Source organism: Pseudarthrobacter sp. PvP004, assembly GCF_017876035.1.
GTDB classification, from domain to species: domain Bacteria; phylum Actinomycetota; class Actinomycetes; order Actinomycetales; family Micrococcaceae; genus Arthrobacter; species Arthrobacter aurescens_A.
Genome location: NZ_JAGINL010000001.1, coordinates 230,687 through 288,357, shown reverse-complemented (window position 1 = coordinate 288,357; position 57,671 = coordinate 230,687). Strand labels below are relative to the sequence as shown.

At 61.8% G+C, this 57,671-nt stretch carries 41 protein-coding genes and 1 pseudogene (2 of these 42 running past the window's edge); 16 read left to right on the top strand and 26 right to left on the bottom strand.

The window, feature by feature from the left end; translation table 11 throughout:
* Window positions 1–53 carry the beginning of a geranylgeranyl reductase family protein gene (locus J3A64_RS01205; RefSeq protein WP_210063477.1) on the bottom strand. Its footprint begins 1,291 nt before the window's first position, so 53 of the gene's 1,344 nt are visible here — the first part of the coding sequence; its start codon is at window positions 51–53; its stop codon lies off the left edge, out of view.
* 29 nt (window positions 54–82) lie between these two features.
* Complete coding sequence (locus J3A64_RS01200; RefSeq protein ID WP_011775737.1) at window positions 83–844, bottom strand: demethylmenaquinone methyltransferase; 762 nt, start codon at window positions 842–844, stop codon at window positions 83–85.
* A 91-nt stretch (window positions 845–935) separates the two neighbouring features.
* Between J3A64_RS01200 and J3A64_RS01195 the strand changes: the two genes are divergently transcribed.
* The 4 genes from J3A64_RS01195 to J3A64_RS01180 all read left to right on the top strand — a co-directional run bounded on the left by J3A64_RS01195 (window position 936) and on the right by J3A64_RS01180 (window position 4,949).
* Window positions 936–2,291, top strand: coding sequence for an isochorismate synthase MenF (locus J3A64_RS01195; protein ID WP_011775738.1), 1,356 nt, complete (start codon window positions 936–938; stop codon window positions 2,289–2,291).
* A 158-nt stretch (window positions 2,292–2,449) separates the two neighbouring features.
* Window positions 2,450–3,247, top strand: a complete 798-nt coding sequence (locus tag J3A64_RS01190; RefSeq protein ID WP_011775739.1) for an ABC transporter substrate-binding protein — start codon at window positions 2,450–2,452, stop codon at window positions 3,245–3,247.
* A gap of 104 nt (window positions 3,248–3,351) precedes the next feature.
* Window positions 3,352–4,143: an amino acid ABC transporter permease gene (locus tag J3A64_RS01185; protein ID WP_011775740.1), complete on the top strand. Its 792-nt coding sequence runs from the start codon at window positions 3,352–3,354 to the stop codon at window positions 4,141–4,143.
* 11 nt (window positions 4,144–4,154) lie between these two features.
* On the top strand, window positions 4,155–4,949 hold the full coding sequence (locus J3A64_RS01180; RefSeq protein ID WP_014922492.1) for an amino acid ABC transporter ATP-binding protein: 795 nt from the start codon (window positions 4,155–4,157) through the stop codon (window positions 4,947–4,949).
* Between the two features lie 894 nt (window positions 4,950–5,843).
* On the opposite strand, the gene menD is transcribed toward J3A64_RS01180, so the two are convergent.
* The 5 genes from menD to J3A64_RS01155 all read right to left on the bottom strand — a co-directional run bounded on the left by menD (window position 5,844) and on the right by J3A64_RS01155 (window position 12,297).
* The gene (gene menD, locus J3A64_RS01175; protein WP_014922493.1) at window positions 5,844–7,553 is read right to left on the bottom strand and encodes a 2-succinyl-5-enolpyruvyl-6-hydroxy-3-cyclohexene-1-carboxylic-acid synthase; all 1,710 of its coding nucleotides are present in this window, start codon (window positions 7,551–7,553) and stop codon (window positions 5,844–5,846) included.
* A gap of 119 nt (window positions 7,554–7,672) precedes the next feature.
* Window positions 7,673–8,245, bottom strand: a complete 573-nt coding sequence (locus J3A64_RS01170) for a heme-binding protein (RefSeq protein ID WP_210063476.1) — start codon at window positions 8,243–8,245, stop codon at window positions 7,673–7,675.
* A gap of 202 nt (window positions 8,246–8,447) precedes the next feature.
* On the bottom strand, window positions 8,448–10,535 hold the full coding sequence (locus J3A64_RS01165) for a PhoX family phosphatase (protein ID WP_210063475.1): 2,088 nt from the start codon (window positions 10,533–10,535) through the stop codon (window positions 8,448–8,450).
* Window positions 10,536–10,613: 78 nt separating this feature from the next.
* On the bottom strand, window positions 10,614–11,630 hold the full coding sequence (locus J3A64_RS01160) for an o-succinylbenzoate synthase (RefSeq protein WP_014922496.1): 1,017 nt from the start codon (window positions 11,628–11,630) through the stop codon (window positions 10,614–10,616).
* A 61-nt stretch (window positions 11,631–11,691) separates the two neighbouring features.
* Window positions 11,692–12,297, bottom strand: a complete 606-nt coding sequence (locus J3A64_RS01155) for a hypothetical protein (protein WP_286139775.1) — start codon at window positions 12,295–12,297, stop codon at window positions 11,692–11,694.
* A 103-nt stretch (window positions 12,298–12,400) separates the two neighbouring features.
* Between J3A64_RS01155 and J3A64_RS01150 the strand changes: the two genes are divergently transcribed.
* The 4 genes and pseudogenes from J3A64_RS01150 (at window position 12,401) to J3A64_RS01140 (ending at window position 14,788) form a co-directional block, all read left to right on the top strand.
* Window positions 12,401–13,078 (top strand): DUF2510 domain-containing protein, encoded by a 678-nt coding sequence (locus J3A64_RS01150; protein ID WP_210063474.1) that lies wholly within the window; start codon window positions 12,401–12,403, stop codon window positions 13,076–13,078.
* Window positions 13,075–13,170, top strand: a pseudogene (locus J3A64_RS23925) (DUF2510 domain-containing protein); the annotation flags it as partial. The gene J3A64_RS01150 and the pseudogene J3A64_RS23925, both read left to right, overlap by 4 nt.
* Window positions 13,171–13,221: 51 nt before the next feature.
* Window positions 13,222–13,662, top strand: a complete 441-nt coding sequence (locus J3A64_RS01145; protein ID WP_286176471.1) for a DUF2510 domain-containing protein — start codon at window positions 13,222–13,224, stop codon at window positions 13,660–13,662.
* 61 nt (window positions 13,663–13,723) lie between these two features.
* A complete protein-coding gene (locus J3A64_RS01140) occupies window positions 13,724–14,788 on the top strand; it encodes a LacI family DNA-binding transcriptional regulator (protein ID WP_014922500.1) in 1,065 nt (354 codons plus the stop codon).
* Window positions 14,789–14,953: 165 nt separating this feature from the next.
* On the opposite strand, the gene J3A64_RS01135 is transcribed toward J3A64_RS01140, so the two are convergent.
* Genes J3A64_RS01135 through J3A64_RS01120 form a run of 4 tightly spaced genes read right to left on the bottom strand, consistent with a single transcriptional unit; the run spans window position 14,954 to window position 19,637 of the window.
* On the bottom strand, window positions 14,954–16,351 hold the full coding sequence (locus J3A64_RS01135; RefSeq protein WP_210063472.1) for a glycoside hydrolase family 32 protein: 1,398 nt from the start codon (window positions 16,349–16,351) through the stop codon (window positions 14,954–14,956).
* Window positions 16,352–16,378: 27 nt separating this feature from the next.
* Complete coding sequence (locus J3A64_RS01130; protein WP_011775751.1) at window positions 16,379–17,251, bottom strand: carbohydrate ABC transporter permease; 873 nt, start codon at window positions 17,249–17,251, stop codon at window positions 16,379–16,381.
* Window positions 17,252–17,259: 8 nt separating this feature from the next.
* Window positions 17,260–18,222: a carbohydrate ABC transporter permease gene (locus J3A64_RS01125; RefSeq protein WP_011775752.1), complete on the bottom strand. Its 963-nt coding sequence runs from the start codon at window positions 18,220–18,222 to the stop codon at window positions 17,260–17,262.
* Window positions 18,219–19,637 carry an extracellular solute-binding protein gene (locus J3A64_RS01120; protein WP_011775753.1) on the bottom strand — a complete coding sequence of 473 codons (1,419 nt, stop codon included), beginning with the start codon at window positions 19,635–19,637 and terminating at the stop codon, window positions 18,219–18,221. The genes J3A64_RS01125 and J3A64_RS01120 overlap by 4 nt, the downstream gene beginning before the upstream one ends.
* Window positions 19,638–19,690: 53 nt before the next feature.
* Between J3A64_RS01120 and J3A64_RS01115 the strand changes: the two genes are divergently transcribed.
* Window positions 19,691–20,701, top strand: a complete 1,011-nt coding sequence (locus J3A64_RS01115) for a phosphatase PAP2 family protein (protein ID WP_011775754.1) — start codon at window positions 19,691–19,693, stop codon at window positions 20,699–20,701.
* A 199-nt stretch (window positions 20,702–20,900) separates the two neighbouring features.
* On the opposite strand, the gene J3A64_RS01110 is transcribed toward J3A64_RS01115, so the two are convergent.
* A complete protein-coding gene (locus J3A64_RS01110; protein WP_051025004.1) occupies window positions 20,901–21,173 on the bottom strand; it encodes a hypothetical protein in 273 nt (90 codons plus the stop codon).
* A 210-nt stretch (window positions 21,174–21,383) separates the two neighbouring features.
* Here J3A64_RS01110 and J3A64_RS01105 point away from each other — a divergent pair, with 210 nt between their 5' ends.
* Entirely contained in the window at window positions 21,384–22,739 is a 1,356-nt protein-coding gene (locus J3A64_RS01105) for an acyltransferase (protein WP_014922505.1), read from the top strand.
* A gap of 101 nt (window positions 22,740–22,840) precedes the next feature.
* On the opposite strand, the gene J3A64_RS01100 is transcribed toward J3A64_RS01105, so the two are convergent.
* The 8 genes from J3A64_RS01100 to J3A64_RS01065 all read right to left on the bottom strand — a co-directional run bounded on the left by J3A64_RS01100 (window position 22,841) and on the right by J3A64_RS01065 (window position 39,191).
* On the bottom strand, window positions 22,841–25,660 hold the full coding sequence (locus J3A64_RS01100; protein WP_014922506.1) for a S8 family peptidase: 2,820 nt from the start codon (window positions 25,658–25,660) through the stop codon (window positions 22,841–22,843).
* A gap of 147 nt (window positions 25,661–25,807) precedes the next feature.
* Window positions 25,808–27,025, bottom strand: coding sequence for an MFS transporter (locus tag J3A64_RS01095; protein WP_014922507.1), 1,218 nt, complete (start codon window positions 27,023–27,025; stop codon window positions 25,808–25,810).
* Window positions 27,026–27,986: 961 nt separating this feature from the next.
* Entirely contained in the window at window positions 27,987–30,155 is a 2,169-nt protein-coding gene (locus tag J3A64_RS01090) for a cell wall anchor protein (RefSeq protein WP_210063471.1), read from the bottom strand.
* A 98-nt stretch (window positions 30,156–30,253) separates the two neighbouring features.
* A complete protein-coding gene (locus J3A64_RS01085; protein WP_162486171.1) occupies window positions 30,254–31,258 on the bottom strand; it encodes a hypothetical protein in 1,005 nt (334 codons plus the stop codon).
* 194 nt (window positions 31,259–31,452) lie between these two features.
* A complete protein-coding gene (locus J3A64_RS01080; RefSeq protein WP_238324357.1) occupies window positions 31,453–32,325 on the bottom strand; it encodes an MBL fold metallo-hydrolase in 873 nt (290 codons plus the stop codon).
* A 92-nt stretch (window positions 32,326–32,417) separates the two neighbouring features.
* Complete coding sequence (locus tag J3A64_RS01075; RefSeq protein ID WP_286139776.1) at window positions 32,418–33,995, bottom strand: polysaccharide pyruvyl transferase family protein; 1,578 nt, start codon at window positions 33,993–33,995, stop codon at window positions 32,418–32,420.
* A 258-nt stretch (window positions 33,996–34,253) separates the two neighbouring features.
* A complete protein-coding gene (locus tag J3A64_RS01070; protein WP_210063470.1) occupies window positions 34,254–37,211 on the bottom strand; it encodes an Ig domain-containing protein in 2,958 nt (985 codons plus the stop codon).
* A gap of 171 nt (window positions 37,212–37,382) precedes the next feature.
* On the bottom strand, window positions 37,383–39,191 hold the full coding sequence (locus tag J3A64_RS01065; RefSeq protein WP_014922513.1) for a polymerase: 1,809 nt from the start codon (window positions 39,189–39,191) through the stop codon (window positions 37,383–37,385).
* A 297-nt stretch (window positions 39,192–39,488) separates the two neighbouring features.
* Here J3A64_RS01065 and J3A64_RS01060 point away from each other — a divergent pair, with 297 nt between their 5' ends.
* Window positions 39,489–41,876: an S-layer homology domain-containing protein gene (locus tag J3A64_RS01060; RefSeq protein ID WP_014922514.1), complete on the top strand. Its 2,388-nt coding sequence runs from the start codon at window positions 39,489–39,491 to the stop codon at window positions 41,874–41,876.
* A 64-nt stretch (window positions 41,877–41,940) separates the two neighbouring features.
* Here J3A64_RS01060 and J3A64_RS01055 read toward each other — a convergent pair whose 3' ends face one another.
* Both J3A64_RS01055 and J3A64_RS01050 read right to left on the bottom strand, forming a co-directional pair.
* Window positions 41,941–42,951 carry a cation transporter gene (locus tag J3A64_RS01055; RefSeq protein ID WP_014922515.1) on the bottom strand — a complete coding sequence of 337 codons (1,011 nt, stop codon included), beginning with the start codon at window positions 42,949–42,951 and terminating at the stop codon, window positions 41,941–41,943.
* On the bottom strand, window positions 42,948–43,427 hold the full coding sequence (locus J3A64_RS01050) for a transporter substrate-binding domain-containing protein (RefSeq protein WP_043470558.1): 480 nt from the start codon (window positions 43,425–43,427) through the stop codon (window positions 42,948–42,950). Before J3A64_RS01050 ends, J3A64_RS01055 begins: the two co-directional genes overlap by 4 nt.
* A 230-nt stretch (window positions 43,428–43,657) precedes the next feature.
* Between J3A64_RS01050 and J3A64_RS01045 the strand changes: the two genes are divergently transcribed.
* The 3 genes from J3A64_RS01045 (at window position 43,658) to J3A64_RS01035 (ending at window position 49,216) form a co-directional block, all read left to right on the top strand.
* On the top strand, window positions 43,658–45,019 hold the full coding sequence (locus J3A64_RS01045) for a hemolysin family protein (RefSeq protein ID WP_210063469.1): 1,362 nt from the start codon (window positions 43,658–43,660) through the stop codon (window positions 45,017–45,019).
* Window positions 45,012–46,052, top strand: coding sequence for a hemolysin family protein (locus J3A64_RS01040; RefSeq protein WP_011775771.1), 1,041 nt, complete (start codon window positions 45,012–45,014; stop codon window positions 46,050–46,052). Before J3A64_RS01045 ends, J3A64_RS01040 begins: the two co-directional genes overlap by 8 nt.
* A 407-nt stretch (window positions 46,053–46,459) precedes the next feature.
* Entirely contained in the window at window positions 46,460–49,216 is a 2,757-nt protein-coding gene (locus J3A64_RS01035) for an RCC1 domain-containing protein (RefSeq protein WP_374100556.1), read from the top strand.
* 129 nt (window positions 49,217–49,345) lie between these two features.
* On the opposite strand, the gene J3A64_RS01030 is transcribed toward J3A64_RS01035, so the two are convergent.
* The gene (locus J3A64_RS01030) at window positions 49,346–52,294 is read right to left on the bottom strand and encodes a S8 family serine peptidase (RefSeq protein WP_286176126.1); all 2,949 of its coding nucleotides are present in this window, start codon (window positions 52,292–52,294) and stop codon (window positions 49,346–49,348) included.
* 311 nt (window positions 52,295–52,605) lie between these two features.
* Between J3A64_RS01030 and J3A64_RS01025 the strand changes: the two genes are divergently transcribed.
* Window positions 52,606–55,584 (top strand): S-layer homology domain-containing protein, encoded by a 2,979-nt coding sequence (locus J3A64_RS01025; protein WP_210063466.1) that lies wholly within the window; start codon window positions 52,606–52,608, stop codon window positions 55,582–55,584.
* A gap of 168 nt (window positions 55,585–55,752) precedes the next feature.
* Here the strand turns inward: J3A64_RS01025 and J3A64_RS01020 are convergent, their stop codons facing one another.
* The 3 genes from J3A64_RS01020 to J3A64_RS01010 all read right to left on the bottom strand — a co-directional run bounded on the left by J3A64_RS01020 (window position 55,753) and on the right by J3A64_RS01010 (window position 56,922).
* Window positions 55,753–55,965: a DUF4177 domain-containing protein gene (locus J3A64_RS01020; protein WP_011775776.1), complete on the bottom strand. Its 213-nt coding sequence runs from the start codon at window positions 55,963–55,965 to the stop codon at window positions 55,753–55,755.
* Window positions 55,966–56,037: 72 nt separating this feature from the next.
* Window positions 56,038–56,403: a cupin domain-containing protein gene (locus J3A64_RS01015; protein WP_210063465.1), complete on the bottom strand. Its 366-nt coding sequence runs from the start codon at window positions 56,401–56,403 to the stop codon at window positions 56,038–56,040.
* 48 nt (window positions 56,404–56,451) lie between these two features.
* Window positions 56,452–56,922 (bottom strand): DUF2000 family protein, encoded by a 471-nt coding sequence (locus tag J3A64_RS01010; protein ID WP_210063464.1) that lies wholly within the window; start codon window positions 56,920–56,922, stop codon window positions 56,452–56,454.
* Between the two features lie 38 nt (window positions 56,923–56,960).
* Between J3A64_RS01010 and J3A64_RS01005 the strand changes: the two genes are divergently transcribed.
* Window positions 56,961–57,671, top strand: the 5' portion of a protein-coding gene (locus J3A64_RS01005; RefSeq protein WP_286176124.1) for an AraC family transcriptional regulator. The gene runs 66 nt beyond the window's last position; the window shows 711 of its 777 coding nt (coding positions 1–711); its start codon is at window positions 56,961–56,963; its stop codon lies off the right edge, out of view.

Below are 57,671 nucleotides of genomic sequence, written 5' to 3'. Positions count from 1 at the left end.
TAATACGCGGCGGTGGACCCTGCCGGGCCCGCGCCAACAATCAGTACTTTCACGTCGTCCTAAATAAGCAGGCAGTACGAGGTCAGCCGGCCTGGTGGCGCGGCTTGATCTGGCGGCGAAGCTTTGCCACTGGAACACTTTCGCGGTGCTCGTCGGGCTTCTGCGCACGGTGCACGGCAACGATGCCGCCACTGAGATTGCGGTAAGTGATGTCCGTCCAGCCGGCATCGCTGAGCCACTGGGCCAGGTGGTCCTGGTCCGGCCAGGCGCGGATGGACTCGGCAAGGTACACGTAGGCGTCCGGGTTGGAGGACACCTTGGTGGCGATGGCGGGGAGGGCGCGCATCAGGTACTCGGTGTAGAGGTTGCGCCACAGGGGAACCACGGGGTGCGAGAACTCGGCAATGACCAGGCGGCCGCCGGGCTTGGTGACGCGCAGCATTTCCTCAAGGGCCTTGCGGGGTTCCACCACGTTGCGGAGGCCGAAGGAAATGGTGGAAGCGTCGAAGCTGTTGTCAGCGAACGGCAGGTTGGTTGCGTCACCGGCAATGAAGTCGATGTCCGGGCGGCGGCGCTTGCCCACCTTGAGCATGCCCAGGGAGAAGTCGCAGGCCACTACGTCCACGCCCGCGTCGGCGTAGGGTTCGCTGGAAGTTCCCGTTCCGGCGGCGAGGTCCAGGACCTTCTGGCCTACCTTCACATCCATGGCATCAACCACGATCCGGCGCCAACGCCGCGTCTGCCCCATGGACAGGACATCATTGACGACATCGTATTTTGGGGCGACATCATCAAACATCGTCGCAACTTCGTCCGGACGCTTTTCCAAGGATGCTCGGTTCACCCTGTAATTGTCTCAGACATTCAGCCGACTTTGCTGCGCTGTAGAAGTCGGCTCAGATTCTGGCTGCGCGCGGGAGTACTGTTGTTCCATCATGACGAGCACGCTCCGTACCTTGACAGTCCCCCTCGATGTCGAATCATCCTCCGGGGGGCTGCCGTCGTTTCTGGTGCGGGACGACGTCCTCTGCTGGTCCCGCCGCGAGGCCGGCCTGGTGGGCTATGGCGAACTGACCCGCTTCAACACCACAGGCCCCGAACGATTCCTTGAAGCCGACATTTGGTGGCGGCACCTCATTCTTGAGGCGGAAATCACGGATCATGTGGATGTTCCAGGCACTGGTCCGGTGGCTTTCGGCTCGTTCGCCTTCTCCAAAACCTCCCCCCACGTTTCCCGCCTGATCCTCCCCGAGCTTGTGGTTGGCATCCGCGACGGCCGCGCCTGGGCCACCCAGCTAACGTTCGACGACGGCCCCCTCACCGAGGCAAGCGTTCTCGCCTCGGTGGACCGCTGGCTGACCGAGCCCGAGCCTAACGGCGACGGTTCAGCGAGCGGAGGGCCCGACGTCGGACTCTCACCCGACGCTATTGCGGCGGACGGTTCCGCCGGTCACCTCAGCCGTGGCTCCTTGAGTGAGGCCGCTTGGATGCAGGCCGTGTCCAACGGTGTGGAGGAAATCCGCGCCGGGAAGCTGGAGAAGCTCGTGTTGGCGCGGGACGTCGTGGCCAACCTTCCCGAGGGCGTCAACGCCGCGGAGGTGCTTCGTCAGCTCGCCGCAAGGTACCGCGAATGCTGGACCTACGGCGTCGACGGACTGGTGGGTGCTACGCCGGAAATGCTGATTCAGGTGGAGGGGCGCACCGCACAGGCGCGTGTGTTGGCAGGAACCTTGGATCGCCGTGATGCGGACGGTATGGACGGCTCCCCCATGGAATATGCGGAACGAGTCCTGGCCGGTTCGGAGAAGCAGCGGCACGAACATGAGATCGCCATTGATTCTCTGACGCGGCAACTGGCTCCTTTCTCCGAAGCGATGAATTCCCATAGCGAGCCCTTCATCCTTGAGCTGCCCAATGTGTGGCATCTGGCCTCCGATGTGAAGGCTGAGCTCGCAGACATCGAGGGTCACGTGCCCACGTGCCTGGCCTTGATCAATGCTTTGCATCCCACCGCGGCGGTCTGCGGAACGCCCACGTTGGTGGCCGGGGCTTTGATCCGCAAACTGGAACATCTGGATCGCGGACCCTACGCCGGGCCGGTCGGCTGGCTCGATGCTGCGGGGAACGGCGAATGGGGCATCGCACTGCGTGGCGCGGTCATCGAAGACGCCAACACGGTGCGCCTGTACGCAGGTTGCGGCATCGTTGAGGGCTCACAGCCCGAGGCGGAATTGGCAGAAACGTGGGCCAAATTCAGGCCGATGCTTGAAGCGCTGGGCATCAAGCGCTGAATCTGGGATTCCAGACAGGGCCGCTGCTTGCGGGGTTGATAAGTGGGTAAACTTGTTATCCAATAGTGAAACTTCGTTTCCTGTGATGCACATCTCACGTTCGGCGCTACACTAAAACCGACTCAGTTCAGCATCCACCGCAACAAAAGGTAAACAACATGCAGATCTCCCGTTCGGTTCTGTCCGGCACCAAGATTGCCGCCGTGCTCGCAGCAGGCGCACTGGCCCTGACCGCCTGTGGTGGTTCCTCCACCCCGGCCGCGTCCTCTGAGTCGGGCCTCAAGCTCATCAACGCCGGCAAGCTCACCGTATGCTCGGACGTTCCCTACGAGCCCTTCGAATTCCAGAAGGACGGCAAGATCGTTGGCTTCGACATGGACATCGCCGCCGAGCTCGCCAAGGACGTCAAGGCCGAACTCAACGTAGTGGACAGCTCCTTCGAAGCAATCGAGACCGGCACCGCACTGACCGGTTGCGACGTCTCCATCTCCTCGATCTCCATCACGGACGTCCGCAAGAACGTCATGGACTTCTCCACCCCGTACTTGGACGACGACCTGACCCTCGTGGCCACGTCCGCCTCCGGCATCGACAACCTCGATGGCGCAAAGGGCAAGAAGGTTGGCGTCCAGCAGGCCACCACCGGCGCCCAGTACGCCAAGGACAAGGGAATCGACGCCCAGCAGTTCGAAGACTCCGGCCTCCTGGTCCAGGCCCTCAAGGCTGGCACCATTGACGCCGCCGTCGGCAACCAGTCCGTACTTGGCTACGCCATCAAGGACGACTCCAACCTCAAGCGCGTGGAAGACTACGCAACGGGCGAGAAGCTGGGCATCTCCATCAAGAAGGGCAACACCGCCATGGCGGATGCCGTGAACGCCACGCTGAAGCGCATCACCGACGACGGAACGCTGAAGAAATTCGAGACCACCTGGTTCGGCGAAGCCACCAAGTAGTCCGAGCCCCGGCTCCTCCAAGATCCACGCAGGCGGGCCCCGAAACGATCTGTTGAAACGGTCCTTTCGGGGCCCCACCTGCGCAACATGAATGTGAGAACCCCATGGCAATGACTGCACGTCAACGAGCCAAAGTCAGTTTGTACGTCCAGGCCGGAATCTTTGTTGTGGCCGTGGCCGCCGTGATTATTGCCGTGGACTGGAAGACGGTTGGCACCAGCGTCTTCAACTTCGCCAAGATCGGCCCCATGTTCCCGGATATCTTCCTGGTGGGCCTCAAGAACACCCTTATCTACACTTTCCTGGGCTTTGTGGTGGGCCTCTCCGGCGGCCTCCTGCTCGCCCTGATGAAGCTTTCCTCCTTCCCGCTGTACCGCTGGCTTGCCACGGGCTACATCGAGTTCTTCCGCGGTGTTCCGGCTCTGCTGGTCTTCATCGCGTTTGGCTACGGTGTTCCCTTGGCCTTCGGAATCCAGTGGGACGTCAACATCATCGTGATGGTTTCACTGGGTATGGTTGCCGCCGCTTACATCGCTGAAACCCTGCGCGCCGGCCTCCAGGCCGTGCCCAAGGGCCAGATGGAAGCCGCGCGTTCGCTGGGCATGCCTCACTGGCGGGCAATGGTGTCAATCGTCATCCCCCAGGCGTTCAAGATCGTTCTTCCCCCACTGACCAACGAGATCATCCTGCTCACCAAGGACTCCTCGCTGATCTACGTCCTGGGCCTCACCGCCTCCCAGTACGAGCTCACCAAGTTTGGCCGCGACGGCATCTCCAGCCTCGGCGCAGGCCTCACGCCGCTGCTTGTGGCCGGTGCCTTCTACCTGGTCATCACCATCCCCTTGAGCCTCCTGGCACGGAAGTTCGAAAGCCGCTCCGCGCGGACCAAGCGATAGGCAGGACAGTCATGAATAACTCCAATGGGAGCACGGCCACCGTTCGCGCCGCCGGCGTCAATATCAAGGATCTGCGCAAGTCCTACGGCAGCAACGAAGTTCTCAAAGGCATCTCGCTGACGGTCGAACCGGGCCAGGTTGTTTGCTTGATCGGACCTTCGGGTTCGGGCAAGTCCACCCTCCTGCGCTGCGTCAATCTGCTGGAGCAGCCCAACGCAGGAACCATCAACGTGGGCAAGTTCGAGGCCACTGACCCCGATGTGGACCTCAACCGGATGCGCCAGAGCGTCGGCATGGTGTTCCAGCACTTCAACCTTTTCCCGCACCTCAGCGTCCTGGACAACTGCACCATCTCCCAGATGAAGGTGCTCAAGCGGTCCAAGTCAGAGGCCGGGGACGTCGCGCGCCGCAACCTGGAACGCGTCGGCCTGGGCCATTTGGCTGACCGTTACCCGGACCAGCTCTCCGGTGGCCAGCAGCAGCGCGTCGCCATTGCCCGGGCACTGTCCATGGACCCGCAGCTCATGCTCTTCGATGAGCCGACGTCTGCCCTCGACCCCGAAACCGTGGGCGATGTCCTGGCCGTCATGCGCAAGCTGGCCCAGGAAGGCATGACCATGTTGGTGGTCACGCACGAGATGGGCTTCGCCCGCGAAGTTGCTGACCGCGTGGTGTTCATGGACGCCGGCGTTGTGGTGGAAGAAGGGCCTGCGGAGAACGTCATCAGCGCTCCCACCCAGCCGCGCACCAAGGAATTCCTGCGCCGCGTCCTCGACCCCACGCACATCGACGTGGTGGACGAATAACCCTTTGTGGCACTAGCCGCGCACAGTCGTTAGCGCCACCGAAACGGGAGGGTGACACCCATATGGGGGTGTCACCCTCCCGTTTTTGCGTTCGACGCCCTTTCGCGCGCCGTTGGCGCGCCCTTTCGCGCCCGGCGCACCCCTCGTTCAACCACGGCGCACCCCTTCGCGCCATTCGCACCAGCGGGAACCGGTGCAAACGGCGGCAACGGGTGCGACCAACACACAACACACGCCCCGCACCACCCCGCGCCCGCACACGCCCGGCGCACCCCTCGTTCAACCACGGCGCACCCCTTCGCGCCATTCGCACCAGCGGGAACCGGTGCAAACGGCGGCAACGGGTGCGACCAACACACAACACACGCCCCGCGCCACCCCGCACCCGCACGAACCCCGGCGCACCCCTCGTTCAACCACGGCGCACCCCTTCGCGCCATTCGCACCAGCGGCAACGGGTGCGAACAGCGGCAACGGGTGCGACCAACACACAACACACGCCCCGCACCACCCCGCACCCGCACACGCCCGGCGCACCCCTCGTTCAACCACGGCGCACCCCTTCGCGCCATTCGCACCAGCGGCAACGGGTGCAAACAGCGGCAACGGGTGCGACCAACACACAACACACGCCCCGCACCACCCCGCACCCGCACACGCCCGGCGCACCCCTCGTTCAACCACGGCGCACCCCTTCGCGCCATTCGCACCAGCGGCAACGGGTGCAAACAGCGGCAACGGGTGCGACCAACACACAACACACGCCCCGCGCCCGCACACGCCCGGCGACGCCCGGCGCACTACTCGTTCAACCACGGCGCACCCCTTCGCGCCATTCGCACCAGCGCGAACGGGTGCAAACAGCGGCAACGGGTGCGGGTAGGCGGAGCGGGGCTAGCCGGCCGTAAGGACTTGGCCCACTGCGGCCGAGACGGCTTCCTTGATCCGGGCATGGAGTGCCCGCAAGCCCGAGCGGTCTACGCGGACTTCCACAATGGTGCGTCCCTTCAGCGGCGACTTGAGGGCCGCGGCGAGTTCCGCCGTCGTGCTCACCGTCTGATGCCCGACGCCGTACGCCGCCGCGAGTGCCCCGATGCCCACTGAGTGCGGGGTACCAAAGAGGCGCTCGACGGCGGTGCCATAGGCGCCTGAGTCCTCCACCGCACCGTGTTCGAGGAGGCTGAAGATGGCACCGCCGGAATCGTTGAGCACCACGATGCGGAGATCCGGCACGGGCTCGCCGTGGCCGAGGAGCAGTCCGCCGGCGTCGTGGAGGAAAGTGACGTCGCCCAGAAGGACCGTGGTTTCGCGTCCGCTGCCCAAGGCGATTCCTGTGGCTGTGGCGATGGTGCCGTCAATACCGGCCAGTCCGCGGTTGGCGTACACGGTGGCGATGGGTTCGGGGTGGGGTTGGCCGGCGAGGTCGACGTCGCGGATCCCGTTGGAGGAACCGAGCACCAACTGCCCGCGGGAATGCTCCCAGACCGTGGCCCCAACGGACGGACCGTTGGCGAGGTCTTCCCCCGCGAGCACACCATCCAGGCCATGCTGGGCGGCAGCACCAGCGAGGAGCCAGGAATCGAGCCATTCGGCGGAGCCACGGCCGGCGAAGTCGGCGAGCTCGGGAAGAGTTTCGATAGGGGTTTCGCGACGTCGGCCCTCTTCGTACCAAGCAACGGGGACGGGCTGGTAGATAGCAGACACAACAGACTCACGCGCCAGAAGGGAAGCCACCGGGCGGGAGAGAGTAGCGCGACCAAACAGGACCACACGTTCGATCGGCGTCGGGGAATCAGGACCGAAGTGTGCCAACAATACCCGGTAAGGCCCTACTGCGTTCGGCCCGAAGCGCGCGTTGGACGAAGGTTCGGCCAGCAGGGGCAGGCCATGGGCGCGGGCAAAGGCCTCGGCTACGGGACCGGCGTCATGGCCCGCGAGGACCACGGTGCGTCGCTCAGCGAGTTCGCCGGATGCTGCCGGAAGGTTCAGTGCTTGGGGACCGGCGTCGTAGTGGAACACGCCGTGTCCCGCGGCGGCCGGAAGGGCGTCGCCGTCCGCCGGTACCAAGGGATCACGGAAGGCGAGATTCACTTGGACAGGGCCCGGAGGTGTATCTTCGAGGGCCCCGGTGGCAGCGTAGAGCGCGGTGGCAACAGCCTTCTGCGGGTGGTCACCGGCCGGGACGTCGACGGCGAATCTGACGTGATCGCCGAAAAGGTCCAGTTGGATGGTGGTCTGGTTGGCCCCGGTCCCGTGAAGTTCTTCCGGCCGGTCTGCGGAGATGACGACCACCGGGACAGCTGAATGGTTGGCCTCCATGACTGCCGGCAGAAGATTGCCCACCGCCGTGCCGGAGGTTGTCACCACGGCAACCGGCGCCTCAGTGGAGAGGGCAAGGCCCAGCGCGGTGAACCCTGCGTCGCGCTCATCGATGCGGACGTGGAGCCGGACGCGGCCCGCAGCTTCCGCTTCCGCCAAGGCGTAGGCCATGGGTGCTGAGCGCGAACCCGGCGCTACCACCACGTGCCGCACACCGCCGTCGAGCAGTGCTGTAACAGCGATCCGTGCGGCGCCGATGGATGTCAGAGAGTCCTGGGAAGTCACCGTTCCAGTCTATTGGCGCCGCCCGGCCCCTCATCCCTCTCTCACATCCCTAGCCCTTCCGGCCAACGGTCTCTCACGTCCCTAGCCCTTCCGGCCATCCCTCTCTCACCCCGGTGCCGTTAGGGTTCCTTCACGTCCAGAACTACCTCGTTGTGGCGGAGGAACCAAGGCTTGAAGGGAGGGTCGAAACGCGCGAACCTGGGCGAACCGATGGGTGTCAGATCAGCCAGCTGAAGGGCCTCCGTCAGCGCTACAGTATGGCGTTGAAAGGCCGCGGCTGATCCGTTGCCTGTGAATCGGGCTACAGCAGATAACGCCCCAGGCACCTCACGGATTTTGACCCTGGACTCGTCAGGTACAGGAGCAGTCTCTACTGTCAGTCCGGCTGGCAGGACAAAGGCAACGACGTAGTCCTGATCGGCCCCCGGAATGGGGCCGCTCTGTAGGACCGGTGCCGTCATGACCAGTTCCTCCGACGTTCCACTCTCCTGAATGACCGGCGCAGTCATGGACAGCTTCTGTCTACTGGTGTTGCTGCCGCTGATGTAGTTGAAAAGATAACGGAAGGCCTCGTTCCCGGCACGATCAAACGCGGCGTGGACTTCCACCTCCGCGAGTACATGCGCGGGATAGCGGCGCAGCTCGAAGTGTGGATACTGCTGGACCAGATCGTACGGCTGCTGTTCAGTCATGGTCCAACCGACCCTACGCCGCCAAGGCGCAGGCCACCATAGAACCCGATGTGAGAGAGCGTCACGCCACAAGCACGTGGGATGTGAGAGAGCGTCACGCCACAAGCACGTGGGATGTGAGAGAGGGTCGGCAAGACGAAATGCTCTCCCTCCCGGGGAGCCCGGGTGGGAGAGCATTCGTCAGAAACGGGAGGGCCAGGCGTTACTTCCGGAAGACCTGGACCACCGAGGGGCGAGGTGCCCGTGCGGCACCGGCAGCGGGGGTGGCGCCAGCCGGGACGTAGTCCGGGAAGAAGGAGTTCTGCGCGGCGAAGGAGCCGTCCTCACCAGGGTGCTGGACTGATACGAACACAGTGCGCTCTTCGTCGTGAATGATCGGGCCACAGGTCTCGGCGTCGCGCGGGACAGCAAGGAACTGCTCCACCTTGCCGCGCTCGGGACCTTCGAGGGTGACCTTGAACAGGCCGTCCGCGTAGCCAATGGTGCCGGGGGCGCCGTCCGTGGAAATCCAGAGATTGCCGACGGAGTCGAAGGCCACGTTGTCCGGGCAGGAGATGGGCGAGACCTTGTCGGCCGGGAATCCGGAGAAGTACGCGGAGGTGTTCTTGCTGGGATCGCCGGCTATCAACAGGAGGTTCCAGTTGAACTTGGTGCCCGTCTGCTCGCGTCCTTCAGTGATCTCCACAACGTGACCGTCACGGTTGAGCGTGCGGGGGTTGACCTCCGTGGCGCCTTCCTTGCCCGGCTTGCCGCGGTCCGTGTTGTTGGTGCAGGCGACATAGACCTTGCCCGTACGCGGGTTGGGCTCAACGTCTTCGCAACGGTCCATCTTGGTGGGGCCAACCTTATCGGCAGCCAAACGGGTGTAAACAAGGACCTCGGGAACGGTCATGCCCGGCACAGCGGAGGTGCCGTTGACCACCAGGGGCAGCCATTCACCGGTGCCGTCGAATGCACCGTCTGCGGGGAGCTTGCCCGTGCCGTCAATGTCCGCAGGCGAGTCCCCTGTGAACTTCGCAACATACAGGTCACCCTCGGAGAGGAGGTTCATGTTGTTCTTGCGGGCTTCCTTGGAGTCGCCGGCCTGGTACTTGCCCTTGGAAACGAACTTGTAGAGGTAATCGAAGCGCTCGTCGTCACCCATGTACGCCACTACCCGTCCGGAGGGAGAGACGATGACGTTGGCGCCCTCGTGCTTGAAGCGTCCCATGGCGGAGTGCTTCTTGGGGGTGGAGGTGGGATCGAACGGGTCTACTTCCACGATCCAGCCGAAGCGGTTGGTTTCGTTGGCGTAGCCGGAGTTGCGGGTGTCGAAGCGCGGCTCGTCAAGTTCCCACTGACGGGTGGTTGCCTTCGAGGTGATTCCGTAGCGCTTGTCTCCGTCGCTGGTGCCAGGGGCTGCGAAGTAGCCGTTGAAGTTCTCTTCTCCGGAGAGGATGGTTCCCCATGGGGTGGTTCCGCCTGCGCAGTTGCCCAGCGTGCCCTTGATCCAGCGGCCGGCGGGGTCGTCGATGGTCTTGACCAGGTTGGTGCCTGCTGCGGGTCCGGTGAGCTCGTAGACAGTGTCGGTGAGGAAGCGACGGTTCAGGGGTGCGCCCTGAACGTAGCTCCACGGCTTGTTCTTGTTCTTGCGCTCGAGTTCCACCACGGCGAGGCCATGCCCGGCACGGCCGATGGCGCGTGCCTCTGCGGGGTCGAAGCCCTCGGGCAGCATGATGTTCTCGTTGGTGTACTCGTGGTTGGTGAACAGGACGGCACGGCGATCCTTAGAGCCCGGGATAGGCAGGATGTCCGTGTAGTCGTTGTTGTAACCGAACTGGCGGGCCTGTGCTGCAGCAGTCTGCGCGTTCAGGTCGAAAGCCGGGGAGTCGGCAAAGAGGGGGTCGCCCCAGCGAATGATCGGCTTCCAGTCGAACCCCTCCGGAACAGTGAAGGCATCCACTGCTGCGTCTACCGGCTTGATGGCGGTGAACTTGAGCTTGGACTTGTCGAAGCCCTTCTTTGCAGCGTCAGAGAGTCCGTTGCCCGAGTCAGCCACGGCGGCGTCGCCACCAGTCACGGCACCACCGAGTACGACGGCGAGCGCACCTGCGGCACCGAGCCCCAGGGCGGCGCGGCGGGACATGGCCGTTGAAGCGATGTCGCGGAAGTAGCCGTTGGCGCTGGTGTTGCAGACATCGCCCGAGCAGGCGTTGTCGCACTTCAAAGCACAGGTAACGGCGCTGCGCTTGCCTTTGGTGTGGCCGAGCATGGGGAGCAGCGGAAACGTGCGTCCGGTGGTTTCAGACATGGGGGAAGACCTTCCAGAGGATGTACGGGGTTCCCGCTGAGCCTTTCAGCGGAAACCAAATCTGAGAGGTCTCTCTGGTTAAGACCCGGTGAACAAACCGTGCTGGTTTCTCGCCAATACGGTGTGCACTCGGCGGAGTCGGTCCAGCCACCAGTCCCGGCGCTCCCCCGGTGCCGCGTACTGCTCAAGCAGCCCGGGATCGGCGACTGTATCGCGTAACTGAATGGCGCCGTCGTCGGCCACCAGCGGGTCCAGTGTGATGTCCGAAGCGAACAGCGAGACGGTGCCAAGACCGCAGGCGTAGGGAAGGGATGGCAGGGCGGCCGCCAGTGCCAGCCCCGCACGGATGCCCACCGAGGTGTCCAAGGCAGAACTCACGACGGCGGGCAGCCCGGCCTGGTTCACGATGTCCAGTGCCCGTGCGACTCCCCCGAGTGGTGCGACCTTGACCACGATGAGGTCAGCGGCGCCTGCCCGGGCAACACGCAGGGGGTCCTCTTCTTTGCGTACGCTCTCGTCCGCGGCGATGAGTACTGGCGTGCCGGCGGCGGCGAGCCGACGGCGGACCTTGGCCAGGCCGTCGATGGTGGGGACGGGTTGTTCGGCATACTCGAGTTCAACCGTGGAAAGTTTGCCCAAGGCTTCCACGGCCTGGTCCGTGTCCCATCCCCCGTTGGCATCCACCCGGATTGCGGCGTCGGGAAGGGCCTCGCGCACTGCATTGACCCGGGCGACGTCGTCCGCTAATTCCTGGCCCCGCTCGGCAACTTTGATCTTGACGGCGTCCACCCTGCCGTAGCGCGCCAGCACCTCCGGTACGCGCTCTGCCGGGACAGCGGGAACGGTGGCATTGACCGGTATTCTGTCCCGCAATGGCGCGGGGAAACCTAGCCAACCAGCTTCCAAGGCGGCGGCCAGCCAGCGGGAGGATTCGTCGTCGTCGTATTCGGGAAACGGACAGAACTCACCCCAGCCGAGCGGTCCCCTTAAAAGGAGTGTCTCGCGCTCCATGATGCCGCGGAACTTCACGCGCATGGGCAGCGAGACTACGTGGGCGGAATCGAGGAGTTCTTCGAGGGAGGGAAGTGCAGGCATATTGCCACTGTACCGGCGGCCTCCCGCCCCCAATCCAGGCCAATCCGGCTATGTGGAAAACTTACTCAGTCCAGTACTTGCGCACACTTTCCAGCGCTTGGGCCAGGTCCGGTCCGGGCAGGACGAGTGAGCTTTCCGGAATCCCCAGCGCATCCCACTGAGCCACCAACGTCGTATCCCCCTCCACGGGCAGCGGCCACAGCCAGTATCGGCCCGTGAACTGGACAAACTCGGCGTTATTGCTTCCTCCGCCACCTCCAAGGGTTGTCAGCACGGGCCCGGTGAAATCGTCAGTATCTTCGAAGGCCGACGGTCCGTGGACAGCAGCCACGGCCTTTCGTCCATCTGCCATGGCGACACCCAGTTGGAGTCCCGTCCTGGTGTCCAGGCTTGATCGCGGATGGTTGTAGCTCTCCTCCACGATCTCCCGCCATTCCTGGTCCGATTCGTTGCCGCGCAGCACGGACCACACCACGTCCAACACGCAACCCGTGGAGTACACCTCCACCAGTTTCAGCACAATCACCGTGCGAGCGCTCTTGTGAACAAACCCGCCGTGCGCGATGCCGGGCAACTCGTCCGACGGCGGACCGAACCACCCGGGTCGGATCGGTTGCGGTTGACGCGGCTGGGCTGGCGGCTCGGGGAAGTCGTCGAAGAAGCTCATGTTCAATCCATACACCGCCACGCGACGTCTGTGGAGGGGCTTGTGGCAAGCGAGAGACCGCAATCGCGATATTCTCAGAATCACGACTCATTGCGGGGGAATTATGACTCAATCAATGCCAGGTTCGACGACGCCTCCCGGCTGGTACCCGGACCCTTCGGATCCGCGCAGCGTCCGGTGGTGGGATGGACACGCGTGGACGGCGCACCAGGCGCCCGCCCAGTTCCAACAGCCGGGTCAGTTCCAGGCGCCCGGTCAGTTCCAGGCGCCCGCCCAGTTCCAACAACCGGTCCAGCCGCCGCGCCCTGAGCTCAACCCACAAACTCCGGTGTACAACCCGTTCATCTGGGCGATCACTTTGATGCCGCTGGTCTCCGTCCTGCTGTTGTTCACCTGGCAGCCGGAGTTCAGGATGATCACCACCCCGGAGGGCGTTACCACCGTTGACCCCTTTGCGATGTACACCCCCGGATACTTCCTCCTGATGGGTTCAGGCTTCCTGTTCTATGGCCTCTCGGTTTTCTTCGCGTACCTGGACCGTCAGCGCCTCCTCAAGTCCGGCGTCGTCCGCCCTTTCCACTGGGCGTGGGCGTTCCTTAGCGCGCTTGTGTACGTGATCGGCCGCTCAGTGATTGTGAACAAGGTGGCGCCTAAGCGCGGGCTTTGGCCGGTTTGGGCCACCATTGCCGTGTTTGTTATCAGTATGGTCATTACCGGGATTTGGACGGCCAACTTCATGCAGTCCGTGTATTCCCAGCTGGGGTATTCGGTCCAGACGTGACAGTACCCGGGTGGTATGCAGATGCTCGGGACCCCCACAGCCTCCGATGGTGGAACGGTACCGAGTGGGTAGACAACGTGGTACCTGCAGGGGTCCCACGTCCAGCGATTCAGCGCCCGATGCTTCGCCAAGGCCAGAGCGTTATGAATCCGTACATCTGGCTTCTTGCCGTCCTGCCTTTCCTGCCGGGGCTACTCATGCTGACGTGGCATATCGAGATCCGTACCTACACCCGGAACGGCACCCTCACTCTGGACCCCGCCACGATCATCAGTACTGGCTACTTCCTGATCTGGGGTGGATTGGTCTTCACCTATTGCTCCACGGTGGTGCTGGCCCTGCTTGATACCCGACGCTTGCTAAGAACGGGCGTCGTGCGACCATTCCACTGGGCATGGTCCTTTCTGGGAGGGATCCCCTATGTCATTGGACGGTCGGTGGTAATCCACAAGGTGGCTCCACGGCGGGGTTTGTGGCCACTGGTGGTCATCCTCGCGGCATGGGGACTCTATTTCGTCGCAGGGACTATCAAGGCTTTGGATTTCATGGGGGCCGCGTTGCGTGAATTGGGTTACCCGGCTTGACCCCACAGGATCCTCACACGCGTTAGGTAGACTGCTGACAATAAAGGACGGAAGGACTTCCATGAACCGCAAGGCCACTGCACTGGACGTCGCTAAGAGGGCGGGTGTGTCCAGGAGCGCGGTCTCGCTGGTTCTGAATGGACGTGGCGACGGGAACGTGGCCAAGGAAAGTCAGGACCGGATCCGGCAGGCTGCACTAGAGTTGAACTACTCCCCCAACGCTATTGCCCTGAGCCTGCGGAACCAGCGCTCTCGTGTGATCGGCATCCTGTCCGACGAAGTAGTGGTCAGCCCCTTTGACGGCAACATCATTGGTGGCGCAGACGATGTTGCCCGTAGCCGGGGATTCGTCACTGTGGTCATGGACACGGAGCGCGATGCCGCCAGGGATGCGAGCGCCGTTGAGACCCTCCTGGACCGGCAGGTTGACGGGCTCATGTATGTGACCGTTGGCCTGAAGCCCATCGAGGTTCCTCAAGGGATGCTCCGTGTCCCGTCCGTCCTGGCCAACTGCTACGACGACCATCCCCAGCCGCAGCTGCATCACGTCATCCCGGACGAGGTCACCGGCGGCAGGCAGGCCACGGAACACCTGTTGCAGTTGGGCCATCGGGACATCGCACTGCTTGCCGGTTCGGAGGATTCGCCCGCAGCCCCGCTGCGCGTTCAGGGCTACAGGGACGCGCACACCGCGGCCGACGCCCCGATCCGTGAGGACCGAATCTTCATGGCCGGCTGGGATATCGACGCCGGCTACCGCGGCACCATGAAACTGCTCGACGGCGCGTCCCCGGCTGATCGGCCCACGGCCATCATGTGCGCGAACGACCGCCTGGCCATCGGAGTTGCCCTCGCTGCCGCGCGTCTGGGACTCAGTGTTCCCGAGGACCTGTCCATCATGGGCTACGACGACGAAACCCGGATCGCCGACACCATGATCCCCGCCCTCACCACCATGGCGTTGCCCCTGCGGGAGATCGGCCGTGCCGCCATGACCACGCTGTTGGACGCGATCGAGGGCGCGGGCGAGGGCACCCACACAGCAGGAAAGGGAACCACCGTCGAAACGATGGTTCCCTGCCGCTTAGTGGTGCGCGAGTCCACAGGACCCGCCCCCACCCGCTAACACCTCGTTGCGAGGCCCGCTCTGCACCCCTCGACACACCCATAACCTGCAAAGCCGGCCTCGCAACACGCAGCCCCCTCGTTGCGAGGCCCGCTCTACACCCCTCGACACACCTATAACCTGCAAAGCCGGCCTCGCAACGGACGCACGACGACGGCCTGCCGCTTAGGCGGGGAGCGTCAACTCCCATACGTCGGCAGTCGCGCCGGCGGGCAAGGTAAGCTGCCATTCCTCCCCCGGAGCCGGGTAGGCCCGGAGGGTCGTAGCCACGGAACCGGCGCGGTAAACCTCCACGAGGGAAGCATCGAGGAAAATCCGCAGCTCCTCCCCCGCGGCCAAGGAACCCGAGTAGACCACCTGCGCATCGGTGCCGGAACCGAGCAGCAGTTCCACGGCTCCGGATACTGAATTGGCATCACCGCGAACCAGGACCTCGGCGAACCCCGGCAACGCAACAGAACCAGCAGCACCCGTAACCACGGAAGCACCCCGGTACGCCTCAACCTCGGGCGCAGGAGAAACGGCGAGCGCCCCGTCCACCACGGACAAAACGCGGGGATGCGTCAACACACCCGACCACCCGGCGTCGTCAATTTCTTCTTGAGTGCGGCCCCGGCGACCGTCGCGACCGGGACCTTCGTTGGCCCACCCCCACAGCAACGCAGCAGGCGCAGAGCCAGGCGCAGCGTCAGCCGAACCATAAGAGAGCTGCACGATCTGCGGGGCATAGAAGTCGCGGCCAAGATCGGACTTTCCCCCGGAAGAGGGCATAAACACAGGCAGCCCGGTCGCGGGATCCGAGGTCAGGGACCCAATCAAATGCCCTACCCCGTTGGCGTGCTCGTGGTCGTCGCCGGAGAGCCATAGGGAGAACATCATGACCCATTCGCCGGAAGGTACCTGCACCAGCTGCGGGCACTCCCAGATCTCGGCGGGCGTGTGCTGAGCTGCCACGGGATCAGCAGTGGTCAGCCAAATCCCTTGGTACTGCCAGGAATCCATGTCCTCAACCGTGTACAACAGCAAGGCAGCGCGCCCGTCGGAGAGGCCCGCTCCCTGCATGGCGTATCGTGCGCCGTTGAAGCGGAAAATGAAGGGATCGCGCACAGCGGTGACCAGCGGATCAGCGGGCATCGACGCAGCAACGTGCCCGTCCTGCTTCCACGTCACAAGGTCGGAGGAACCGCGTGCAATCACCACCTGGGAATGGCCGCCATGGTCCTTGATCCCGGAGTAGGCCGCGGTGGGCACGCCATCATCGGAGGTCACCACGCCTGTCCAGCATCCAGCGGAGTCCGGCCCGCCTGCTTGAGGCGAAAGCGCTACGGAGTGCTCTTCCCAACGCACCAGGTCCGGAGAGCTCACATGCCCCCACTGGATCTGCGAGTGCCGGGCGGAGTCCGGGTTGTATTGGAAGAACACGTGATAGCGGCCGTTGATGTAGCTGATGCCGTTGGGATCGTTGATCCAGCCCTGTGCCGGACGCGGGTGGAAGCGCGGGAACGCGGGATCCGGGTGCGTCGAGGCAGCCAACAGGGAATCAAACAGTGCAAGGTCCGTCAACGGAACCCCTTTCAAAAGAGCGGAAAGTTACTTGCCCGTGCCTGCGGTGAGTCCGTCCTGCAGCGCGCGCTGGCCGAACATGAACACCACCAGCGCGGGAATCATGGAGAGGACAACGCCGGCCAGGACCACGGAGATGCTTCCGGTGCCGAGGTTGCCTTGGAGTGAGACCAGGCCCAGCGGAAGGGTGAAGTTCTGCTCGGAAATGGTCATGATGAGTGGCCTGAAGAACTCGTTCCAGTGGAAGTTGAACGCCAGGATGCCCACGATCGCCAGGCCCGGCATGGCCAGCGGTGCGTACACGGAACGGAACGTCCGCCACGGCGAGGCGCCGTCGATCGCGGCCGCTTCAGCGAGCTCGCCCGGCAACCCCATGAAGTACTGGCGCATCAGGAAGGTGCCGAACGCCGTCGGGATGGCCGGAATGATCAGCGCGAGCAGCGTGTCGGAGAGTCCGACGCCGCGGATCAGCATGAACACGGGAACGATCGTGACCTGCGCGGGCACCATCATGGTGGCCAGCACGATCGAGAACAGCGCGCCGCGTCCCCGGAACTTGAGGTGGGCGAAGGCGTACCCTGCCAGTGCTGCGGTAATCATCTGCCCTACCGCGATCAGACCCGTCACCAGCGCACTGTTCACTACCAGTGCCACGATGTTGAGCTGCTTGAACACTTGCTCATAGGAGGTCAGGTCCGGGTTCAGCGGCAGGAAGGCGGGCGGCAGCTGGAAGGATTCCGACGGCGGACGCAGCGAGGTGGACAGCGTCCACAGCACAGGGCCCAGGACGAAGACGGACGCGATCAGCAAGACGACGACGCGGACGGCCACTGACCAGTCGCGCTTCTTCCGCGTGACTACAGGCGCCGTGGTGGTGACACGTTCTTGAATGGTGGTCATGGCGGGCCTTACTGGTAGAAGACGAATCGTTTGCTGAGCCGGAACTGTGCGGCGGTGATGGCCATGATGATGAGCGTCAGGATCACGCCGATCGCCGATGCCTGACCGAACTCAAGGCGCTGGAACGCGGACTCGAAAATCACCATGACGGCTGTGCGGGTCGAGTCGCCGGGGCCACCGCGGGTGAGCACGTAGGGCTGGTCGAACACTTGCAGAGCGTTGATGATCGCCATCACCGAGGCCACCAGGGTGGTGGGGCTCAGCAGCGGCAGGGTGACGAACCAGTGCTTGCGCCAGCCCGTGGCACCGTCGATCGATGCGGCCTCGTACGTCTCCACCGGAATGGAGGCCAGCCCACCGATGAACAGCAGGAACGAGAACCCGAAGTTCTGCCACACGTACACAAGAATGACGACGGCGGCGGACCCGGTTGGCGTCGTCAGCCACGGAACCGCTGGGATGCCAACAATGGACAGCAACCAGTTCACGACGCCGAATTGCTCGTTGAAGAGGTAGCGCATGAAGATCGATACCGATGCCGCGGACAGGATCAGCGGGAAGAAGAAAGCGGAGCGGAAGAACACCCTCAGCCAAGCCGGGAGTTTCTCCTGCACCATGATCGCCAGGCCGAGTGCCAGTCCGAGTTGGAGTGCCACAGCCACAATCACAAACACGATCGTGTTGATGAACGACACCCTGACAGTGGGGTCCTGGACTACCTCGGCAAAGTTGTCGAAGCCCACGAATGTTGGTGCCGAGATGATGTCCCAGCGGAAGAATGCCAACGCGATCGAGGCGATAATCGGCAACAGGGTGAAGATGCCCATGCCCACGATGGTGGGCGCCAAGAAGGCCCAAGGCAGCCACCGTTGCTGCATCCGGCCGCGCTTGGACGGCTGCGTGTGTTTGTGGATCGGCTTCCGTCCCGGCTCGCTCCCCGTCCCCGTGGGCGTACTGGTTGCGGTGCTCATGGCTGCCTCCTCAGGGCCAGTTCAAGGTCGCGCTGCATGGAACTGAGGGCGTCCTTGAGTTGACGCTCGTCTCCACTCACAGCCAGGCTTACGTTTTTCATGAGGGCGGTTTCGACGGCGGCCTGCTGGGGTGGCGCTGGAATGGGACCTGTGGTGGGGAACCTGTCCAAGGTGTCGTAGAAGACCTTCCAGTTCCGCGGACCTGTTCCCGCGTAGAGCTGCTCGTTGACCATTGAACGACGCGCAGGCGTGGTGTTCGGTGTGGGGAACACGATTTGCATGGCTTCACGGCTGGAGCTGAACTTCACCCATTCCCAGGCGGCGTCCTTGTCTTTGGCGGTTCTCATGATCGCGTACCCTGCCGTGCCGAACTGGTGGCGCTGGGTCCGCCACTTCGGGAAGAACTGGACGTCGAAATCGCTCTCTGTCATCCCCGCCTCGTGGAGGCCTTGGACCCAATAGCCGCCTGCCGGCGTCGTACCTATCCTGTTGGACGCAAAAAGGCCGATCAGCGCGCTGCCGCCGCCTTCCTCGGGCCGCACACCCAGTCCGTCTTTGACCAGTCCGCGGAGGTAGTCGAAGGATTCGAAGACCCGGGGATCATCGGCGTTGGGTTCAAGCCACTGGTAGCCGCCGGAGCGGAGGCTGCGCGTGGGGTCGTTGGCATAGAAGCCGTCCCACAACCATTCGCCGCCCGGGGACTTGGTTTCCTTGAGGAAGCTGGTGTCGTTCGCGTAGAGCCACGGCACCACTCCGCCGAAGAGACGGTTGGTCCAGTAGTAAGGGGTGAAGTCGGCCGGCTTGGCCTTCTTCATTGCAGCGAGTGTGCTGCGGAAGTCCGTGTGCGTCCAGTTGTCGGACGGCCGCTCCAGGCCCGCCGAACGGAGTGACGCCGTGTTGTAGTACATGTTGGCCGCGTTCCAGTCGATGGGGAGCTGGAACAGGCTGCCTTTGTACATGAACGCTTCCACCAGGCTGGGGTGGACGTCCGCGAAGTACTCCTTCATATGGTCGGCGTCGCGGCGCAGGAATTCGTCCAGCGGGTGGGCCAGTTTCTCGGCGAAGAGCTGGGCACCTTCCGTAGCCACGTACACGACGTCCGGCGGGGTGCCTGCTGCCACCATGGTGAGGATCTTGGTGAAGAAGTCCTTCCAGTCCACGGCTTGGATCGCTTGGACCTTCACCTTGATTTCGGGGTGGACCTTGGCGAAGGCGTCGATGACCTTCTGGCGGGCGGCGGCGTCTGCGGCGGTGCCCATGATGGCGATGCTGAGGCTGTTGTCTCCTCGGCCTGGAATGTCGGCCCCGGTCAGGCGCGGCCACGACGCCGCGGTGACTCCAACAATTCCGGCGCCGAGGGCTGTGAGGGCACTTCTACGTGTGAATTCACGCAAAGCCCCATTGGTTCCCGACATGTAGATTTCCTTCCCTAACACGTGTTAGGAAGCCTAAACCTGCCACCTAACACGTGTCAAGCATCACAGGAATGTTGCGAGGGTCTCACTTCCGGCCGCCACGCGCCGAGCGAACTCACACGGGCCACCCAGAGAACTGTGGCAGTCTAGTCAGAATGAGTTCCCAGCAATTCCGCACCAGCGGGAGGTCGAGCAAACGGCCGCTTCAAGGACGCGACGCAGGCGCCGGCACAGGCTTTCTGTTCTGCCTCGCCACCATTGCCAGCGCCGTGGGCCTGGCGGCGACGTACTACTTCTTTGTGCGCACCACCGCTGGTCAGTTCATTGACGAGTCCGCACTGGTTGAAGCCACCGTGCTGGGCGGAACAGCCGGCAGGGCCTCCACCGAATTCCTGGACATGCTCCCCATGCTCTCGCTGGCCATCGCGGCCATCATGGTGCTCTTCGTGACAGTCGCCCGCCGCCGCTGGACCGCCGCCGGAATCGCAGTGGCAGCATGCATCGCCGCCAACGCGGCCACACAAATCCTCAAGCTCCTCATCCCGGACAGGCCCGACCGCGGCGTCCAAACCTTGGAGCTGAACTCACTCCCTTCCGGACACACCACGCTCGCCGCATCCGCTGCAGCTGCGGTATTCCTCATGGTTTCGCCCCGCTGGCGACCCTTGGCCGGCTTCCTTGGCAGCACCTTCGCCGTGGCCACGGGCGTCTCCACGCTCATCAACCAATGGCACCGTCCGGCCGACGTCGTAGCCGCTTTCCTGGTGGTTGCCGCCGTCATGCTCCCGGCGGGCTGGCTCATCCTCCGCACCGGCAACAGCTGGAATGTATGGAAGGGGTACGGCGAACACTGGGCCGCTTCCCGGTTGTGGGTGTGGCTCACCGTGGCGGCACTCGTGATCGCCGGCTTAGTGGCGGCATACTCGCTGCTGCAGGTGCCCGACCTCAGCACAGACAGCACCATCGACTACTTCTGGGCCGGCACCGCCTTCATTGTGATCGCCGGATACTTGTCAGCACTTGGCGGCACGTGGCTGTTCGGCCTGGCGGCGCGTAAGGGCTAACGCTGTCTGGTGCGGTGGCGGCGGCGGCGGCGTGCCGGCGGCGGCGCACCCGTACCCGCCCCACGCACCACACACACGACCCCGGCGCACCCTTTCGCGCCCCACGCACCACACACACGACCCCGGCGCACCCATACCCGCCCCACGCGCCAGTGGTTACGGGAGCAATCGGCGCTAAAGGGCGCGAACGTCCGAGAGCCTAGTCCTCCGGACCAACCGAGTCGAAGAACTTGGGTTCTTCCGCAGACACAGCCTGCCGCGCGCGGGCTTGCTCGTGGATGAAGTGTCGATCCTCGTCCGTGAGGTGTGTGCCACCATGCGCGTCAACACCTTCACTCTCCCCCGTTTCCCCGTTGATGATCGCGGTAACGGTCCGCGGCACAATCATGGTTCCCGGGTTGTCCATGAGCCATTGCTGAGTGTGCGGAGAAAGCTGGTCCCAGAATTCTTTGATGTGCATAACAATCAGCACTGCCCTTCATTGGTGGGGGTGGATTCATGGAATGCGCCATGTGCGCCGGAAAGAGACTCAGGATGAGGTTCTCTTCAAAGGCTACGCCCGACCATGCCTATCCTGACCCGGATGCAGCAACGTTTCTGAGAATGACGTCGACTGCCCGTTCTTCATGCGCTACAGTTATTCCAATCGATGGACAAACACTGTTGAGCCTCAGGAGATTCCATGTCATCAACGCTTAGGTCCGCTTCGCGCAGGAGCAACGCCCCTATTGTCGCCGTCCCCGCTTCCCGCGATTTGGTGGTGGATTTCATCCGCGTCGCCTGCATGTTTGCCGTGGTAGCTGTTCACCTGCTCATGATGGGGATCAGCGTGGACGAGTCCGGCATCGGCGTGGGCAATCCCTTGACGTCCCTAAGCTGGTTTGCGCAAGGAACTTGGTTCGGCCAGGTCATGCCGCTTTTCTTCATCGTGGGCGGTTTCGCCTCGCTCACGTCGTGGCGCAGCCTGCAACGCAAGGGCGGCGACGCCGGCGATTACCTCCGGAACCGGGTGCTGCGACTGGTCCGGCCCACGGTTGCGTTGTACATCTTCCTTGCAATTGCCCTGTGGAGCGCGACGGCGGCCGGTGTCCCTGCCGACTTGCTTGCCGTTATCGCCGCGGGCGCCGGAGTGCAGCTGTGGTTCCTTGCCGCGTACCTTATCTGCCAGGCCATGGTTCCCACTATGGCGAAGCTCCACGAAGCAGCGCCATACCGGACCATTGCAGCGCTGGCCGCGAGCGCCGTCGTGGTTGATGTTCTTCGCTTGGGCTTGGAGCGCAACCCGTGGGGCTTCGACTCGAACCCGATCGGGCTGCTGAACATGGTGTTCGTGTGGGGGCTGCTGCAACAGCTGGGCTTCTTCTACGCCGACGGCTTCTTTGACCGCTTCGCCAAGTGGCAGCTCGTTCTTGCCGCTGCCGGCTGTTACGCCGCGATGGTTCCGCTCACGCACGCCGGGCCGTATCCGGTGGACATGCTGACCAGCCAGAACCCGCCCATGTTCCCCCTGATCCTGGTAGGTCTGGCACACATTCTTTTGGTGAAGGCCGCCTATCCTGTGCTGCAGCGATGTGTCCGTGTCGGCTGGGTACAGAAGGTGATGTTCGTGGTGGGCAGCCGGGCGATGACCATTTATCTGTGGCACCTGCCGTTGATCATCGCCATGTTTGGGATCGCGCTGGTCCTTCGCCTGCCATTCCCGGAGCCCGCCGGCACCGAGTGGTGGCTGAGCCGGCCGCTGTTTTACGTGGCTGCCTGGGCGACGGTGCTGTTGGTCTCCACCCCGCTTGTCCGACTGGAACTGGCCAGCACTGCTCTGGCACCGGGTGCGGTCCGGCCGGCTATGTGGCGCATTGCTGCCGGAACTGTCTTGGCCATCGTCCCCCCGTTCGTGGTGATGAGGTCTGCGCTGGACGTTGCGAATGCGACCTGGGGGCTGGTGCTGCTGGTGATTGCCGTGGCACTGGTTACCGGCAAGGTTCCTGACCGGGCTTGGAAGACCCCGCGCAGTGTTTCAACGGGAGCCGTGGCTTCCTGATCCTCTTTGAAAGAAGAACGGCCGCAGAACAACCTCACGGGGTCATTCTGCGGCCGTTCTTTGTTCACAGGGGGTTACTCACCAGCAACCCGGCCGAGCACCTATGGCAAGCGGTACAGGAATGCTGCCATGGCGTCGCGGTTGATGGGCTCCATCGGCTGGTACCAGTAGTTGTTCTCCCCTAGCTGCCAGCCGGAGGAAATCCCCGCAACGCTCATCCAGACCATTTCCTTATAGAACAGCTGGCCTGAATCGAGGTCCTTGAAAGGTGGATTCATCGGTGCTTCATAGTCGGGCTTGTTGACCAACCTGTACAGGAAGGCAGCCATCGCGTCGCGTTTGATGGGGGTCAGCGGTTTGTAGTAACGCGCCCCGTTCTCAGTCCATCCGGATGAAATGCCGGTTTCTGCCAACCATGCCATCTCCTTGTAGAACTGCTGCGTGGTTGCAACGTCCTTGAATGGGGATTGCGCGGGAGGTGTGTAGTCCGGCGAGCCGGCCGCACGGTAAAGGAATGCTGCCATTGCGTCACGGTTGATGGGTGTCACCGGCCGGTATGAGACGGATTTGTCCGCCTCTACCCAACCGGTAGAGATCTTACGGTCTGCAAGCCAGGACATTTCCTTATAGAACTGCTGGGTGGTCGCCACATCCCGGAAGGGTGAAACAGCAGGCGCCGTAAATTCCGGCCCCTTTGCGCTGAAGTAGGCCTTCCACTCTGAAGTCGCCCCGTTGAGCACTGCATAACCGCTCTTCGGAACGGCTGTAATTTTGGCCTGTCCTCGAGCGGGGTGAGTTCCGGCTTGGAGCGTTTTGTCATCTACCTGGTAGTCCATGGTCTCTGACTCCGGAATAGTGTAGCGATCGTTGCCCATGTACGGAGCTTCGGTGAACACTACGGCTTCAGGCGTAACAGCCTTGTCAGCGGCAACTACAACAGGCGTTGGCTTGCTGGACATCTCCAGCAGCCGGTATGGGGTCTTGTTACCCATGACATGTAGCGAAAGCGTGCTGCCAATGTCCTCGCTCGTCAAGGTGTAGGTAGAGGCACTGGAGACGTGCTCACCAGTGGTGCCTGGCTTGTTGCGGGTCCACCGATAGGTCAAGTCCACAGGGGCCGGGCCCCACGTACCCGGGTTGGCCGTTAGGGTGCTTCCCTCGTAGGCCGAGCCCGTGATAACAGGCACGCTACCAAACAAGGTTCCGGGAGCCACTTGAACTGTCGGCTCCGAGGTTGCGGAGACGGCCGGTACGAACTTCTTGGTGGCAGTAACAGTGACCGTGATGGTGGCTTGGTGATCATCCTCTGTCAACCAGTAACCGTTTCCGGTTGCTCCGGGGATGGGTGTTCCCCACCGGTTCCACTGATAATTCCAGGTGGCTTCGTAGGTGTTACCCCAGTTGCCAGGTTCAGCAATCAACAACTTGCCAACAGCAGCCTCACCGGAAATTGTGGGAGTGCCCGCCGTGATTGGCGCAGCCTCGGCTGCCACCTTGGTGAGAGTGGCGTTGGCGTCAACCAAACCGGCGCCGCAGCCACAGCCGTTGATCGGCCGAGCCGAGGCCTTTAGCCTCTGCTCAACATCCGCGGGGGTCAAAGCAGGCAGTTTTGAATACATCATGGCTGCTACTGCCGCTACCTGAGGAGCGGCCATTGAACTGCCCTCCATAACGGAGTATCCCTCGGAACCTAGGGAATCCGTTCCGTCGTTGAGGGTGGACAAAATTCCGTCGAGGCCCGAGTTGGTCATGTCGCCGCCCGGGGCGGCGACATCGACGTTGATTCCGAAGTTGGAGTACGACGCTTTGAGGCCATTGCGTGTGCTCGCACCGACCACCAGCACGTTCTTACAGTTGGCAGGGCTGACCTTGGATGCGTCGATGCCTTCGTTACCTGCAGCCACCACCACTGAGGCGCCCTTGCTTCGTGCAAAATCTGCAGCGTTTTGGTAGATCGTGGAGCAAGGCGCCAGGCCTCCGAGGCTCAGGTTGATGACGTTCGCTGGATTCGCGTTCGCTGGGGCTCCCGTAACTGTTCCGCCCGCCGCCCAAACGATCGAATCTGCGATGTCGGAAGCGTATCCGCCACAGATGCCCAGCGCACGCACCGGAACGACCTTTGCCTTGGGAGCAACGCCTGCCACGCCCTTGCTGTTTCCTGCAACAGCAGCCACAAGACCGGCCACATGTGTCCCGTGCCACGAAGATGAATAACCGGGCCATCCGGGCTCGCACTCCCCGTAGTAGGTGGCGTCGCCCTCATCTGCCGGATTCGAATCGCGTCCGTTGGAGTCACCTGCAACGAGGGGATCATGAATCATGTCAAAGCCAGGCAGAATGTTGGCGTTCAAGTCGGTGTGGTCAGTAATGCCGGTATCGATGACCGCAACCACGCTCCCGGCTCCCTGGCTCACGTCCCATGCCCCCAGGACACGCATCCCGCCACTGTCGGTGCTACTGTGTGCCCACTGATATGAGTACAAAGGATCGTTGGGCGCGGAAGCGAATGGCCTCATGATGACATCTGGCTCGGCATACTCAACGCTGGGGTCTGCGGCCAAGGCGGAAACCAGTTCACCGGCTTCTTCGCCACCGAGCTTCTTGTCCGTCTTCACCACTTCTTCACCCGTGGCTAGCGTACGGACAGCTTCAATAGGGACGCCAAGGGTCCCAGCGGCCCGATTCAAGGACGACTTCCGGTCCAGTGATTGGATACTTGCCCGGTCCTTGAACTTCACAATGAATTGGTCCGTAGGGAGGACCGAGGACTCGGTGGACATTGTCCGTGGTGCCGCGCTGGGCACAGGCACCGGAGTCTCATTCGCTACAGCAGGAAGGGCCGGGAGGGCAGCTCCTACCATTGCGATAATGCCGGCAAAAATTACTTGAGAGCGCACACTGGCTCTCCGTCGGATCTGCATAAACAGCGCCCTCTGCTCAAACGCCCCCAAGAGCGCGGAAAAATGGCCGCGATACTGCGGCCAGCATGAGTTTAGCCAAAGTTTGGACTTTCCTGCGAATTCCCTGTGAATCTATCTCAGCAGTTAGGTCAACACGAAGGGTAAAAGCTAATAGTTACGCCGGTGCTTCAGCCGCGGAATTGCGACGGCGAACACCACAGCCGCTGCGAACCCCAGTACGCCTGTGGCCCAGACGCCCGCTGACAACGAGATTGCAGCCGTCAACCCGGACAGCAGCACGGGCCCTCCGGTGGCGCCGGAATCGGCAATGAAGCGCCATATCCCAAGGAAGTGACTCCGGCCGTTGTCCGGTGAGAAGTCAGCTCCGAGCGTCATGATGAGCCCCGAACTGATGCCGTTGCCGAACCCGATCAGCAGGGCGACCAAGAGCAATGGTACGAATCCGGCGGTGAAGGGGATCAGAATCAATGCCGTCCCCATGATGAGCGTGGAGGGAATGGCCACCCATTGCCGGCCCTTCCTGTCCATCAGCTTCCCGGCAGGATAGAACACCAGCATGTCGATTGCCCCGGACAAGCCGAAGAGCAAGGACGCATGGGTGGCATCGAGCCCCAGATGGTCCGCCCACAGCGGGATGACCACTTGTCGTGATGCACGCAGAGCACTGAGAAGCAGGATCCCGAATCCCACAGAAAGGAACACCCCGGCGTGCGAAACCGCGACGCTCCGCAACGTCGACGCCGGAGGGCGAGGGCCGCCGTCGGACGTTCCCGGGGCTACCAGGTCCGGGATGGTGAGAGACAAAGCAGCCGCCGCCATCATGCCCGCGAAGCCCACCCAGTAAGCACCACTGATTCCGGCGAACTGCATGACGCCGGCGCCCACGAATGGCCCGATGAAGATGCCGATCCTGGTCACGCCACCCAGTGTTGAAAGAGCTCGCGCGCGGAACATGACCGGGACGGCCTCGGTAAGGAACTTTTGACGGGCTAGGTTGAAGACGCTGGCCGACATGCCCACCAAGGTCATGGACGCAGCCAGCAGCCAGAGTCCGTGGTCGACCTGCGGCGCGAACGCGGCTGCGCCGAGGGCAACCGCGCCCAAAGCTCCGGCTCCAACGATCGACCATCGTTCGCCGAACTTCTCCGTGATGATCGACGCCGGGATGTTGAAGATCCAGGAGCCCAGCCCGATCAGTGTCACGATCAACGCTGAAACCGCCACCGAAGCGCCAAGCTCGCGCGCCGAGAGCGCAATAACCGGCAGGACCGCCCCTTCGCCGATACAGAACAGCAGCGCGGGTCCGAAGGCCGGAAGGGCGACGCTGCGAAGGGTGAAGTTTTTGTCTGCTTGGGTGGTGGTCATCCCTTTCATCCTATGACCGTCGCGACTGGTGGTCGGGTCGGATGACGTTTCGCGTTCCCGTTTGTGGTCGGGCGCGCGCCCTGTGCCGCCGGGCGCACCCTTTCGTGGTCGGGCGCGCGCCCTGTGCCGCCAACCGCACCAGAGGTAACAGGGGCGGTCAGCGCTAACGGGTGCGCCGGTTCGTGGGTTAGTGGGTTACTAGGACGGGTGGCTGGGACGGGCTGAGTGGTAACTGGTGAGCGCTTGGAACGAGCTGGCTCGCACCACTTCGCGCCGTGCGCACACTTCGCCGCCGGGCGCACCCTTTCGTGGTCCGACCCGCACCCACTTCCGCCAACCGCACCAGAGGTAACAGGGGCGATCGGCGCTAACGGGTGCGCCGGTTCGTGGGTTAGTGGGTTACTGGGACGCGTGGCTAGTACCGGCTGCGTGGGTAACTGGTGAGCGCTTGGAACGAGCTGGCTCGCACCACTTCGCGCCATGCGCACACTTCGCCGCCGGGCGCACCCTTTCGTGGTCAGACCCGCACCCTTTGCCGCCAACCGCACCAGAGGTAACAGGGGCGATCGGCGCTAACGGGTGCGCCGACGAACGTGGTGGTTCGTGGGTTACTGGGACGGGTGGCTGGTACTGGCTGCGTGGGTAACTGGTGAGCGCTTGGAACGAGCTGGCTCGCACCACTTTGCGCCATGCGCACACTTCGCCGCCGGGCGCACCCTTTCGTGGTCAGACCCGCACCCTTTGCCGCCAACCGCACCAGAGGTAACAGGGGCGATCAGCGCTAACGGGTGCGCCGGTTCGTGGGTTAGTGGGTTACTGGGACGGGCTGCGTGGGACGGGCTGCGTGGGACGGGCTGAGTGGTAACTGGTGAGCTTTTGGAACGAGCTGGCTCGCAGTTGTTGCGGCTCCGGGGAACCGGAGCCGCAACAACTACATGCGAAGTGAGATTGCTTCCCGGGCTTAGCGGCGGTTAGCTACTGCCTTGCGGCGACCGACTGCTGCGAGCACCAACCCCATCAGGAGCATGGCGCCTGCCCAGAGAACCCACTGACCGTTGAGTCCAGTGTTGGCCAAGGTGTTGGCACTTCCGACGGCGGTGGAGGCTGCCGCGGTCAACGCACCCTGCGTGGCACTCGGGACCACTACGCTGCTGGCTTGGGTGCCAACCGAGGCATACGTGGTGTTTGTGGTGCCTGCGACGGGAGTGTTGATGCCAGTTTCTCCACCAGCGTCAAGGCCACCACCTGCAGGCGGGTTCACGACGGGAGGGTTCACAACCGGCGGGTTCACAACCGGCGGGTTCACGACGGGAGGGTTCACAACCGGCGGGTTCACAACCGGCGGGTTCACAACCGGCGGGTTCACAACCGGCGGGTTTACGACGGGAGGGTTCACAACCGGCGGGTTCACAGTGCCGGTAGAGCCACCACCGATTCCCACGGAGGTGGAACCAACGGTAACAGGGGCCGTGATCGGGATGATCACCTGAGTGCCGGAAAGAAGTCCGTCGTTCCCGGAAGTGGTGCTGCCTGGCGTCGTACCCGTCGGGGCAGTTCCGCCCGTGGTGCCAGTGTCCGCGGCGGACGAGTCACCCAGCAGACCAGCCGAGGTCGAACCAAGGTTTACCGGAGCGGTGATCGGAGCAACAACCTGGGTTCCCGAACCAATGCCGTCAGAACCGGAGGTGGAAGCACCCGACGTAGCCGGAGCCGAAGTACCAGTCGAACCAGCACCAGTGTTCGCGGCCGACGAGTCACCCAGCAGACCAGCGGAGGTCGAACCAAGGTTTACCGGAGCCGTGATCGGAGCAACAACCTGGGTTCCCGAACCAATGCCGTCAGAACCGGAGGTGGAAGCACCCGACGTAGCCGGAGCCGAAGTACCAGTCGAACCAGCACCAGTGTTCGTGGCCGACGAGTCACCCAGCAGACCAGCCGAGGTCGAACCAAGGTTTACCGGAGCAGTGATCGGAGCAACAACCTGAGTCCCCGAACCAACACCATCCGAACCGGAAGTCGAAGCACCCGAGGAAGCCGGAGCCGAAGTACCAGTCGAACCAGCACCAGTGTTCGTGGCCGACGAGTCACCCAACAGACCAGCCGAGGTCGAACCAAGGTTTACCGGAGCGGTGATCGGAGCAACAACCTGCGTCCCCGAACCAACACCATCCGAACCGGAAGTGGAAGCACCCGAAGCACCCGACGCCGCCGGAGCAGTACCACCGGATGAAGAACCCGAGCCGGAGGTGGCCGACGAGTCACCCAACACACCAGCGGAAGTCGAACCAAGGTTCACCGGAGCAGTGATCGGAGCAACAACCTGAGTCCCCGAACCAACACCATCCGAACCGGAAGTCGAAGCACCCGAAGCACCCGAAGTCGCCGGAGCAGTACCACCGGATGAAGAACCCGAGCCGGAGGTGGCCGACGAGTCACCACCGACACCCGCGGCAGTGGCTCCGATGTTAACAGGGACCGAAATCGGAGCCACTACCTGAGCGCCGGACGCAATACTCTCTCCCCCCGACGTCGTTGCCTGCACCGGAGCTTGGGCCGGAGCCGGAGCCTGTGCCGGGGCAGGAGCTGATGTAGCAGTTGAGTCGCCAAGTACACCGGCGGATGTCGCTCCCACCGTGATGGGGATCGTCACCGGCGCAACAACTTGGGTTCCCGAGGCGATACCGTCGGAACCGCTGGTGCTTGCTGTCGGAGCGGCCGCTGCGGGAGCAGCAGGTGCCGGAGCGGCAGGTGTGGCTGAGCTCGCCGCAGTGGAGCCCCCCAGCAGACCCACTGACGACGAGCCCAGGTTTACGGGCACCGTTACCGGAGCAACTAGCTGCGTTCCGGTGCCGATGCTGTTGGAACCGTTGGTGCTGGCAGCCGGTGCTGCAGCGGAGCCGGAACTTCCAGCAGTTCCCGGCGCGGACGTCGTAGCTGCTGAATCCCCCAACAGTCCAAGTGATGTTCCGCCGAGGCTGATCGGCGTTGTTACTGGCGCTACCACCTGCGTGCCGGAAAGGAGTCCATCCTTGCCGCTGGTGTCCGCGGCGTTCGCCGCAGTCGCGCTGAGGACGATCATGCCCCCGGCAAAGCATGTGCCTATGAGGCACTTGCGTATGGTCGTGTTCATTGTGGTTCTCTCCTGAATGCCTTGTTCCCAAGGACGTCCGAGTGACGGATCGCCCGAATGACCGTTTGCCGCAAAGAGCTGTGCGGCCGGCTGGGGAATTAGTCAGGAGAGGAGCCGGGGTCGAAGCACACCGGCTTGGGATGTTGTGCATTGTCGGCCGATGCCAGGCCGGGAAGAGCGTCTACGGGAATGATCAGGGCACCCTGCAGGAATGCTGCTGCGGGGCTGGGCGGACCGTTTTGGGAGTTCCCGGAGCCAGCCCCCGTGAGGCTGCCCGGTACTACTGCACGGTCGGAAGGAAGCTTCGCGGGTGCCGCGGGATCGGCGGTTGAGGAGGCGCCGCCGAGCACCGCAGTTATCCCTGTCGGACCGAAATTTCGGGTGGGCGTCAGCAACGCTGAAGCATCAGCGGCAATCCCTTGCGGGGACGTGCGGAGGTCCAGTTTGCTGGGCTCGGGAACCGTTGCGCCCGTGGAATGTACGACGCCGGTAGTCGCCACTGCGCCGGCGTCCGGCGTCGCGGGGACAACAGTTGCATCAGTGCCGGGCACACTTGGGATCTCGGCCACAGCTGCTGTAACCGGCGGAACTACCACCGGAGGTGCAACCACTGGCGGGACAGTAACCGGCGGGAGCGTAACAGGCGGGACTATGGCTTCGACGGGCGTCAGCACGGTGTCCACCACGCCGACAATCGGGTCCACAATCGGTGTTACGACGTCCGTGACGGGTTCCAGCCGAGCGGGTTCCAGAACTTGATTGACCGGCTGAACAACAACGTTGACGGCGTCATCTACGGTGCCAGTGGCCGGAACCACAACCGTGTTCACCAGGGTTCCCGCAGTGCCAGAAGGCACCACTTGGTTTACCACTGGCACGGCTGAAACCACGTGATCTACAGTGCCGCCTGCGTGCTCCACAATGGGCGTCACGGCAGGCACGTGGACGTTGATCTGGTTGGTGGGTATTAATCCTTTGACAACGGCCGGCAGGGGTACATTCGGCACCGGAATGCTGACTGAACTTGAGGACGTGACACTGCCCAGAAGGGGTTTGTCAGTGGTTCCGGTGTCTGCACTTGCCGCTGTTGCGGAAAGAGCCATCCAGATTGCGGTACCGGCTCCCGCGACCATGACAGAGCGGAGAATGCTGGTAGCACGCGGAAAAACGCGTGAACCCCTCATCTCGACACCCCCAGGTAGTCGCGAACCAATGGTCGCCTTCATCCTAGGACGGGACTAAGCCGTTAGTCCATGGTTAGGAGTAAAGAAGATGACAAATTTGTAAGGAACCTTGTTTATGAGGGATAGAAACCGGTCTTTTCCGGCCCGAAGTCCGGGGTAGCCAGCGAAGTGCGGCCTTGGGCATTGGTTTCCTGAAGCCTTTTGATAAACCAGCGGGATTGTTCCGGTCCGTACGGAAGCACAGGAATTGCTTTAGTAGCGTCGGATGGCATGTCCCGAATGGACTGCGTTGCCTGCCGCACCGCGGTGCTCATGGTGTCGGCCATTGTTTTCACGAACTCATCGCTGGCCGGTTTGCCGTGGCCGGGGACCAGGAATTCGTAGCGGTGACGCAGGGCCGAGATGTGCCGGAGCGCATCCGCCCATTCCTCCGGATACGAGTCCTCGAACGACGGATGCGCGCCCTGCTCCACCAGGTCGCCCACAAACAGCGTGGAACTCGTGCCAACAAGCAGGTCGCCGTCGGTGTGCGCGCGGCCGAGGTAGAAGAGGGTGGCGGTAACTCCGCCGAGGTCCACCAGGACAGGCTGGTCGTGGACCAGCGCGTTAGGGACAACGATGTCGACGGCGTCGCCCTCCCCCGCTGCCATCTCAGGTTCGTTGGTGGCCACGAAGCGTCGCTGGTTGTCGGCGTCGCGTTCTATAGCCGCCGCACAGTTGGCGTGCGCCCAAAACTCTGTGACGCCGTCGTCGGCGAATACTGCGTTACCGAAGAAGTGGTCGTAGTGCGCGTGGGTGTTCACCACTACCAGCGGAAGCTGGGTCTTTTCGCGAACTGCAGCGAGGATCTCCCGGCCCTGGCGCGGGCCGCAGCCGGTGTCGATGACCATGGCGAGTTCAGAGCCCACCACAAGCCCGGTGTTGAGTAACGATCCCTCGGTTTCCAAGACGTAGTTGTCCGGTCCGAGTTCTAGCCAAGCTGACAATTCGTGCTCCGTATCCACTGCAATCCGGCGATGTTCAGGCCTCTACTCTACCCATGGAACCCGTACGAATGCTGGAAGGCTGGCGGCCTTCCTTAGCGCGGCAGCAGCCGGAGCTTTCGGCACGCACGCACTAGCAGGGACGACTCCAACAACTGAAGCTTCTCCTGCAGATGGTCGCGTTCGATCCGGAGGTGGTGGCCTTCAGATTCCTTGGCTGCAAGCGCGCTGGTAACTTGGTTCAGCTCGTCCTGCAGCCCGTCCCGGACCGCTTCCATTGCGCTGAGGCTTCCACGGGTGTCCTCCAGGAGGTTTGTCAGGCCAAAGAGCTCTACCGACTGGTGGCCAATGTGCAGTTCGTTGTTGGCCGTCAGCTGGGCCACTGCCGGGTGCTCACCGGATGCGAGTTCCAGAAAGGCCGGCTCCGGGCTGACAAGAACCGGAGCTTCCGGTCGTGAGCCCTTCAGGGTTTCGACGACGAAGTCCCACCAGGCGCGTTGAAAGTCGCCTTGCGCAGGGCTCATTTGCTTAAGGTACGAACGAATATGGCCGTGGCTGGCCCAAAACTGATCTACGAAGGCGTCGAATTCCGGAGTGGCAAGGTGCCTAAGGGAACGCATGGTGTGGCCGAGGCCCCAGTTGGCCAGTGCGCCGCCGATGCGCACCTCGCCGTAGTAGTCCACGGCGATGCCGAGGCAAGGAACGCCTGCAGACAGTGCGAAGACAACCGGGTGGTACCGGCTTGCAACCACAACCTCGGCCTGCATCGTCAGCGACGCGGACTCCTCTGCGGACAGCTGGCCGCAGACCATCACGTTCTCCGTGGTCATCCTCCGCCGGATGTCCTGGTGGGTTTCGATGTCGATGTCCGCTTGGCCCGGGTGGGACATGTGGGGAATCATCACAACGTCCAGATTGCCGGCGTCGGCGATTCTGTCCAGCACCTCAGCGATGCGCTGGTTGAAAGCGTCCCTGTCCATGGCGCCGGTACCGGGCGCGAAAGTGGCTACCAGAAAAGGTCGATCCGCTCGAGGCTTGTAAGTGACCTGGTCCAATTCAAGGGCGGCCGGCAGGGCATGGTCCACCTCAAAGAAGCTCGCGTCGTCGAGCGTCAGGCCCGCGGGCACGCCCGCATTCCGCATCAGGTCCCAGGAGGTCTGCTCGCGGACACTGGAGAGCGTCGCTGAACGGAAAAGCTCGACCACTGTGTCGTAGTCGGGTCCCGTGAGGACGGGTCCAACAGTCTGTCCGGAAATGACCAGCGGCTTACCCAAAGCATTGGCAATGGCTCCAACAGCCGCCCGCTCGTAGAGCAGCCAGCCGTAAGGCGAAGTCATGTTCCCGCCGCCGGCGATCACCACGCCGTCGCACGTCTTCAAGGTCTCTATGAGCGCATGCACCTGATCCTCGGCGGGAAGGGCAGTCATGTCGCCCGCGAGAACGGCCCGGATCTCACGCAGGTACGTCTCGCGTCGGTGAGGAGGCCACGGGAACTCCAAGGTCTTCACTGACTCGGTGCCAAAGATTCGGGTGCTCTGCTCCGGATCGCGCGAGAGCAGCACAATGTCGGAAACTCCTCTGGCGCGCAGTTCGTCCACCACGGCATGGGTCATAGCCTCGTCGCCCACGTGATAGACGGGCTGACCAATATCCCCAAGAACTACAACTCGCACGACACTCCGGTGTTTGGACGCAAAAAACAGCTTCCAGCGTACCGGGTTTGTCATCGCAGGTGGTTCGCAGGGAGGACACTCCACTGCGTTGCGAGGTAGCCTTCAAGCAGCGTTGCCCATGCATGAGAACGTCAATCGTGATGCCATGGCCGCTTTCATGTACCGACACAACTCGAAGTTCAACGCAAGCTAGTCTCCTGCTGCAACAAAAACGGCCGGCCTTGGTAGGAACCAAAGCCGGCCGTTTCTGAAGAAAAATCAGGGTGTTTTGGAAAGGAAATGCTGGATGTTTTGGACGATCGGCGTCCTCGCGTCGTCCGCGAGATAGTTGATGTCCATCAAGACAACTACGCGACCTCTCCCGGCCTTCATATCCCCTTCAGCCCAAACCCCTCCGATGGCCACGGTCTCACTCCGCGCGAAGACGTTTCGGGCGTCCACACCTGCCAATCCGCTGATGGCACCGGGTGAATCCGGGTCAAAGCTGGTGAGCACGTTGGGCGCTTTGGTGATTTCGTTGCTGGCAGCAGGATTGAAGGTGAAGGGTCCCTGCACGTCGCCCATCCCGCCCACCACTACGTTTTGGTCGGTGAGAACAAGACGCAAGACATTCTGAACGCTGGCGTTCAGGGCCTCGCAACACGGACGTTCACCTGTGAGGTAGGCCGCTCCCCCGTCGGCTACGAAGCTGGCAACCCTGCGCTCGTCAGCTTCAGTCCATCCGTAGCGTGAGGGATTCCAGATTGACTTGTAGCCGCTAAGGTCAGCAGGGAGAGCCGTTGCCTCCACAACCTCTGCTCCGGAATCCCGGAGAGTTTTCGCAACGTTTGCAATGCCGTACCCCTCATCACCGTCGGCGTATACCAGGACTTTGTCGCCACGTGGTGGGGTTGGTTTCACCACTAATGTCAGCGGAGCCGACGCCACAAGCCCCGATTTGTCCGTCGCTGTAACAGTGATCTCGGCGGTAGCTACGGCAGCTGGAACACCCGACACTATGCCGGTCCCCGAATTCAGGGCGAGACCTGCCGGCAGGGCGCCCTTGGTTATCGTCCAGGTGTAGGGCTGGGTCCCTCCCTTGGCAGCGAGACCTATTTTGTATGCCTTCGCCACTGTCGCGCTGGGCAACGACGTTGACAATACCTTCAATGGTTCAACCGACGGGGTTACTTCCGCGTCAGGAGTGCCGGGGGCCGGGGGCTTCGTGGACCAGGAGGCGATGGTCTTCTCATAGATAGTGCCGGAGTAGATGGTCACGTGAGGTCCGCCGTCGAAGAAGCAGACAAGGCAAGCACCAAGTTCGAATCCGACCCGGCCCTTGAGCTCGGCCATGGGGTCCTCGGTTGGGTGGTACGCGGCAGAGACGGACGCGTTGATCTGCCCTGTAATACCGACGATTTCCACCCAGGTGACGCGTGTATCGATTGCGCCCGTGAGGGTCGCTTCGATGCCTGAGTCGCTGGAAAGGCCCAGCGGCTCGTGCTCGGTGCCACACGTAGCGGCCCGGCTTTCCTGGCCATCCCGCCACTGGTAAGACGTACCGCATTTGAGGGTTACGGAAGTGCTGAGGTCCAGCTTGCCGTTGACTTCAAACGTCAGGGACGGCTGGGCCACCATGACGATGGCACCTGCGCCTGAGGGGACGGTCACCTTGACCTCGGGACCCGCCACTGTGCAGACGCCTTCCCCGGAAACTGCTGCTCCCAGGTTGACTGTGATGGATCCTTCGACGTTTGCCTGGAGTTGATGAAGACCGCCAAAGAAGGGCTTCCAATCGGCATAGAGCGAAGGTTTCATATTAGGCGTAACAGACAGGCCCTTGAGGTCTGCTGTCGCTCCGCCTTCACACTGTATTTTCTTCGGTGCTTGGACTGGTTCCTTTGCAGCGAAGGGCGTGGAGAGCGCTTCAGATTCTCCAAGTGAAGTGGTTACTGCTGCTTCATCCGTGAAGTGCACGGTGCCCTCGGAGTAGGCCGCGGAAAGGTTGGCCGAGGAGACCGACACCAAAATTGTCCTGTCAGCGGTCATCTGGACGTCGTCGACGTTGAGGATTGCACCGGATTCGAGGTTGGCCCAAGGGTCAAGGGTCAGCACCTGGCCCACGGTCACATCGACGGCCGTAAGCTCCACCGAAACAATCTGGTTCGATTCAGGGTCCCTATTGATGGCAACGATGTTGTCCCCGGGGACGTGGACGGTGTTTTCCTGAGGCACCAGGATCTCGCAGGGCTTGCCTGCGCACTCCTCAGGTGCGGCTTCCGGGACGTTGAGGTTCAAGGTCCGCGACAGCGTCATTCCGGAATCATCAGTGGCTGTGACAGTGACCGGGTAGTCGCCTGTGGCCGCTGGAGAACCGGACAGCACACCTGTAGTCGAAAGAGTGACACCTTGGGGAAGGCCCGTTGCGTTCCACACCAAGGAGCCAAATCCTCCGGCCCCAGTGAGCTGCTCGAGGTACCTGACTCCGGCGATGCCATCCATCAAGTTATTGTTCGCAATGGTCAGTGGGCTTGTGTTCAAGTGGAAGCGGTACATAAACGCTGCCATAGCATCGCGGTTTACAGCCTGCAGCGCCCGGTACGTCTTGGAACCATTGGCATCGGTCCAGCCGGTGCTGATGCCGGTAGAGGCGAGCCAAGCCATCTCTTTGTAGAACTGCTGGGAGGTGGCGACGTCGGCGAACGGCGAGACTGCCGGCGGTGTGTAGTCCGGACTGCCTGCCAGGCGGTACAAGAACGCTGCCATGGCGTCGCGGTTTACAGGCTGCAGCGCCCTGTAGGTTCTGGTGAAACCGTCTGCTTCAGTCCAGCCGGTGCTGATGCCCTTGGACGCAAGCCAAGCCATCTCTTTATAGAACTGCTGGGACGTAGACACGTCAGCGAAAGGGGACTCTGCGGGCGGAACGAATCTTGGACTGCCGGAGAGCCGATACATGAAGGCCGCCATCGCGTCCCTGTTAACCGCTTGCAACGCCCTGTAGGTCTTTGACCCGTTGGCCTCGGACCAGCCCGTGCTGACTCCAGCCTTGGACAACCACGCCATCTCGGCGTAGAACTGCTGGGACGTGGAGATGTCTGCGAAAGGAGACGTTGCCGGTGCCGGGAATGATGGGCCGCTATCTTGGACCACGGCGTCCGGCTGGGTTTGAGGTGAGGCCGCCGGGACAGTTGCAGGATCTGCGGGAGTCGCGTTTGCCGGAAGCATTCCGGTCATCATGAAAGCCGCTAGGGCAAGACTGATTCCGGAAGCAAGAAGCTTCCGTCTGTATTTATGGCGCACTTATGGCTACTTTCCGCACTCTTGGCGGAATTCCGCCCCCATTTTCATCTGCTGATGAGCAGATAATCAAAAAGATAGCGTTATTGTTCAATAACTCCAATTTCGGGTCTACCGAACCCTGGCCAGCTTCTCCTCAACTTCAGCGGCTTTTTCGGGCTGACCCGACACAACGTACAGCTCCGAGAGGATGTTCAGTGCTCGTTCCGGCTTGGGGGTCAGCGCCGCAGCACGTTCGATATCCGCAATGGCACCCTCCAGATCCTGGCCGCTGGCTTTGGCGAGTCCCCGTAGGAGGTGGGGCTCCGATGTCCACGGCGAGCGCTCGATCTGCATGTCCAGCGTCTTCTGCGCGGACTGAACATCTCCGGTCCCCAGTTGCCCGATGGAAAGCGCAGTAATCGCCTCCATGGAAGTCGGGTTACGTTCGACGGCGGCACTCGCCCACGTGACTGCGGCATCTGCCGCTGGGCTATCTCCTTGCACGGCCCTGACGGCGAATGCCTGGGCAGCAAGCAGATCCACGTCCTGGTCCCAGGGCCTGAGTGCCTTGGCTGCTTCAAACGCCTCAGTAGCTCTCGGGATTTCGCCCGCGGCGGCTAAGTCAGTACCTGACTTCATGGGTATCTCCGCACTTGCCGCGACACCAGCAACGATGGCGCCCACCAGCGCCAGCCCAACTGCTGATATGCGAGCGACATCAGAAGCCCTACCGCGAGGACTGTCGATCGCCTCTTTCTGCACCGGAGCATTCCCAAGAATGGCACCAGCGAGGACACAAACCACCGCGGTGGTTCCCGGTGAGGTGAAGTGGGTCATGAGTGCGAACCCGTAGCCGCAAGTGGCTGTCAGGGCGCCCATCAGAAATAGTTTGTGTTCATTCAACGGCGAGGTGCGGATACGCCCGACGCCAACCACTAAGACCATGCACACAGCTGCAGCAACGGAGAGAAGGAAGAACAATCCACCCGCACTTACCAGCTGGAGAAGGAGCATGTGCGGGCTGTCCGCGGGGAACTCAGTTCCGACATTTTTGGCGAAGGCATCAGATAGATGAGAAGGCAGTTCGTCCACGAATTGCCCTGCCCCAAGCCCTAGGAACACGTTGCCGGACAGAGCCTGGAGGGATGCCTCCCAGAGATACACGCGGCCCGTAACGGTCTCCATGCTGAACAAACGTTCCGCAACTGAAGGGATGGACCAGGACAAAACTGCGGCAACGCCTACGAATCCCAGGAGGGCGACGATCGCATGGACGGGCTTTCCCGATTTCAACAACTGGAAGGCTTTGAATCCAAAGAGCATAATTCCGCAAATAATCAGAATGAGGATGCAAGCACGGGAACCCGAAGTGACGGTTACAACCCCTGCCGCAGCCGCTCCTATTTGCGCCAATTTATTCTTGGACCATAACGCCGGGGGCAGAAGCAGCAGGCAAGCGACCAAGCCCGCCAAGCCCAGATCTGTGGCATTACCCAACGTCGCTCCGGGTCGTATGTAATCGGCACCACCAAGGGGTCGAAGGCCAGCCGCCTCGGCAACTGCGATCGGCGCCAAAACGAGCATGCTGAAGCACAGCCCATGCACCAGGTACCGCCTGCTTGTTGAAGCGGAGGAACCACCCAAGACACGCGCTCCCACCACCAACAAGCCCACATATAAGAGCAGGACAGGCAGGCCTTCGTACCGCGGCCACCGTCCAACAATGGCAGCTGACAGATCGCCGGAACTCAATGCCGCAATGACATATGTCCCCACTATGGCTGCCAAAATCAGCACCGTAGGACGCCCAGGTCTTGACGTTGCCGGGGCCAGGAGACCCAGGCACAACGCGAGCAACAAAATGGCGATTTTTGGCAGAACGAACCTGTGGAAGCCGCCCGGCAGCATGATCAAGGGTGTTGCGACCAATAAAGTCACACTAAGAAGCGCCATTCGGTGACTACCGAAAGTCGACTCCCAAATGCGGCGTAATGATTGCACTATTTTCCCCCATGATCGACAGGCCCGCCGTATAAGAAATAGCATGTGGCTGACGCAACAACTTGACTTGACTCGGCGTCGAAAATCAAATATATGGGGGCACTCTTGGAAAAATCGAAACTTTCGCGGCAATTACTTGTGCCCGTGGCCGGTTTATCACTCCTCGCAGCATCGTTCTCCGGTGCACCGGCCGCCGTCGCTGCGGGAACTGCAAGCATCAGCGGAAGCGTGCAGATGCAGGCTGGTCTCAATGCCAGCATGATCATCATCGACGCCTACAAAGACGATCTCTACGTCGACGAAGCCCGAATCTGGAGCGGGTCCGGGACTTACACCCTGGATGGGCTGGAGCCTGGCTCCTACAAGGTGAAGTTCAGCGCCTACGGGGACGGTGGTGGCGCACCGGTCAATGTCTCGGAATGGTATGACGACAAGGAACTGGCTTCCTCGGCCCAAACCATCTCGCTGACCACAGGGCAGGCACAAGCCAACGTCTCTGCCGTTCTGAACATGGGCGCGACCGTCAGCGGCAAGGCGACGGTTCCGGCCGGCGTCGACGCCACTAAGATCACCGTGGAGGCCACGCGGGACGGTGAATACAGTTCGTACAGGGCTTCACTGAACGCGGACGGCACCTACTCGCTCACCAACATGATTGCCGGACAGTACAAGCTGAATTTCTATTGGAGCGACGAGGCAACTCCGAGTCCGATCATTTCGAGCTTCCTCGGGGGAAAGCAGTGGTCCTCAGCCACGCTTGTCAACGTGCCCAAGCAAGGCAACGTCACGGGCCAGAACATTACCCTGGCTGCTGCTGGCATCGTCTCAGGAAAAATCACTGTGCCCAGCGGAGTTGACGCTGCCAAGGTCAGTGTCAGCCTCTCGAGCGTACCCTCCGGCAAGTACGGTTACGGCTATGTCAAAGCCAACGGCGACTTCAGCATCGGAGGTCTCGAACCCGCTACTTACAAGGCACATATCTACTGGAACGGAGGAGAAGGCTTCCGCCCTATTGTTGACGCCTATTACGGGCCTCCAGGAGCGACCTTCGACACCGCCACCCTCATTCAGGTGCCGCCTCTCACACCGGTAACAGGTATCAACCAGACATTGGTAACGGGGGCCCAAATAAAAGGCAAGGTGATCGTTCCCTCAGGTTTCTCGAGCACTGGCGTCCGTGTATCGGCAGCAAACTCGGAAACCAATGCCTATGGTGGCAGCGCCGTGCCGGACAGCTCTGGAGCATTCACCATCAGCGGCTTGGCTGCCGGCTCCTACAAGCTGGACTTCTACTCCCAGGACCAAAACCTTGTCCACCAATGGCTCGGACAAAAGCTGGATTCCGGCTCATCCGCGGCTGTGAGTGTTACCACCGGACAAATCGTGTCCGTCGCTAACGAAACCCTCCTTGCAGGTGCGGTGCTTTCAGGTACCCTCGCCATCCCTGCAGGCTCCCAGAGCCAGATGAAATATGTGACGGCGACTGGACCAGGCGGCGTCGGCGGGACGACGGTCGCAGACAACGGAACATTCTCGTTCACCAAGCTGCCTGCAGGCACCTACTCCATCGAATTCAACCGCGCGAGCGGCATCACCACCGACTTGGAAGCGTCTTTCTACAAGGACAAGGCCGAGTCATTGGGTGCAGTTTCGGCAACTGAGGTCACGGTGGCTACAGGTGAAGCCAAGACGGGGCTAACGAGCACGGCGAAGACGGGTGGCACGCTCACGGGCAAGATTGTGGGCACAGATGGCCAGCCGTTGAACAATGTTCCTGTCCGCGTTTACACCAAGGAGGGTTCGCTGGTCACTCGCGGCGCGAACACCATCGCCGATGGCACGTTCAAAGTGACAGGTCTCAGCACGGGAAGCTACCTGGTCTCGGCCAACATGATCCCCACCCGGCCTTCGGGTTCGCTCGGGACCATCTTCTCCGGCAACGTGAAAACGGAAGGGGCTGCGTCGAACGTAGCCACCACAGTGGGTACTAACACTGACATCGGCACACTGAGCTTCGCCACGGCAGGCAACGCAGGAACCGGATTCACCGACGTACCTGCGGGTGGGCAATTCAGCACGGAAATTACCTGGATGGCTACGGCCGGCATCAGCACCGGCTGGACGGAAGCGGACGGCTCCAAGACGTTCCGACCGCTCTCCCCCGTCAATCGTGACGCGATGGCAGCCTTCATGTACCGGCTGGCTGGCAAGCCTTCCTTCACGCCGCCAGCTACATCGCCCTTCGCGGATGTACCCACAAACAGCCAGTTCTACAAGGAAATCACTTGGCTCGCTGATAAGGGTGTTTCCACCGGTTGGACCGAAGCCGACGGAAGCAAGACCTACCGTCCCGTTCAGGCGGTAAACCGTGACGCGATGGCAGCGTTCATGTACCGCTTGGCAGGTAAACCGGCCTTTACTCCCCCGGTTACTTCGCCCTTCACCGATGTGCCCACAGGCAGCCAGTTCTACAAAGAGATCACTTGGCTGGCAGCCCAAGGCATCAGCACTGGCTGGACAGAAGCGGACAACAGTAAGACGTTCCGCCCGGTGAACGCCGTCAACCGCGATGCGATGGCAGCGTTCATGTACCGCTACAACGCAAAGTTCAACGCAAGCTAGTCCCCAAGCAAAATGGCCGGCACCACAAAGTTGGTGCCGGCCATTTCTGCGTGTAGATGAAGGTTCAGTGTTCTCCTGAAAGGCCGGGCAGGAACTCTTCCGGCAGGGTAGAAACGGGAACCAGAACCATGTCCTTCGCCTTCCAGTCCAGGTCAATACATGCCTGTCGGGCTGATTCCAGCTGCTTCAAAGTGGGCATGTCTCCTGCCGGGACAACGAACGTTTCGATGTGAAAGACGTGCCCTTCGTCCCTGATCCGGGATTTTGCTGTTTCTACCCAGTCAAGTCCGCTGAGGTAGCCGTCAATCTCATGGCCCAAGGGGTGAGGTTTGGCGTCGTCGTAAGTCCTGGCACGTTTGTCCATGAGGGCGGTGATTGCTGCTTTGGTGTTGCGTACGCCGTCGTGAAGGATGCTCGCGGAGATGATGAGGGCGGCGACAGCATCCGCCCACCACCAGCCGATACCGATGCCCGCAACTCCGGCAGCAGCGGCGACAGCGGTCTGCCAGTCTGCTTTGTTCATGTCGGCGTCCGCATAGAGGACCTTGTCGTGCAGGGTCTTGGCCAGTTTCATCTTCTTGTGGCCCAAGTACACCGGCGGGCCTGCGGTGAGGAGCATCGCAACAATCATGACCCAGCCAAGCCAGATCGTCTGGCCGAAGAAGTCGAACCCTCCGATGGTGGGGTGCTCTGCCGTGAAGAGACTGATGCCGGAGTCGACAATCAAGTACGCGCCCATGACGGACAAGGCCACAGCCGCTACGACGTGGGCAACGCCAACGGCACGGTGGTAACCGTAAGGATGCTCCTCGGTGGGGCGCTTGCGGATCACGCGGGCGGCAATCAGGAAAGACAGGGGCGGCAGGAACGACAGGACGTCTTCAAGCCACGCGGCCTTCATGGCTTGGGAGTTTCCCAGCAGGAGATAGATCATGGCGGTCGAAACCGCCAGGAACGCCACGGTGATCCACTCGAAGCGGATCGCCTTGCGTAGCGCCTGGTGCTGCTCTTCAGGCAGTTCGGTGTGGCCGAAACGTGAGCTGGCGCTGTCGGGCCGGCTTTGGGTGGCTTTCACTTGGTGCCCTCCGACTCTTTGAGGAACGTATCCAGTGTTAGGAGGAAACCGTTCTCCCCTTTGGCGACCAGCATCACGTGCTTATGCTTTTTCCCGGTGTCGTCCACGGATTCGGTATAGGGCTGCGTCAGCGCTGCGTGCTTTTCCCATGGCGTGTCTTCGCGCAGGCCACCGATCATCAGGTCAAGTTCGCCGTGCTCTACGCGTTCGGCCAGGATGTGTTCGGTGCCCGTGCTCCACTCCACCCTGGCATCCAGTTGCGCGGCGAACCTCCGCACCAGTTCGGCTTCGGTCCCAGTGGGCTCGCCGGAAGACGGGAGCTTCACCCAGTCGCCGTTGGGACTAGCGCCTACCCTGAGCACGCCACCGCTGACCCGGTCGAGTGTGCCCTGGGGATCAGCCGGAACGCTGACTCCGCAGCCCGTTAGCAGAATGACAGCTGCCGTCAGAATAGCCAGTCGCCATCGCCTAGACATATCTCCGCTTCCTCCTATTGCTCTTGCCATAACTATAGGCAGGTTACTTATTATCTACATGTCTTAGTCCCGACCAACTTGGTCCTGATTCTGCCCACGGCGCACAGAGCCCATCGGGAAATAAACAGTCCGTAGACTTATTGGCACTATGGATGACCCTCCTTCACATATGCCCTGGCCCCTCGACCTTCTGACCGGCACGCCGGCCATCACGGGAGAGGGGCGCCCGAATGTATGAATGGATCATGCTCGGTATCGGCCTCGTCCTGACGATTGGTACCGGATTCTTTGTTGCCTCCGAATTCGCGCTGGTCAATCTTGACCGCAACGACCTTGAGGCTCGCCAAGCCCGCGGTGAGAAGCGCCTTGCACCCACCATCAAGGCGCTGAAGATCACCTCAACGCATCTATCCGGTGCTCAGCTCGGCATCACGTTGACCACTCTCCTGACTGGTTACACGTTCGAACCGGCCATCAGCCGGATGCTCAGCGGCCCACTGCTCGCGATGGGCCTTCCCGAGGCCGTGGTTCCCGGAATCGGCGCTGTTGCCGGAATCTTCCTGGCCACCATCTTCTCCATGGTGATCGGCGAGCTCGTGCCTAAGAACTTCGCTCTGGCCCTGCCATTGGCCACAGCCAAGGTGGTTGTGCCCTTTCAGGCACTGTTCACAGCCATGTTCAAACCGGTGATCCTGCTGTTCAACAACACAGCAAACAGCATCATCCGTTCGTTCGGCATCGATCCCAAGGAAGAACTTTCCGGCGCCCGTAGCGCCGAAGAACTCAGTTCCCTGGTTCGCCGTTCCGCGCTTGAAGGGTCCCTTGACCTGGACCACGCCGTCCTACTGCACCGGACCCTGCGGTTCTCCGAACACTCCGCCGCGGATGTCATGACACCACGGGTGCGGATGGCCGCCGTAAATACCACCGACACCGCCGAGGACATTGTTACCCTCGCAACCTCAACCGGATACTCACGCTTTCCCGTTATCGGTCGTGACCGTGACGAGGTCCTCGGTGTCCTGCACGTGAAGCAGGCCTTCGCCGTCGCCCTGGATCAACGCGACCAGGTGACCGCTGCAGAGCTGATGATCGAACCATTGCGGGTTCCGGAATCCATGGGTGTCGATTCGTTGCTTGGCCTGCTCCGGAAGCAAGGCCTGCAGGTAGCGATTGTTTCCGATGAGCATGGCGGTACCGCCGGCATTGTCACCCTCGAGGACCTGGTGGAGGAGATCGTCGGCGAACTCGAAGACGAGCACGACCGCGCCCGAGTGGGTGTGGTCAGGACCGGTCGCTCCATCACCTTTGATGCTTCCCTCCGGCCCGATGAGCTCCTGGACAGGACCGGCATTGCCGTTCCTGACGGCGAGGAGTACGACACGGTGGCCGGATTCGTTACGGACGAACTGGACCGCATCCCCGAACTCGGGGACGAAGTCCGCGTCTCGGACGGAACGTTGCGGGTTGAACGCGTGGTAGGCACCCATGTGGAACGGATCCGCTTTACCCCTGACGAGTCACAGGCACCCCCAAAAAGTCCTCATGACCGCATCGTCGATAACCTCACGCAGGAGCTGACCCATGAGTGAATACCTTCCCGGCATCATCTGGCTGGTGGTGCTCCTGGTGGTGAACGCTTTCTTCGTCGGCGCCGAGTTCGCCGTCATTTCGGCCCGCCGGTCACAGATTGAACCGAAGGCGGAGGCTGGTAGCAAAGCGGCCAAAACCACGTTGTGGGCCATGGAGCACGCGACACTGATGCTGGCAACCAGCCAGCTGGGCATCACCGTGTGTTCCTTGGTGATCCTGAACGTCTCTGAACCGGCTATCCACCACCTCTTGGAAATCCCTCTCGGGCTGACCTCTCTGTCCGGTGAAGCGATTGGCATCATCGCCTTCGTAGCCGCGCTGTTGCTGGTGACCTTCCTGCACGTGGTCCTCGGTGAAATGGTCCCGAAAAACATCTCGTTCTCCGTCCCAACCCGCGCAGCGCTGATTCTGGCGCCGCCATTGGTGATGGTCGCCCGGATCCTCAAACCGGTGATCTGGACCCTGAACGGGATAGCGAACTCCATTCTTCGCCTGTTCAAGGTCGAACCAAAGGACGAAGCCACCAGCGCATACACCTTGGATGAAGTAGCCAACATCGTGGAGCAGTCCACCCGGGACGGGATGCTGAGCGACACCAGCGGCACGCTGACCGCGGCGTTCGAGTTCACGTCCAAAACCGTGGCGGACGTCGAAGTGCCTATCGGCGAGATGGTACTCCTGCCAGCCACTTCAACGCCGGCAGACATCCAGCGCGCGGTGGCCGAGCACGGCTACTCCCGCTACATACTCACCGACGACGACGGTACGCCCACCGGTTATTTGCACCTCAAAGACGTCATGGACCTGACCACCCGGGAAAAATTCGACCAACCGGTGCCCGCCAAACGAATCCGCAAACTCGCATCCGCCTACAGCGGCAGCGAACTCGAGGACGCACTGGCCACCATGCGCCGCAGCGGTGCCCACGTCGCACGGGTTTTCGATGCTGCCGGGAACACCACTGGTGTGCTGTTCTTGGAAGACATCATCGAAGAACTCGTCGGTGAAGTACAGGACGCCACCAGTACATAAGTGCTCCATCCCATCATCGCCATCGGCTGACGTTCTTGGACGCCACAAAAGGCAAATCCCACGACATCTGAGCCCTTTCTGTTGCTTCGCTTGTGAGGGATGTCGTCTAGTTGGTTTTCTGAGTGTTGTCTGGGTGTCGCCGGTGTGTGGGGGTTGCGGTGTTTCGTCGTGGTGTGGCGTGGTTGGTTGCTTTAGTGGTGGTGGTGGCGCCGGGGTTGTTGGTGGTGCCTGCGGCGGTTGCTGCGGATCCGGTGGTGGAGAACGTGGTGTCGTTCTCGGATGTGCCGGCCGAGTCGCAGTTCGCGACGGAGATTTCGTGGTTGGCCGCATCGGGTATTTCCACGGGCTGGGATGCCGGGTCAGGGGTGCGGCAGTACCGTCCGTTGGAGTCCATTGCCCGGGACGCGATGGCCGCGTTCCTGTACCGGCATGCCGGGTCCCCCGCGTTCACAGCCCCTTCGGCGTCTCCGTTTACTGATGTTCCGGTTGGGGCAGCGTTCTATAAGGAGATCACCTGGCTGGCCTCCAAGGGCATTTCCACCGGCTGGGATGTTGGTGGCGGGAAGCGTGAGTATCGTCCGTTGTCCCCGATTGCCCGTGATGCGATGGCCGCGTTCTTGTACCGGTACGCGGACAAACCAGCCTTCACCGCCCCTTCTGTTTCTCCTTTCGGTGATGTGCCCGCCGGTGGCGGGTTCTATACCGAGATCACCTGGCTGGCCGCGTCCGGGATTTCCACGGGCTGGGATGTGGGTAACGGGGTGCGGGAATACCGGCCGTTGAACGGGATCGCCCGGGATGCGATGGCCGCGTTCCTGTACCGGTACGCAGGACAGAAAGAACCCGCCGACCCTGAGAACCCGGCCGCAGGGACCGTCACGGTAGCCCCCGACGTCGAGATCCTGGAACCGGCCCAACTCCAAACCGCACAAGTCACCAGCAACACGGTGGTCCTGCCCTCGGATCAAGCAACGGACATCAAACCCAACGACGTACTCGTCTCCGGTATCACCACCGGCACCCCGGACGGGCTGCTCGTCCGGGTGGTCCAGGTCGTCAGGGACCCGGGCGGGACCACCTTGGTGAAGACCAAACCGGCCACCGTGCCCGAGGCCGTGGTCTCCACCGGCGGGCTGCTCGAAGTCACCGGCACCCCGGTGAGCTCCGAGTTCATCCCGGCGCCCGACGTCGTGGTTGAACCAGATGCGGCCCCGACCGCAACAAAACCGGACATGGCGCGGCCGTTCGCCGAAACTTCGAAGGACGTGTTCAACAAGTCCATGACGTTCAAGAAGACCGTCAAGGGCGAGTTCGGCAAACCGGACGCACCCTTGACCGGTAATGGCTCGGTGACCTTGAAGTCGTCGGTGACGGCGAAGGCCACGGCGAAGATGACGCTCGACGTCGGCTTCCTGCAGTTGAAGGAAGCCTCGGTAGTGGTGACGCCGTCGGTGAAGGCCGAGCATTCCGTCACGGCCGAGGGGTCTTTGAAGGGCCAGGTGACGTCGAAGCTTGGTGAGCTGAATGCGGCGTTCACGTTCATGGCCGGTCCGGTTCCGGTGGTGGTGACCGCCGAGGCCGAGATGAATGCAAACTTCTCCCTGGACGGGAACGCCAACGTCGTGTTCTCCTCATCCCAAACCGTCACCAGCAACCACGGATTCAAATACAACAACGGCGCATTCAGCCTGGTCAACGACAAACCCACCACCGCAGGAATCCAGAACGAGTACAAAGCCTCCGCCTCACTGACCGCAAGAGCATCCCTGGACTTCGACGCCACCATCAAGCTCTACGGCATCGCCGGGATCACCTTCGGCATCGGCCCCTACGCAACCACCACCATCACCGTCACCACCGCCAGCGGGGAACAGCTCTCCTGGACCTGCCCCCTGGAACTCGGCGTCGAAGGCCGGCTCGGCGTGACGGCAGGCATCGAGATTATGGGCTTCAACCTCGGCGAGTGGGAAGCCACAGTAACCAAGTCATGGCCCCTGTTCACTGCAAATCCCTGCCAAGGCACCACTGTCATCCAGCCCCCACCAACAAACCCCACCCCGACCCCGACTCCCACACCGGAGCCCGAGCCGACTGAGGGGAATAGTCAGCGATACCTGACGGGAGGGTACATGGGAGTCGGTTATGAGGTTCAGGTCGATGGAACTGTCCGTTCGTGGGGCAGGAACGACTCCGGCCAACTGGGGGCAGGCAGCATGCCTTGGCGGAGTCTGCCGGGACCCGTACCTGGCCTCAGCGGGGTCAAATCCGTGGCCGCCGGTTATCAGACTGCCTACGCCATCAAGTCGGATGGCACTGTTTGGGCATGGGGTGACAATTCCACAAATCAGCTCGGTGACGGAACAACCGATTCACGCTCAACACCTGCCCGCATCCAAGGAATTAGCGACGTGATCGATGTAGCGGCGACCTATTACGGGGCCATTGCGCTCAAGAAGGACGGGTCGGTGTGGGCATGGGGCCTGTACACAATGGGGGCGGACGCCATGCATGCAGAGATTCGTCCCGTGCCGCAACCACTATCGGGGCTTTCAAGCATTAAGGCCATCGCTGCAGGGTCAAGTTCGAACTATGCACTTAAGAGTGATGGAACGGTATGGGCATGGGGTGACAACGGCTCAGGACAGCTTGGCGATGGCACGACGACTGAGCGACTGACTCCTGTGAAGGTCAGCAACCTCGCCAGCGTCAAATCCATCTCGGCTGGAAACGGCACTGCTTATGCACTGCAAACGGATGGCACGGCGCGGGCTTGGGGAAGCAACAGCTGGGGGCAGCTCGGCGATGGCACCACAACCTGGCGTTCACTGCCCGTGACAATTGCCGGCCTGTCCGGCGTCGCAGCTCTTGAGGGTGGCGACGGAAACGGCTACGCCCTCATGAAAGACGGGACAGTCCGCGGTTGGGGTTATAACAAACTGGGTGCCGTTGGAAGTGGGGATACCGCGGAGCGGCACCTCCCCACTCCCGTGGTAGGTGTCACCGGTGCAGTTGCCGTTTCCGCCGGATCCGCTTGTGCCTACGTCGTACTGGGAAACGGTGATGCTTTGGCGTGGGGTTGGAACGAATTTGGACAGTTAGGTGACGGGACATACGAAAACCGGGCCAGACCAGTTGCGTTCGGGGTGCAAGGCTCACCGCTGTAAATCTGCTTGATGGCTTAGAACTCTCTCGCACCGGTCCAGACCATCAGATGACGACGCCGGAGGCCAGGTTGAAATCCCAACCTGACCTCCGGCGTCGCTCTTTTCATGCGAAGAGGCGGCTACCGCCGTTTAGTTGTTCATGTACTTCTGGTGGTACCGGTACATGAACGCTGCCATGGCATCGCGGTTCACTGGGACGAGTGGCTGGAACGTTTTGGAGCCGTCCGCAGCGGTCCAGCCAGTGGAGATGCCGGCACCGGACAACCAACTGATTTCGGCGTGGAACTGTGCGCCCGGCGGCACGTCAACGAAGACCTGGGAATCCACGAACGCCGGTTTCCCGGCAAAGCGGTACATGAACGCGGCCATAGCGTCGCGATTCACAGGTTGTACCGGCCGGAATGTTTTGGAACCGTTCGCTTCGATCCAGCCCGTCGAAATCCCTTGGGACGCCAACCACGTGATCTCTTTGTAGAACTGTGTGCTGGGCGTGATGTCCGCGAACGGAGACACTGCCGGAGCGTTGAATGCCGGTGAACCGGCAAGCCGGTACATGAACGCTGCCATCGCATCCCTGTTCACGGCCTGAACTGGACGGAACGACTTGGAACCATCGGCCTCCGTCCAGCCGGTGGAAATTCCCTGAGCAGCCAACCACGAAATCTCATCAAAGAACTGGGCGCCAACGGGAAGATCCGCGAACACTACCGGAGCCGGGGTGGTCTTGAAGAGCTGCGACCATTCCGTCACGGTACCTTCAGCGAGGACGTAATCCGTCATAGCCCTTGCGGTGATCGTTACTGTGCCGGAGCCCGGGAACGTCCCTGCAGCGACAACGTTCCCGCCGACCAGGTACTCAACACCTTCTGTCGCAGGAATCGTATACGTGTCGTCCTTCGTCCCATCAGCATCCGCGAACGTCACGGGAGCCGGGGTTACGACGAACGGGGTCGCCTTGAACACCTGCGACCACTCAGACGTCGCGCCCTCGGCGAGCACGTAATCCGTCAGTGCCTTGGCGGTGACCGTCACCGTCCCGGAACCCGGGTACTTCCCAGCCGCGACAACGTTCCCGCCAACCAGGTACTCAACACCTTCAGTGGCAGGAATCGTGTACGTGTCGTCCTTCGTCCCATCCACATCCGTAAACGTCACCGGAGCCGGGGTCACCACAAACGGGGTCGCCTTGAACTCATGGGCCCACTCAGAAACGGCACCCTCAGCCAGCACATAATCCGTCAGTGCCTTGGCGGTGACCGTCACCGTCCCGGAACCCGGGTACTTCCCAGCCGCGACAACGTTCCCGCCAACCAGGTACTCAACACCTTCAGTGGCAGGAATCGTGTACGTGTCGTCCTTCGTCCCATCAACATCCGTAAACGTCACCGGAGCCGGGGTCACCACAAACGGGGTCGCCTTGAACTCATGGGCCCACTCAGAAGCCGCACCTTCCGCGAGCACATATTTCTTGAGGGCTCTAGCCGCAACCGTCACCGTCCCAGTGCCCGGGTAAGTACCAGCCGCGACAGCATTTCCGCCAACCAAGTATTCAACCCCGGTCACCTCCGGAATCGTGAAGCTATCGCCTAAAGTTCCGTCTTCATCTGTGAAGAGTACCGGCAATGGGATGACCCAGCTTGGCAAATAGATGTCCAGGGCTGCCGCTGCATCTACCAAGCCCGATCCGCAGCCAGCCGGACATCCACCAGGAAGGGGCCGAGAAGTCGCCTTCAGCCGTCTTTCTAAAGACTCAGGGTTGGTCATGCCACCAAGTTCGGAGAACCACAGAGCCGCGACACCTGCAACATGTGGGGCTGCCATGGATGTTCCCTGCATGAATTCGTAGGCGGGGTCTTCTCTGGTGGTCGCCCCGAAGTTCGATGTCGAAAGGATTCCATTTCGAACGTCAAAACTAATGTCCCCACCGGGAGCTGTGACATCCACGGCGCTACCGTAGTTGGAGTACGGAGCTCTGGCACCGTTCCTTCCACTGGCTGCAACTGTAATCACGTTCTGGCAGTTAGCTGGGCTCGAATCGGCTGCCGGCCTATTGGAATTGCCAGCAGCAACAACTACGGCCGCCCCGGAGTTGTAAGCAAAATTGATCGCGTTTTGGTAGCTGGCGGAGCAGGGGCTAATGCCACCGAGGCTAAGGTTGATGACTCTCGCCGGGTTGGGGTTGATCGGGGCACCAGACACCACACCACCCGCGGCCCATACGATCGAATCGGCGATGTCCGACGTGTACCCGCCGCAGGCGCCCAGAGCACGAAGAGGAAGAATCTTGGCTTCGGGCGCTACGCCCGTTACACCTTTGCCATTCCCGCCGATGGCCGCGACCGTGCCTGCCACGTGAGTTCCGTGCCAAGAAGATACACCTTGTGGGCTGCCCCAATAGCATTGGTTCGCCGAAATCCAGTCGCCTTCGTCTGTCGGATCAGCGTCCCGGCCGTCCCCATCGCGGGCGGCTTGGGAGCTGGAAATCATGTCGTAGCCAGGCAGTACGTTGCCATCGAGTTCAAAATGACTTGTGATGCCTGTGTCCACGACCGCCACCACCACACCTTGACCACGGTTGTACTCCCACGCACCCGGAGCTCTAAGTCCGGCGAAGTCCTCCCACAGATCCCACTGAAGGGAATACAGCCCGTCATTTGGGTCGGCTGCCGTCTGCATAATCGCGTCGGGTTCCGCGTATTCCACGGCCGGATCTGACCTTAGAGCGTCGAGAAAGACCTCAGCCTCATCCGCAGGAAGGGCTTCATCGAGTTTGACGATGTGTCCCCCGGTTGCGCTCTCGCGCAAATTCGTTGCAAGAACGCCTAGCTTTGTTGCAGCCTGACTAACGGCATTGCCTGCCGTTTCCGCAGCCTGTGCTCCCGCGTTGTCTTCTCTCAGTCCAACGATGAACTGGTCGGTAGCAATCTCGAGAGCAGGCTGCATGGCCTGCGTCGTACTGGAAACGATGTCACTCTCGTCGGCGACTGCTGGAAGTGCAGCCAGTCCCCCGCTGAAAAGGAGTGTTGTCACGGCGACGCCGACGGTTCTAAACGATGGCGCGCGGAATCTCTCAAGCATGTTTCTGGGCATCCTAGGGAAGGCGAAAAAGCCAGAGCTGGCTGGTCGCAGGCAACTGGAGATCACCAGCTGACCCCCAGGAGATTGTAAGCAGACTTTTGACTTGCGCTGGATGACCTAACCGTTTATGACACCGTGCAATGGCTGGGTCGTTTGGCTTCCCCCCAAAGCGGGTAACAGTTGACGCATTGAACGCCACATTGAGCAATCCCCACGACTTTTGGGGATTTGCTGTTGCTTTGCTGATGAGGGATGTCATTTAGTTAGCTTTCTGAGGGTTGTCTGGGTGTCGCCGGTGTGTGGGGGTTGCGGTGTTTCGTCGTGGTGTGGCGTGGTTGCTTGCTTTAGTGGTGGTGGTGGCGCCGGGGTTGTTGGTGGTGCCTGCGGCGGTTGCTGCGGATCCGGTGGTGGAGAACGTGGTGTCGTTCTCGGATGTGCCGGCCGAGTCGCAGTTCGCGACGGAGATTTCGTGGTTGGCCGCATCGGGTATTTCCACGGGCTGGGATGCCGGGTCAGGGGTGCGGCAGTACCGTCCGTTGGAGTCCATTGCCCGGGACGCGATGGCCGCGTTCCTGTACCGGCATGCCGGGTCCCCCGCGTTCACAGCCCCTTCGGCGTCTCCGTTTACTGATGTTCCGGTTGGGGCAGCGTTCTATAAGGAGATCACCTGGCTGGCCTCCAAGGGCATTTCCACCGGCTGGGATGTTGGTGGCGGGAAGCGTGAGTATCGTCCGTTGTCCCCGATTGCCCGTGATGCGATGGCCGCGTTCTTGTACCGGTACGCGGACAAACCAGCCTTCACCGCCCCTTCTGTTTCTCCTTTCGGTGATGTGCCCGCCGGTGGCGGGTTCTATACCGAGATCACCTGGCTGGCCGCGTCCGGGATTTCCACGGGCTGGGATGCTGGTAACGGGGTGCGGGAATACCGGCCGTTGAACGGGATCGCCCGGGATGCGATGGCCGCGTTCCTGTACCGGTACGCAGGACAGAAAGAACCCGCCGACCCTGAGAACCCGGCCGCAGGGACCGTCACGGTAGCCCCGGACGTTGAAATCCTGGAACCGGCCCAACTCCAAACCGCACAAGTCACCAGCAACACGGTGGTCCTGCCCTCGGATCAAGCAACGGACATCAAACCCAACGACGTACTCGTCTCCGGTATCACCACCGGCACCCCGGACGGGCTCCTGGTCCGGGTGGTCCAGGTAGTCCGGGACCCGGGCGGGACCACCCTGGTGAAAACCAAACCCGCCACCCTGCCCGAAGCCGTGGTCTCCACCGGAGGGCTGCTCGAAGTCACCGGCACCCCGGTGAGCTCCGAGTTCATCCCCGCGCCCGACGTCGTCGTTGAACCAGACGCAGCCCCGACCGCAACCAGAACCGGCCCCGCACCCACACCAGATATGGCCCGGCCGTACGCGGCGGCCTCTGCGGAGGTGTTCAACAAATCCATGGCCTTGACCAGGACCGTCAAGGGCGAGTTCGGCAAACCCGACGCCCCGCTGACCGGTGACGGGTCAGTGACCCTAAAGTCGTCAGTGACGGCCAAGGCCACAGCAAAAATGACACTACAAACCGCCTTCCTGAGCTTGAAGGAAGTCTCCGTAGTCATCACCCCCTCGATCAGGGCCGAACACTCCCTCACGGTAGAGGGATCATTGAAAGGCCAGGTCACCGCCAAGCTGGGCGAACTGAACTCCGCGTTCACGTTCATGGCCGGCCCGGTCCCGGTAGTAGTGACCAGCAACGCGACAATGAACGCGAACTTCTCCCTGGACGGGAACGCCGACGTGGTGTTCTCCTCATCCCAGACCGTCACCAGCAACCACGGATTCAAATACAACAACGGCTCGTTCGCCCTGGTCAACGACAAACCCACCACCGCCGGAATCGAAAACGACTACAAAGCCTCAGCATCCCTGACCGCAAGAGCATCCCTGGATTTTGATGCCACGATCAAGCTCTACGGCATTGCCGGGATCACCTTCGGCATCGGCCCCTACGCGACCACCACCATCACCGTCACCACCGCCAGCGGGGAACAGCTCTCCTGGACTTGCCCCCTGGAACTCGGCGTCGAGGGCCGACTCGGTGTCCTGGCAGGCATCAAAATACTCGGCTTCGACCTCGGCGAATGGAAAGCCACCGCAACCAACACATGGCCCCTCTTCACAGCAAATCCCTGCCAAGGCACCCCGGTCATCAAACCATCCGACCCGGTACCAACCGGGCTCATCGGAGTGGCCGCTGGGATTGAGAGCGCCTTCGCTTTGAAAGCGGACGGGACACTTTGGGCATGGGGTTTCAATGCCTCCGGAAATTTGGGGACAGGCTCCGATGCCTATGCCACCTACGTGCCCGCTCAGGTTTTGGGCCTTCGTAAGGTGACAGCTGTAGCAGCGTACGGATACAACGCTTACGCTCTCAAGAGCGACGGAACAGTGTGGGCCTGGGGAAGCAACTATTACGGCCAGCTTGGCAACTCAAGTGGTGGGCAGTATTCATCGGTTCCACTCGAGGTCCAGGGATTGAACAGCGTCAGGAGTATCGCCGCTAACGGAAACACAGCCTACGCGTTGCGCTCGGACGGCACTGTTTGGGCATGGGGAAACAACACCAAAGGCCAGCAAGGGCAAGGCCACACTCTGGGGACAGGCCATACGCCCCTTCAGGTGCAGGGTCTTACGGATGTCACCAAGATCTCGGGCGGCGGAAATTCGGGCTACGCGCTCAAGGGCGACGGTTCAGTGTGGGCGTGGGGGTACAACGGGGAGGGCCAGCTTGGCAACGGAACAACCGTCAACTCCTTGGTACCGGTCAGGGTTTCCGGCCTGGACGGCGTGCGGGACATCGTGGGCACCAGCTATGGCGCCCTTGCCCTTCGCAACGATGGAACCGTCTGGGCTTGGGGTCACAACGGGCTTGGCCTGTTGGCGAACGGAACATACCAGGGACATAGCGATGTCCCCGTTCAAATCCCCGGGCTGAGTGGCATCGAAAACATTGGAGCGAACGTCTATAGCGTCTTCGCATCGAACGGGGCAGATGAGTTCTGGGCTTGGGGCAACAACAACTCAGGAGAACTGGGAGATGGTACCCGCAACACCACCAACGTGCCGATTCGCGTGCAGCAGCTAAACGGTGTCCAGTTTGTCACTGGAGGCCTCTACACGTCCTATGCCCTTACCAGCGATGGCAGGTTCTGGTCTTGGGGAGAGAACGGTTTGGGACAGCTAGGAAACGGCACTACTGCAGACTCATACGTTCCGCAGGAAGTTCCGGCCTTCTGATACAGCGTGCATGTAGCTGGTCCGGTGATTGTCAGTTAGCCCAGTGATTCGATGCGGGTCACGTACCACCAGCTGACCGCGGGAATTTGTAAGCTGCCGTCGGCGGTGACGGCCGGACGTCGCCGATTTTGACAGCTTCCGCGACAGTTGCCTCGGACGGGGAGGGACCTAGCCGATGCGCTCAAACACCATGGTCGCCTGAATACGGTCACCGCCTCCGATCACTCCCTTACTCCCGCTGCTGGCAGTGGTTATGGTGTGGAGCCTGTAGCCCTTGGCGGCTTGATCGTTGATGGCCTTTTCCAGGGAGGGAAGGTTGCCCGAACCGGCGCCCCACATTTTCTCTTTCAGGATCACTTGGAGAACGACGTACTGCTGCATCGCGACACTTCCTTCTGTTTCGGGACGGTTGCGTGCAAGGCTACTCGACGCCGGCGGGGAACCTTTGGGGGGTCAGCCCAGTTCGCGCAGCGTGGCGGTCATGTCACCACCCGCATCACCTGTGTTGACCGTACCTTTTGGCTCGAACAGCAGGGCGTGGACTTCGTTTTCAGCCTTGGGGCAGTGCTCGGTCCCCTTGGGGACCACGTAGATGTCGTTAGGCCCGAGCACCACATCGCCGTCGCGGAGCTGAATGGTGAGATTCCCACTGATGACCATGAACAATTCGTCGGTATCGGGATGAGTGTGCCAAACGAATTCGCCCTGAATTTTCACAACTTTCACGTCGTAATCGTTGATGCTAGTCAGCCTGTGAGGCTGCCAGTGCGCCGAGATCGAATCAAGGGCGGCATTGATGTTGCGTACCAAATCAGTCATGGATGATCAGCACTTTCTTTCGAGGTCTTTGACGGGCGTCCAACATTTTCACGAGTGCATTCGTGCGCCCTTCACGATCCGGTCAACCACGTTTCGAGGGCCGCGGAGGGCAATTCCCACGAGGTCAAGGTCCTGGGCAGCAACCGCCGCCACCGCTGCCCGGTTGGCTTCATCGTGGCCGGTGGAGAAAAGATCTCGCGTGTACAGGGCAATGGGAATCTCCCGAGCAAGAGACCGCTCCCGCGCTGCCGCCAGGAGTTCCTGCCCGGCAGTGAGCACCAGAACGGGCTGGCGAAGCATGGGAAGGTAGCCGTTCCCGTCTCGGTCCTGATACGGCTCCCCCGTCAGACCCGGGGCACTGGTGGCGATGGCACTCATGAGAAATGCTGTGACGTTCAGCTCTTGCCAGGGCAGAAGATCATCAGCGAGGACCACCACCACTTTCGTGTCAAAGCGAACGGTCGCGGAGGAAGGGGAATCAATGACTGCTGTCGAGTTTTCTTGCATGAACCCAAGCATGGCCGCAGGCAGGAATGGCGGTCTTGTACATTTCTTGCATGGGTAACTCAGTGCACGCATGGCATCCGGCCGTGCCTTACGTGCGCGAGGTGCTGCATGCAACGTTCGACGATCACAGGTACCCGTCCCATACTCACGACGACTGGACGGTGCTTCTGATCGACAAAGGGGCAGTGACTTACGACCTCGGCCGCACCGAACATCAGGCAGTTCCCGCCTCAATCACCCTGCTACCGCCGCATGTCCCGCACGACGGTCGCTCCGCCGTCGGAGGTGAATCATTCCGTAAGCGAGTCCTGTACCTGAGTGAAGACTGGCTGCCCGCCAAAGCAGCAGAGGCGGCAGTGGCGCAACCGCTGCTGGTGGATCCGCAGACGGTGGCAACCGTGACCGGCATCCATGCGGCGCTGTCCTTGCCGGCGGATGTGATGGAGGCCGAATGCGGCGTTCTGGCTCTGCGAGAATCGGTCCGCTCCCATTTGGGAACGCCGTCGTCGCCGACGCGGGACGCTCCCCTGGCCCGCAAGCTGCGCGAGATGCTGGATGACCGCCTCTTTGAGTCCTTCACCATTGCCGAAGCAGCTGAATTACTGGGTGCTCACCCGAGCCATTTGGTCCGCGCATTTTCCAAGGCCTACGGCATCGCCCCTTACCGCTACGTCACGGGGCGCCGCGTGGACCGCGCCCGACGTCTGCTGCTCGATGGCCGCCCGGCTTCTGTTGCGGCGGTTGAGGCTGGCTTCCATGAC

Coding starts and splice junctions, on each gene's coding strand:
- J3A64_RS01195 (WP_011775738.1), top strand. CDS start 936: ATGACGAGCACGCTCCGTACCTTGACAGTCCCCCTCGATGTCGAATCA.
- J3A64_RS01190 (WP_011775739.1), top strand. CDS start 2,450: ATGCAGATCTCCCGTTCGGTTCTGTCCGGCACCAAGATTGCCGCCGTG.
- J3A64_RS01185 (WP_011775740.1), top strand. CDS start 3,352: ATGGCAATGACTGCACGTCAACGAGCCAAAGTCAGTTTGTACGTCCAG.
- J3A64_RS01180 (WP_014922492.1), top strand. CDS start 4,155: ATGAATAACTCCAATGGGAGCACGGCCACCGTTCGCGCCGCCGGCGTC.
- J3A64_RS01170 (WP_210063476.1), bottom strand. CDS start 8,245: ATGACTGAACAGCAGCCGTACGATCTGGTCCAGCAGTATCCACACTTC.
- J3A64_RS01165 (WP_210063475.1), bottom strand. CDS start 10,535: ATGTCTGAAACCACCGGACGCACGTTTCCGCTGCTCCCCATGCTCGGC.
- J3A64_RS01160 (WP_014922496.1), bottom strand. CDS start 11,630: ATGCCTGCACTTCCCTCCCTCGAAGAACTCCTCGATTCCGCCCACGTA.
- J3A64_RS01155 (WP_286139775.1), bottom strand. CDS start 12,297: ATGAGCTTCTTCGACGACTTCCCCGAGCCGCCAGCCCAGCCGCGTCAA.
- J3A64_RS01150 (WP_210063474.1), top strand. CDS start 12,401: ATGACTCAATCAATGCCAGGTTCGACGACGCCTCCCGGCTGGTACCCG.
- J3A64_RS01145 (WP_286176471.1), top strand. CDS start 13,222: ATGAATCCGTACATCTGGCTTCTTGCCGTCCTGCCTTTCCTGCCGGGG.
- J3A64_RS01140 (WP_014922500.1), top strand. CDS start 13,724: ATGAACCGCAAGGCCACTGCACTGGACGTCGCTAAGAGGGCGGGTGTG.
- J3A64_RS01130 (WP_011775751.1), bottom strand. CDS start 17,251: ATGACCACCATTCAAGAACGTGTCACCACCACGGCGCCTGTAGTCACG.
- J3A64_RS01125 (WP_011775752.1), bottom strand. CDS start 18,222: ATGAGCACCGCAACCAGTACGCCCACGGGGACGGGGAGCGAGCCGGGA.
- J3A64_RS01120 (WP_011775753.1), bottom strand. CDS start 19,637: ATGTCGGGAACCAATGGGGCTTTGCGTGAATTCACACGTAGAAGTGCC.
- J3A64_RS01105 (WP_014922505.1), top strand. CDS start 21,384: ATGTCATCAACGCTTAGGTCCGCTTCGCGCAGGAGCAACGCCCCTATT.
- J3A64_RS01100 (WP_014922506.1), bottom strand. CDS start 25,660: ATGCAGATCCGACGGAGAGCCAGTGTGCGCTCTCAAGTAATTTTTGCC.
- J3A64_RS01095 (WP_014922507.1), bottom strand. CDS start 27,025: ATGACCACCACCCAAGCAGACAAAAACTTCACCCTTCGCAGCGTCGCC.
- J3A64_RS01090 (WP_210063471.1), bottom strand. CDS start 30,155: ATGAACACGACCATACGCAAGTGCCTCATAGGCACATGCTTTGCCGGG.
- J3A64_RS01085 (WP_162486171.1), bottom strand. CDS start 31,258: ATGGCTCTTTCCGCAACAGCGGCAAGTGCAGACACCGGAACCACTGAC.
- J3A64_RS01070 (WP_210063470.1), bottom strand. CDS start 37,211: ATGATGACCGGAATGCTTCCGGCAAACGCGACTCCCGCAGATCCTGCA.
- J3A64_RS01060 (WP_014922514.1), top strand. CDS start 39,489: ATGCAGGCTGGTCTCAATGCCAGCATGATCATCATCGACGCCTACAAA.
- J3A64_RS01050 (WP_043470558.1), bottom strand. CDS start 43,427: ATGTCTAGGCGATGGCGACTGGCTATTCTGACGGCAGCTGTCATTCTG.
- J3A64_RS01045 (WP_210063469.1), top strand. CDS start 43,658: ATGTATGAATGGATCATGCTCGGTATCGGCCTCGTCCTGACGATTGGT.
- J3A64_RS01040 (WP_011775771.1), top strand. CDS start 45,012: ATGAGTGAATACCTTCCCGGCATCATCTGGCTGGTGGTGCTCCTGGTG.
- J3A64_RS01035 (WP_374100556.1), top strand. CDS start 46,460: ATGGCCGCGTTCCTGTACCGGCATGCCGGGTCCCCCGCGTTCACAGCC.
- J3A64_RS01030 (WP_286176126.1), bottom strand. CDS start 52,294: ATGCTTGAGAGATTCCGCGCGCCATCGTTTAGAACCGTCGGCGTCGCC.
- J3A64_RS01020 (WP_011775776.1), bottom strand. CDS start 55,965: ATGCAGCAGTACGTCGTTCTCCAAGTGATCCTGAAAGAGAAAATGTGG.
- J3A64_RS01015 (WP_210063465.1), bottom strand. CDS start 56,403: ATGACTGATTTGGTACGCAACATCAATGCCGCCCTTGATTCGATCTCG.
- J3A64_RS01010 (WP_210063464.1), bottom strand. CDS start 56,922: ATGCTTGGGTTCATGCAAGAAAACTCGACAGCAGTCATTGATTCCCCT.